Below are 54,709 nucleotides of genomic sequence, written 5' to 3'. Positions count from 1 at the left end.
TTACGGAGCCAGCGGCGATCACGGCAAGAGGCGATTTCGGATTTGATCATGCGGCAAAGGCATTTCCTCAACCTGTTGCTGGCAGGCGCGCTGGCGCTTCCGGTGCTTGCCGGCACGGCGCGCGCCAATCCGGTCGTGCTTTTCGACTTGAAGAGCGGCTCAATTTTGGAGCACCAGGACGCATTCAAGCGCTGGTATCCGGCCTCGCTCAGCAAGCTGATGACGGCCTATGTCGCCTTCCGCGCGATCCAGGCCGGCGAGGTGGCGCTCGATTCGCCGATCAAGGTGACGAAGCATTCGGCCGGCGAGCCGCCGAGCAAGATGGGCTTCAAGCCGGGTTCGGTGATACGGCTCGACAATGCGCTGAAGATGATGCTGGTCAAGTCGGCCAACGACATAGCCATGGCAGTCGGCGAGAATATCGGCGGGTCGCAGGCCGCGTTCGCCGATCGCATGAACGCCGAGGCGGCCCGGCTCGGCATGGTGGGCACGCATTTCGTCAACCCGAACGGGCTCTATTCGCCGGAACAGTATACGACCGCGCGCGACCTTGCCGTGCTGGTGACGGCGTTGCGCAATGATTTTCCGCAATATGCCCCGTGGTTCTCGATCGAAGGCCTTGCGGTCGGCAAGAAGGCGCTCCCCAACTACAATCTCCTGATCGGCCGCTATCCGGGCGCCGACGGCATGAAGACCGGCTTCGTCTGCCCGTCCGGCTTCAACATGATCGGCTCGGCGACGCGCAACGGGCGCACGCTGGTCGCCGTGGTGCTTGGCGAGAAATCGGCGATCAGCCGCGCCGAAGCGGCGGCAAAGCTGCTCGACCACGGTTTTGAGATGCCGGCGGCCGGTTCGACCACGCTGGCCGCTCTCAAGCCCTATGGCGACACGCTGTCACCCAACGACATGCATGACGAGATATGCGCGAAAAAGCCGAAGGCGGAGCAATCGGAGGCGGCGCCCGAGGTTGCCGCCAAGAATAAACCGAAATCGCCCTATCAGGTGAAGCTCGCCCATCCCACGCTCATCGCAGTCGGCCTCGGCGGCGCCACGGGACCCGCGCCGAAGGCCTTCGTCGACCAGACCGACCAGAACTATGCCGACGTGCCGCTGCCGATCTGGCGACCGGACAGGCCGGCGCCGCCCGGCGCCGAGCCGCTGGCGACCGCCGCTGCCGGAGCGCAGGGCGACCAGCCCGTCAAAGCCGCCAACTAGGCAAACCAATGAGCAGCTTTCCCATTCCCGTTTCGGTGCTCACCGGCTTTCTCGGCGCCGGCAAGACGACGCTGCTCAATCGGCTGCTCAAGGATCCGGCGCTTGCCGATACGGCGGTGATCATCAACGAGTTCGGCGAGGTGGCGATCGACCATCTGCTGGTGGAGCAGGCTTCGGACGGCATCATCCAGCTTTCCGACGGCTGCCTCTGCTGCACGGTGCGCGGCGACCTGGTCGATACGCTCGCCGATCTGGTCGACCGGCTGCAGACCGGCCGTATCGCGAAATTGGCCCGTGTCGTCGTCGAGACGACGGGCCTGGCCGATCCGGCACCGGTGCTGCAGTCGATCATGGCGCATCCGGCGCTGGTGCAGGCGTTCCGGCTCGACGGCGTCATCACGCTGGTCGACGCCGTCAACGGCGAGGCGACGCTGGAGGCCCATGTCGAGGCGGTGAAACAGGCCGCGGTGGCCGACCGCGTCGTGCTGACCAAGACCGATCTTGCGGACGCGGCCGCAGTCGAGGCGTTGCGGGCAAGGCTCAAGCAGATCAATCCGGGCGCCGTCGTGCTCGATGTCGAGGAAGCCGGCGCCGCGGCGCTGTTCAATTGCGGGCTCTATGATCCTGAAACCAAGTCCGCCGACGTGCGGCGCTGGCTTGGCGAGGAGGCGGCGCACGACCATGATCACGACCATCACCACCATGACGGCGACCATGATCGCCACCACCATCATGAGCATCGCCACGACACGCGCGTGCGCTCGCACTCGCTTGTCCATGACGGCCCGGTGCCGTTCTCGGCGATCGAGATGTTCCTCGACCTGCTGCGCTCGACGCATGGCGAGAAACTCCTGCGCATGAAGGGTGTCATCGAACTCGCGGAGGATCCCTTGCGGCCGCTGGTCATCCATGGCGTGCAGAAGATCCTGCATCCGCCGGCGAGACTGCCGGCCTGGCCCGACGGCCAGCGCGGCACCAGGCTGGTGCTGATCACGCTCGACATGCCGGATGACTATATCCAGCGGCTGTTCGCCGCCTTCACCAACAAGCCGTCGATCGACACGCCGGACCGCGCGGCGTTGGAAGCCAATCCGTTGGCGATTGCCGGGCTTTAAGCTGAAGCAAGCAGGTCAGCCGCGTTGCCGCGCTCGACCAGGAAGCGGTGGCCGCCAGTGACGGCCGCCGTCTCGAGCAGCTGGTGGCCGGCATCGGCGCAGAAGGCCGGGATGTCGATCACCGCCAGCGGATCGGTGGTTTCGAGCCACAGCCGAGCGCCGGGTCGCATCGCAGCCAGCCGCTTGCGGGCCTTCAGCACCGGCAACGGACAGTTCAGTCCCTTGAGATCGTAGATGGCGGGCGGCTTTGCCAAGCGGAAGTCTCAGCCGCCGAACATGCCGAGAAGTTTCTTCTTCAGCTTCGACACGGTGCCCTGGTCGGCGTCGGCGGCGGCCTGCGTTTCCTGCGCCGGCTGGGCGGGCGCGGCCTCGACGCCAGCGGTGACGACCGGCTGCTGCGCCGCCTGCTTGGCGGCCTCCTTCTCGGCCAGCGCCTGCGCCCTTGCCTCTGCCTTTGCGGCCTTGGCCGCCTCGATCGCGGCCAGGCGCTGCTCTTCGGCCTTGCGCTTGGCTTCCTTTTCCGCGTCGGCTGCCGCCATCTTGCGGCCGAGCGGGGAATCGATGCGGCCCATGCGGGTCGTTTCGGTCACCGAGCCGTCGGAATTCAGCGACGGCGGGTCGATCGGCACGCGCTCGCCGCGGGCGCGGCGCTTCGACCAGTCGGAAACGATGCTCGCTTCCTTGATGCCGGCAATCGTCGGCTTCGGCGGCGGCGTGCTGGAATTGACGGCTGCTTTGAAGGCCGCGTCATAACGCTTCTCGTAGTCGGCGTAGGCCGTTTTCAACGAGTCAGGCTGCATGGTCGCGGGGCAGGGGCCGGTCGGGTCGAAGGTCGTGCCTTCCGGCGCCACCTGGTTGAAGACGTAGCGCTTCTCGCAGACGTCGACCTTCGGCGGCACCTTGGTGATCTCGAAATTGTCGTAGCCGACCTTCAGCATCTTCCAGAACTCGTAGTTCGGGTCGTTGCGGTAGCGCGCCATGTTGGCGGCGGTCATGCGGAACGGAAAGGCCTGGATCTGGAACTCGGTCTGGCCGCCCTGGAAGGCGTCGCGGCCGAAGGCATAGATCTGCTCGATCTGGGCATCGGTCATCGAATAGCAGCCGGACGACGAGCAGGCGCCATGAACCATCAGGTTCTGGCCGGTGCGGCCATTGGCGCGGTCATAGGCGTTGGGGAAGCCGATGTTGAAGGACAGATGGTAGCTCGAGCGCGGATTCATCTGCGAGGGACGCACCGTGTAGAAGCCTTCCGGCGCCTGGCGGTCGCCCTCGGTGTATTTGGGGCCGAGCTTTCCCGACCATTTGCAGATGTCGTAGGTGGCGACAAGATCGTAACGGCCATTGGTCTTGGCCTTCCAGATCTCGAGCTTGCCTTCCTCCTTGAAGATGCGCGCCATCACCGAGGAGGTGCGTACCATGCCCTTGGCCCTCATGTCGGCGAGGATCTTATCGGGCAACGGCTTGTTGGCCTCCGGCGCGAAGTCCTTCATCGACGAATCATTGCAGCCGGCGATGCCGATAGCGGCGATCAGGATTCCGGTGCGGGCAAGCTTGGCAAACATCGATACGGCTACGTCTCTTCTCTCGGGCCAACGGCCGTCGGCATGGCCGGGCCCATAGGCTGAACACCAGTGGACCGTAAGCCCGTTAACCTTGAAAATTCCTTACCGCAAGCCTTGGCAAACCCCTCACGGCGATTTCCATTGAGCCGAATCCGGCGGCATTTTTGTGGCGGAATTGCTTATTCCGGCCACAGTTGAACATCTTGCCGGACTTGAGAGGTCAGAGGCTGCGGCCCATCGCCAGGTATTTCTCGCGGCGCTGCTCGCGGAAATCGGTGTTGGCGCCGGCGAAATCCTTCATCGTCCTGGCGATGAGGTCGCCGGTCGAGGCAATCACCGTTTCCGGCGCGCGCTGGGCGCCGCCCATCGGCTCGGGAATGATGGCGTCGATGATCTTCATCTCGAGAAGATCCTGCGCGGTGATCTTCATGTTGGTCGCCGCGTCCTTCGAGCGCGTGGTGTCGCGCCACAGGATCGAGGCGGCGCCTTCGGGCGAGATCACCGAGTAGATGGCATGCTCCAGCATGTAGACGCGATTGGCGGTGGCGATCGCGATGGCGCCGCCGGAGCCGCCTTCGCCGATGACCACCGAGATCGACGGCACCTTCAGCGAAAGACAGGCCGAGGTCGAACGCGCGATCGCTTCGGCCTGGCCGCGCTCCTCGGCGCCGACGCCGGGATAGGCGCCGGCCGTGTCGACCAGCGTCAAAAGCGGGATCTGGAAGCGGTCGGCCAATTCCATCAGGCGCACCGCCTTGCGATAGCCTTCCGGCCGGACCGAGCCGAAATTGTGCTTGATGCGGCTTGCGGTGTCCGAACCCTTTTCCTGGCCGATGATCGCTACCGGCTCGCCGCGAAAACGCGCGAAGCCGCCGACGATCGCCTGGTCGTCACCGAAATTGCGGTCGCCGGCCAAAGGCGTGAAATCGGTGAACAGCCCTTTGATGTAGTCGACACAATGCGGACGGTCGGGATGGCGCGCTACCTGCACCTTCTGCCAGGGCGTGAGCGCCTTGTAGAGGTCGCGCAACGCGTCGCGCGAGCGCTTTTCCAGCCTGCTGATCTCTTCGCCGACATCGACCGCCTCTCCGTTCTCGGCAAGCTTCTTCAGCTCAAGGATCTTGAGCTCCAGATCCTGCACCGGCTTTTCAAAGTCGAGGTAGTTGTACATGCTTGAGCGGACCGATCCGTCGGAAGGCAAATGGCTGGCGGAACCGCTGAAATGCCGGCTCCGGGCGGTGGAACGTCGCCCTCACATAGCGATATGAGGCCTAGTCGGCAAGCGGGTGATGATCGTTGACCAGCCGCACCAGCCGCTCCTCCAGCACATGGGTGTAGATCTGCGTGGTCGAGATGTCGGCATGGCCAAGAAGTTGCTGAACGGCTCTGAGATCGGCGCCGTTCTGCAGGAGATGGCTGGCAAAAGCATGGCGAAGCACATGCGGCGAGATCTTCGCCGACGCTATGCCGGACCGCGCGGCCAACCCCTTGAGATCGCGGGCGAAAACCTGCCGGGAGAGATGGCCGCTGTCGGAAGACGCCGGAAACAGGAACGGGCTCTCGGCAAAGGCCGGCCGCTCGGCCCTTGCGGCGAGCCAGGCGCGCATGGCGGCGCGCGCCTTGGTCGAGAGCGGCACCATGCGTTCCTTGTCGCCCTTGCCACGCACCATGAAGAAGCGATCGTCGCGCAACGCCACCGTGACCGGCAGGCCGACCAGTTCCGACACGCGCAAGCCCGTTGCGTAGAGCACTTCGACTAGCGCGTGCAGGCGCAACGCGGCCAACCTGTCGCCGTCTGGCCCGGATTCTCCGGCTTCCTGCGCTGCCCGGTCGAGCAGGCGCCCGGTCTCGGCTTCGCTCATCGTCTTCGGCAGCGGCCGGCCCTTGCGCGGGCTGTCCAGCGTGCCGGTCGGGTCGTCGCCGCGCAGCCCTTCGGCGTAGAGGAATTTGAAGAACTGGCGGATCGCCGACAATTTGCGCGCCTGCGAGGTCGGCGCGAAGCCGCGTGCGGCGATGTCGTCGAGATAGGCACGGATGTCGGCCGATCCCGCGCCCGCCAGTCCGCCCTTGATCGCCTCGGAAGCATCCTCCAGGTCGCGGCGATAGGACGAAAGCGTGTTCTCGGCCGCGCCTCGCTCGGCGCTCATCATCTCGAGGAAGGCTTCGATGCGGGCGGCGCTGTTCATCGGGCCGGATCAGTTCCCTGTCAGTTTTCCTGGGTCAGTTTTTCTTCGGGTTGAGCTTTTCAGCCGGAATGCGGATGCTCATTTCTGCTTTTTTCGGCTCCACGAACATCGCCAGGGCGAACATCGCGCCATAGGCAATGCCTGCAAGAACCGCCAGCGTCACGACGAAGCGAAACAAAGTCGGCATTCAATTTTCGCCCGTCTTGTTGTTCTGCTTTTCCAAAGCCCTGTGCCCTTATGGGACGCCGATCCGGTCAATTCAAGCACGAAGCATTCCGGTGAACAGGAGGTTTTGCCGGGGAAGCTTCGCGGCCGTTTGTCCGGCCGTGCTTGACGCAAACAGGCTTTTGATGTCGATACGGCGCAAAGAGGCCCTGATGAACGCTCTGCCACCAAATCCGACGGACGAAGGCCGCGCCGCGCTGATCGAACGGCTCGGAAGCCGGTCGATCGTCTTCGTCGGACTGATGGGCGCCGGCAAGACCGCGATCGGCCGCAAGGTGGCGGCGATGCTGTCGTTGCCCTTCATGGACAGCGACCAGGAGATCGAAAGCGTCTCGCGCATGACGGTGCCGGAGTTGTTCGAGCGCTATGGCGAGCCGGAATTCCGCGCGCTGGAGCAGCGGGTGATCCTGCGTCTGCTGGAGAACGGACCGCAGGTGCTGTCGACCGGCGGCGGCGCCTTTATGAATGCGCAGACGCGCGAGGCGATTTCCGCGCATGGCATATCGGTCTGGCTGAAGGCCGATCTGGACCTGTTGATGGAGCGCGTTTCGAAGAAGCAGAACCGGCCGCTCTTGAAGAATCCCGACCCGCGTGGCGTGCTGGAGAAGCTGATGGGCGAGCGCTATCCGGTGTATGCCATCGCCGACCTGACTGTGCCGACGCGCGACGACCGCAAGGAGATCATCGCCGGCGAAGTCGTCGCCGCGCTCTGCGCCCATCTTGGCATCGACGCGATCGCAACCGGCGCTACAAGCGCCACAACTGGCGAGATTCAATCGTGAGCAATGCCGAACCGGTGAAGGTCGAGGTCGGGCTCGGCGACCGCGCCTATGACATTCTGATCGGCTCAGGGCTGTTGACGCGCTCCGGCGAGGAGATCGCGCGCCGGCTTCCCGATACCCGCGCGGCCATCGTCACCGACGAAAATGTCGCCGCCGCACATCTCGACACGCTGAAGGCTGGGTTGGACAAAGGCGGCATCCAGTCCGCCGTCATCACGCTGCCTGTGGGCGAGAAGACCAAGAGCTTCGTCCATCTGGAGGAAGTGGTCGACGGCGTGCTCGCGGCAAGGCTCGAACGCCGCGACGTGGTGATCGCGCTCGGCGGCGGCGTCATCGGCGACCTTGCCGGCTTTGCTTCCGGCATTGTGCGCCGCGGCATGAATTTCGTGCAGATACCGACCTCGCTGCTGGCGCAGGTCGATTCTTCCGTCGGCGGCAAGACCGGTATCAACAGCGCGCGCGGCAAGAACCTCGTCGGCGTCTTCCACCAGCCCAGGCTGGTGCTTGCCGACACCCAGGTGCTCGACACGCTGCCGATCCGCGAGTTCCGCGCCGGCTATGCCGAGCTTGCCAAATACGGGCTGATCGACCGCCCGGCCTTCTTCGCCTGGCTCGAACAGAACTGGGGGCAAGTCTTCGCCGGCGGTCCGGCGCGGGTCGAGGCGATCGCCGAGGCCTGCCGCGCCAAGGCCGACGTCGTTGCCCGCGACGAGTTCGAGACCGGCGACCGCGCCTTGCTCAATCTCGGCCACACTTTCGGTCATGCGCTCGAAGCTGCCACGCAGTATGACGGGAGCCGGCTCGTCCATGGCGAGGGCGTCGCCATCGGCATGGCGCTGGCGCACCGCTTCTCGGCGCGTCTCAACCTGGCGAGTCCGGACGACGCGGAGCGCGTCGAAGCGCATCTGCGCGCCGTCGGCCTGCCTTGGCGGATGGCCGACATTCCGGGCGAGCTGCCGGACGCCGAGGCTTTGCTCGGCTTCATCACCCAGGACAAGAAGGTCTCGCGCGGCGCGCTGACCTTTATCCTGACGCGCGGCATCGGCCAGGCTTTCATCGCCAAGGACGTGCCGTCCTCGGAAGTGCTCTCCTTCCTCAAATCGAGCCATCCCGGGTGGCTCGAGGTGAGCCATCCCGGATGAACGGCGCCGGCTGGATCGTCGCCGCCGTCCCTGCCGCCATCGTGCTTTTGGCGCTTTTCTTCCGCGCCCGATTGCTTGCCGCTTGCGGCTATGCGCTGCGGCCGATCGAGCCGCCGCAGCGGTCCGAGCGCAACGGCAAGGATGAAGACGGCGACGAACCCCGGCGCGAGGGCACGGCTGCCGAGGAGCGCAATCGGCTTGAGGGCCTGTTCGACCTCGACGAGCTCGAAGTGTCGGATGTCATGGTCCACCGCACCAATATGCGCTCGGTCAATGCCGACAATGCGCCGGAAGCGGTGGTGCGCGAGATCCTGCAGAGCCCGCACACCCGCATGCCGCTGTGGAAGGGCTCGCTCGACAACATCGTCGGCGTGTTGCATGCGAAGGATCTGCTGAGGGCCCTCAACGAGGTCGGCAACGATTTTTCGCGGATCGACGTCATGAAGATCGCGGCCAAGCCGTGGTTCGTGCCAGACACCACCACCTTGCAGGAACAGCTCAACGCTTTCCTGCGGCGCAAGGCGCATTTCGCCATTGTCGTCGACGAGTATGGCGAGGTCGAAGGGCTGGTGACGCTGGAAGACATCATCGAGGAGATCGTCGGCGAGATCGCCGACGAGCACGACATCGACATGCAGGGCGTCAAGAAAGAGGCCGACGGCTCGGTCGTCGTCGACGGCACGGTGCCGATCCGCGATTTGAACCGCGCGCTCGACTGGGACCTGCCCGACGAGGAGGCCACGACGATCGCCGGCCTGGTCATTCATGAGACGCAGTCGATCCCGGAGGAGAAGCAGGCCTTCACCTTCCACGGCAAGCGTTTCGTGGTGATGAAGCGCGAGAAGAACCGCATCGCCAGATTGAGGATACGTCCCGCCAGCGAGGGCTAAGGCGTGCCGATGTCCGGCGATGCCCTCAAAGTTCCTTGGTCCAACGCTCGCTGAGTATCGCGCCGGTACCGGCATCCATTGCCGCCAGGCTGACATCATAGCCCCAGAGGTTGCGGATATGGCGCAGCGTCGCGTCGCGGCTCTGGCCCTCGAGCATGACGCCGTCCTTGACCACGTGCTGGAGCCGCAGATGCCGGTCGCCGAGCAGGTCGACGTCAACCACCTGGATGTCGGGACGGTTGGCGCCGATATCGTAGCTTTGCGCCAACGCCGACCTTATCTTGCCATAGCCGCGCTCATTGTGAATTGAGGCCACCTCATAGTGCGGCTCGTCGGCACCGTCGGCCAGCACGAAGAGCCGCCATTTGCGGATCAGCCTTGGGCTCAGATACTGCCGGATAAAGGATTCGTCGCGGTGGTTGGCCCAGGCGTCGAGCAAGGTGTCGCGCCAGTCGCCGCGGCCGGCGATGTCGGGGAACCAGTCGCGGTCCTCGGCGGTCGGCGCGGTCGAGATACGCTGGATGTCCTGCATCATGTCGAGACCCAGCGCATAAGGATTGATGCCGGAAAAGCGGGGGTCGTCATAAGCCGGCTGGAAGACCACGTTCGAGTGGTTGCGCAGGATTTCGAGCATGGCGCCTTCGCTGATGCGGCCACGGTCGAACAGCATGTTCATGAGCGTGTAATGCACGAATGTCGCGCAACCTTCGTTCATCACCTGGGTTTGCCGCTGCGGATAAAAATATTGCGCGATGACGCGCACGATCCTGACGATCTCGCGCTGCCAAGGCTCGAGGACGAGACTGTTCTTTTCGAGGAAATAGAGCAGATTCTCCTCCGGCAGATTGAGCGATTTCTTCCGCTCGGCCGCGTCGTCGTCACCGGCTGTTTTGGTATCGCCACTCTCTTGCGAAGGCGGCAGTGTCCGCCAGAGATCGTTGAACGAACGCTCCTCGTATTCCAGGCGCTCGCGCAGCCCTTCGCGCTGCTGCTCGGACGACAGTCTCGGCGGCCGATGATAGCGGAACACACCCTGCTCCATCAGCGCGTGGGCCGAATCCAGGATTGCCTCCACTGCCGCCATGCCATGCCGTTCCTCGCATCGGGCTATGTAGCTCTTGGCAAAATCCAGATAGCTCAGGATGCCGCCGGCGTCCGTCCATTGCCGGAAAAGGTGATTGTTCTTGAAGAAATGATTGTGTCCCAGCGCGGCATGCGCCGTCACCAAAGCCTGCAGGGCCATGGTGTTTTCTTCCATGAGGTAGACGATGCAGGGATTGGAGTTGATGACCAGTTCATAGGCCAGACCGCGTGCGCCCTTGCGGTACAGCAGTTCGTTGTAGAGGAAGTGCTTGCCGAATGACCAATGCCGGTACATCAGCGGCATGCCCACCGACGAATAGGCGTCGAGCATCTGCTCGGAAGAGATGATCTCCATCTGCACCGGGTAGATATCGAGATGAAGCTCTTCGAGGCCGATCGCTTCGATCTCGTCATAGACCCGGGACAGCTTGTTGAAATCCCAGTCCGACCCGGAAAACAGCAATTCGGATTTGCGCGCCTGGCTGACCATCGGCCTATGTTCCTTCGAGCCTCAGTCCTCAAGCGCTCTTGCGCAGATCAGGTTGCCTGGCGAAGAGCTCGCGGAAGACCGGGTATATGTCGGCCGGCGCGGCGATGCGCCTCATCTGGAAATTCGGCCATTTTCCGTCGACGGCGTTGTAGGCGCGCCAGAGCGATGTGCCGTTCTCGGTCGAGCCGAAAATGTGGCTTTCCCGCTCGTCGATGATCTCCACATAGGCGAAATACTGGCAAAGCCGCATCAGCTTGCGGTCGAGCAGTTCTATGCAGCGCTCGGAATCGGTGGCGAAATTGTCGCCGTCGGAGGCCTGTGCGGCGTAGATGTTCCATTCGGCGACCGGGTAGCGTTCCTCGATGATGCGGTGCATTTCCTCGAGTGCGGTGGAGACGACCGTACCGCCGCTTTCGGTGTGGTAGAAGAACGTATGCTCGTCCACCTCCTTGGCTTCGTGGGTGTGGCGGATGAAGACGACCTCGGTGCGTTCGTAGCGCCGTGTCAGAAACAGATGCAGCAGCACGAAGAAGCGTTTGGCCAGATCCTTCTCGCGCTCTCCCATCGAGCCGGAGACGTCCATCAAACAGAACATCACCGCGCTGGCGTTCGGCACCGGCTGGGGATCGAAGCGATTGAACCGGATATCGACCGGATCGACATAGGCAATTCGCCTGCGCCTGCGCTCGATCCGATCGAACTCCTCGCGCAGGGCAGCGATGCGTTCGCTCATGGCCGTGCTTGCCGGCTTCGCTTCAAGCTCGGCAATCTGCAGGGCGATTGCGTCCAACTCCGCCTGCTTGGGGCGTCTGAGCGCGATGCGGCGCCCATGGCTGTTGCGCATCGTGCGCCCGACATTGATGTTGGTCGGCGCTCCGCTTGCCGTGAAGCCTGCCCGTCTCGGCTTGAAGCTCAGTATCTGCTTGAGATTGAGCTTGACCAGATCCGGCAGTTCGAGGTCCTCGAAGAAAAGGTCGAGCACTTCCTCGCGTGACAGCACAAAGCGGAAGTCGTCTTCGGATTCCGTGGTCCCTGGAGCCGATCCGTAGCCTCCGCCGCCGCCCGGTTTGGAGATAAGATCGCCAGGGCTGAATGTCCTGTTGCCGGGCAGGATGTGCTGGCGCCTGCCGCTTTCCTTGTCGTCGCCGAAGGTCGGTTCGCTGGTGCCCTTGCGAGGCATCGGCACGGCATGCTCGCGGTCAATGTCGGCGATACGACCTGTCCGGACGTGGTCGCGGATGCTGCGCTTGAGCTCATCACGGGCGCGCCGGAGGAAGCGCTGGCGATTGCCCAGGCTCTTGTCTTTCGGGTTCAGGCGGCGGTCGATGAAGATCGGCATGGAACCGTCCCGGCTTTGCTCAACCCGCCTTGTTCACGCGCATATACCAGTCGACCAGCCGGCGAACCTGCCGCTGGGTGTAGCCGCGTTCCACCATGCGCTGCACGAATTCGTTGTGCCGCTTCTCCGTGACGCTGTCCTGCTTGGAGCCGAAGCTGATCACCGGCAGCAGGTCCTCGACCTGGCCGAACATGCGCTTCTCGATGACCTCGCGAAGCTTTTCATAGCTCGTCCAGGAGGGATTGCGGCCGTGGTTGCGCGCCCGGGCACGCAGGGTGAATTTGACCACTTCGTTGCGGAAGTCCTTGGGGTTGGCGATGCCGGCCGGTTTTTCGACCTGCGACAATTCCTTGTCCAGCACCTCGCGGTTGAGGATCTGGCCGGTGTCGGGGTCCTTGTAGTCCTGATCCTCGATCCAGGCGTCGGCATAGGCGATGTAACGGTCGAAGAGGTTCTGACCGTACTCGCTGTAGGACTCCAGATAGGCCTTCTGGATCTCATGGCCGATGAACTCGGCATAGCGCGTCGCGAGTTCCGACTTGATGAATTCGAGGAAGGCGGCCTCCGTTTCCTTCGGGAATTGCTCGCGCTTGATGGCCTCCTCGAGGATGTACATCAGGTGCACGGGATCGGCCGCTACCTCCTTGGTGTCGTAGTTGAACGTCTGCGACAGGATCTTGAAGGCAAAGCGCGTGCTGACCCCGGTCATGCCCTCGTCGACGCCGGCGGCGTCGCGATATTCCTGGACCGACTTGGCCTTGGGGTCGATCTCCTTGAGGTTCTCGCCGTCATAGGCGCGCATCTTGGTGTAGAGCGGTGAGTTCTCGTGCTCGGCAAGGCGGGTCGAGACGGTGAAGCGGCTGAGAATGTCCAGCACTTCGGGCGCGCATGGGCTGTTTGCCAGCTCGCTCTCGCGCAGCAGCTTCTCGTAAATGTGCCTCTCCTCGGTAACACGGAGGCAATAGGGAACCTTGACCACGAGGATGCGGTCGAGGAAGGCTTCATTGTTCTTGTTGTTCTTGAACTGCTGCCATTCCGATTCGTTGGAATGGGCCACGACGATGCCCTGATAGGGGAAGGCACCGAAATTCTCGGTGCCGTTGTAGCTGCCTTCCTGGGTTGCCGTCAGCAATGGGTGCAGGACCTTGATGGGCGCCTTGAACATCTCGACGAATTCGAGCAGCCCTTGCGTGGTCCGGTTGAGGCCGCCGCTGTAGGAGTAGGCGTCCGGGTCGGACTGGCTGAAGTGCTCCAACTGCCTGATGTCGACCTTGCCGACCAGGGCCGAGACATCCTGGTTGTTCTCGTCGCCGGGCTCGGTCTTGGCGATGGCGATCTGGCGCAGCCGCGACGGCATCAGCTTGACCACGCTGAATTTGGAGATGTCGCCCGACAGTTCGTCGAGGCGCTTGGCCGCCCAGGGCGAAATCAGTCCGTTCAGGCGGCGGCGGGCGATGCCGTATTTATCCTCCAGCAGATCGCCCATGCGATCGGGATGGAAAAGGCCGAGCGGCGATTCGAAGACCGGGCTGATCTTATTGCCGACCTTGAGCGTGTAGATCGGGCGCTCCTCCATCAACTTCTTCAGCCGTTCGGCCAGTGAGGATTTGCCGCCGCCGACCGGGCCGAGGAGATAGAGGATCTGCTTGCGCTCCTCGAGGCCCTGCGAGGCATAGCGGAAATATCCGGCGATGCGCTCGATCGTATCCTCCATTCCGTAGAAATCGGAGAAGGAGGGATAGACCTTGATGGTGCGGTTGGAGAAAATGCGGCCGAGCCGCTCGTCCTTGCTGGTGTCGACCAGGTTCGGCTCACCGATCGCCTCGACCATGCGTTCGGGCGCCGACGCATACATGGATTTGTCTTCGCGGCAGGCCAGGAGATATTGCTGCAGGCTGATCTCTTCCTGAGCCGCGTTGGAATAAATCTCCGAAAACAGATCGAAGACGTCTGATTGGTTCTCGCGCATGGTGCTTTGCCTCGGAGCCGGTGGGCTGCCAATCGGCTCATCGCTGCATCAACTGCCGGAAAGCACTCTTTGTTCCCTTCACATGAAGGATAGCGCATGCAATCTGGCATTGACCCGGGGGATACCCGACGCGGCCGAAAATGCTCGCCCGAGAAATACGTGGTGATTGCCGGCGGAGCTTCAAGGTCCTGATTTGGTTTGCTGCCCACAAGTTGTCATTATTGATCCAATCGAGGTGCGCGGCGCGCCTGCGCCGCAACCTGGCCGGAGATGACGATGATCGATCGACGCGGCTTCATCGCGGCATGCCTGGGGGCGCTGCTGCCGGCAGGTGCGTCAGCCGCCAGGCGTCCGGGCCGGCAGGCACCGCAAACCATCGATTACGGTCCGGCCAAGCTCGATATCTACGCGCCGGACGGCGCAAACAACCTGCCGGTGGTTTTCTTTGTCCATGGCGGCGCCTGGCGGTTCGGCAAACGCGGCCAGGTCGGCTCAAAGCCGGACTTCCTGCTCGCCAATGGCTTCGTGTTCGTCTCGATCGATTACCGCATGCTGCCGGAAGCCGATGTCGCCACCCAGGCCGGCGACGTCGAAAAGGCCTACGGCTATGTGCGCGCCAACATTGCCCGATACGGCGGCGATCCCAGTCGCATCGTCGGCATGGGCCATTCGGCCGGGTGCCATCTGATCGCGCTGACCGGCATGCGCGGCGGGTTGCCCGGTGTCGCCGCGCTGATCCTGGACGATACCAGGGCCTATGATCTTGCGGCGCTTTCCAGGAATGGCGGCATGATGGGCGCCTATGCGCGTGCCTTTCCCGACCCGACACAATGGGCGGCGCTATCGCCGTCGACCCATGTCGACGGCAGGAAACATCCGCCGACCTTCATCGCCTATTCGCGCGCGCCCGGGCGAGGCGAGGCGTCGAAGGCTTTCGCGGAACGCCTGCGCGCCACCGGCGCCAAGGTCACGCTGTTCGATGGCAGCGCCTATACGCATATGTCGATCAATCGCGATTTCGGCCAGGACGGCGACGCCTTGACCGCGGCTGTATTGGCCTTCCTCAAGGCGAGCGTCGGCTGAGAGCTTACCAGCGCGTCTTCTCGCCGGGTGCCGCCGGCTCGATCGCCAGCGCATGCACGCCGGCCTTCAGTTCGTCCGCGAGCAATTCGTTGACGGCACGGTGGCGCTCGATGCGAGCCATGCCGGCAAAGCTCGGCGAAACGATGCGAACGCGAAAATGCGTCTCGCCGCCGCCGTCGAACGTCGCGTGGTGGCCGGACTCGACGTGATGATGCCCGGCGTGAAGGTGGCTCTCATTGATGACCGCTAGCCGTTCGGGCGAAAATACCGCTTTCAGCTTGTTTTCGATTGTCGACTGTATGGACATCCGGGTTTCCCTTCCCCACATCTGCGGCATAGCCGCAAAATCTTGAATTTCGACCGCTTTTAAGCCGCGATTCAGCGGTTAGGGCGATCATCGGCGAAATGTCAATTCTTGTTTCGCACATGCGAACAGCCCATAAATGGGTGAGATGAAAGCGTACCCCAAATATTTCGAGAAAATTCGAATTCGGCCGGAGAAGGACGCGGAGCTGAAGTCGCGCGCCCCGATCTGCCAGTGGGACGGCTGCAACGAAGCCGGCACGCATCGCGCGCCGGTCGGGCGCCTCAAGGAGGGCGAGTATTTTCGCTTCTGCTTCGACCATGTGCGCGAATACAACAAGGGCTTCAACTACTTCTCCGGCGTGTCGGACACAGAGATCGCCCGCTTCCAGAAGGAGGCGCTGACCGGCCACAGGCCGACATGGCGCATGGGCGCCAATGGCGGCGGGACGCGCTCGGCGCCGGATTTCGCGCAGCAGCGTTCGGGCCGGGCCGGCTACTACAACCGCATGCGCGATCCCTTCAACCTGTTCAGCGGCGGAGCACGCGAGCCGCGCGAGCGCAAGGCAAAGCCACTTGAGGCCAAGGCGCTGGAAACGCTTGGCCTTGACACAAAGGCGACTGGTCAGGACATCAAGGCGCGCTATAAGGAACTCGTTAAGCGCCACCATCCGGATGCGAATGGTGGCGACAGAGGTTCGGAAGACCGGTTCCGCGATGTGCTGCAGGCCTATCGCGTGCTCAAGCAAGCAGGATTGTGCTGAGCGGCCCCACGGTACCAAGTCGTTTTTCCAACTTTCATATGGTTGGAAAAGGCTCTAAGACCGCCCCCGGACAAAATCGATTGCCGGCGAAACGCGGCGTTTCGCCCGTGGAGACGTTGATAGTGATGAACAAGGTCGATCGCGACATCGCCAACCTGCCCGACACGACCGTGCCGGTGAAGGAGAAATTCGGCTTCGATTCCAAGATGATCGTTCCCGCCTATTCGGCGGCGACGGAGCATGTGCCGGACATCGACCCCGACTATCTGTTCGACAAGGCGACGACACTGGCGATCCTCGCCGGCTTTGCCTACAACCGCCGCGTCATGGTGTCGGGTTATCACGGCACCGGCAAGTCGACGCATATCGAGCAGGTCGCAGCGCGGCTCAACTGGCCCTGCGTGCGCGTCAACCTCGACAGCCATGTCAGCCGCATCGACCTCGTCGGCAAGGACGCCATCGTCGTCAAGGAGGGGCTGCAGGTCACCGAATTCCGCGACGGCATCCTGCCCTGGGCCTATCAGCACAATGTGGCGCTCTGCTTCGACGAATATGATGCCGGCCGGCCGGACGTGATGTTCGTCATCCAGCGCGTGCTGGAATCGTCGGGCCGCCTGACCCTGCTCGACCAGAGCCGGGTCATCCGCCCGCACCCTGCATTCCGGCTGTTCGCCACCGCCAACACGGTCGGCCTCGGCGACACCACAGGCCTCTATCACGGTACGCAGCAGATCAACCAGGCGCAGATGGACCGCTGGTCGATCGTCACCACGCTCAATTACCTGCCGCACGACAATGAAGTGAATATCGTGCTGGCCAAGGCCAAGCACTATCGCGACAGCAAGGGCAAGGACATCGTCAACAAGATGGTGCGCGTCGCCGACATGACGCGTTCGGCCTTCATCAACGGCGACCTGTCGACCGTGATGAGCCCGCGCACCGTCATCACCTGGGCCGAGAACGCCGAGATTTTCGGCGACATCGGCATGGCGTTCCGGCTGACCTTCCTCAACAAGTGCGACGAGCTCGAGCGTTCTGTGGTGGCCGAGTTCTACCAGCGCGCCTTCGGCGAGGATCTGCCGGAGAGCGCCGCCAACGTGGTGCTGGGGTAGGCGCGCGGCTGAAAAGGCCTCCAGCCTTTCAGCATGAATCGCGCAGGGAATGATCATGGCGGGTCCAGGCGACAACACGCGCAACAAGCCGAAGAACGGGTCTGAAGCCGACAGCTTCAAGCGCGCGGTGACCGTGTGCATGCGCGCCGTCGCCGGCGACAAGGACCTCGAGGTCGGTTTTGCCAAGGACCGGCCGGCTTTGGCCGGCAACCGCGCGCGCCTGCCCGAGCTGCCGAAGAAAGCGTCCCGCAACGACATTGCGATCACGCGCGGCCTGGGCGATTCCATGGCGCTGAAGCGCGCCTGTCACGATCAGCGCATCCACAACAGGCTGGCGCCGGAAGGCAAGCTGGCGCGTTCCATCTTCGACGCCGTCGAGCAGGCGCGCGTCGAGGCGATCGGTAGCCGCGCCATGCAGGGCGTGGCCGACAATATCGGCTCGATGCTTGAGGACAAATACGCCAAGGCGAACCTCGTCGACGTCAGGGACAAGGCGGACGCGCCGCTCGAGGAAGCGATTGCGCTGATGGTGCGCGAGAAGCTCACCGGACGTTCCGTGCCGAAGAGCGGCGAGCGGCTGGTCGATCTCTGGCGCCCCTGGATCGAGGAAAAGGCGAGCAGCGACCTGGACGGCCTGTCGGCCAAGCTCGAGGACCAGCAGGCCTTTGCCCGTGTCGTGCGCGACATGCTGGTTTCCATGGAGATGGCCGAGCAACTCGGCGAAGACCAGGAAACCGACGACTCGGAGGAAAACGAAGAGAACGAGCAGCAGGGCGAGGAACAGAGCGAGGAAGGCGGCGAGGAGGATTCAGGCTCCGAGCAGTCGCAGTCGGAAGATGCCGAAGCCTCCGCCGACGACGAAGAGTCGGCCGAGACCGAAGCGACCGACGCCACCTCCGACGACCTGTCCGATGAGGACGACGCCGACGCCGAGACGCCGGGCGAGGCCAAGCGCAACGACAACCCGTTCCTGAACCTGCCGAAAGAGATCGACTACAAGGTCTTCACCACAGCCTTCGACGAGACGGTAGGCGCCGAGGAGCTGTGCGAGGAAGAGGAGCTCGACCGGCTGCGCGCCTTCCTCGACAAGCAGCTTGCCAATCTTTCCGGCGTCGTCGGCAGGCTCGCCAACCGGCTGCAGCGCCGGCTGATGGCGCAGCAGAACCGCTCCTGGGATTTCGACCTGGAAGAAGGCTATCTCGATCCGGCCCGCCTGGTGCGCGTGGTCATCGACCCGATGCAGCCGCTGTCATTCAAGCAGGAGCGCGACACCAAGTTCCGCGACACGGTGGTGTCGCTGGTGCTCGACAATTCGGGCTCCATGCGCGGCCGGCCGATCACCGTCGCCGCGACCTGCGCCGACATCCTGGCGCGCACACTGGAGCGCTGCGGCGTTTCGGTGGAAATCCTCGGCTTCACCACGCGGGCGTGGAAAGGCGGGCAGGCGCGCGAGAAGTGGCTGAAGGACGGCAAGCCGCCTAATCCCGGCCGACTCAACGACCTGCGCCACATCATCTACAAATCCGCCGATCATCCGTGGCGGCGCGCGCGGCGCAATCTCGGGCTGATGATGCGCGAGGGCCTGCTCAAGGAAAACATCGACGGCGAGGCGCTGCTTTGGGCGCATAACCGGCTGATCGGCCGGCCCGAGCAGCGCAAGATCCTGATGATGATCTCGGACGGCGCGCCGGTCGACGACTCCACGCTTTCGGTCAATCCGGGCAATTATCTGGAGCGGCATCTTAGGGCGGTCATCGAGCTGATCGAGACGCGCTCGCCGGTCGAGCTTTTGGCCATCGGTATCGGCCACGACGTCACGCGCTATTATCGCCGCGCCGTCACCATCGTCGATGCCGAGGAACTGGCCGGCGCCATGACCGAGCAGCTCGCCTCGCTGTTCGGCGAGGAAAGCGCGCGCGACACCCGGCGCGGCGGCTTGCGGCGCGCCGGATGATCTTTTCGGGGCGGCGTGCGCGGCGGACACTTTTCGCCTGCATGCTGGCCTGTGCTTCGCCGGCCATAGCCGCCACGGGAGCTCTCGTCGAGACGATCGAGGTTTCGGCGCGGCCGATCAGCCAGTTCCATGTCGGCCATGAAGAGACGCGGTTCGGGCTGCTCGAATTCGTCGGCGGGCTGGAGATGACCTCGCCGGCGCGCGATTTCGGCGCGCTGTCGGCGTTTCGCTTCCTGAGGTCGGGCAGCGACTTCATCGGTGTCGCCGACACCGGCTTCTGGTTCTTCGGCACGATCACGCATGACGCCGACCGACGTCCGTCGGGCGTTTCGAACTTCCGCATGCAGCAGATGGTCGACGCTTCGGGCCGGCCGATCGACCGGAAATGGAAGGTCGACGCTGAGGGGCTCGCGGTCAGGGACGGTATCGCCACCGTCGGCTTTGAGCGCGACCAGCGCGTCGCCCAGTTCAGGATCGATCCCGACAATATGAAAGCGCCGATCCGGCAGCTCGATTACCAGATCCCCGCCCGGGAGCTGCGCCAGAACCGCGGCTTCGAGACCGTCACCCATGCCAATCCTTATGGGCAGCACGCGGGCGGCCTGGTCGTGGTCTCGGAGAGGAGCCTCGATGAAGCCGGCAACGTCTACGCCGCCATCATCGAGGGGCCGCATAAGGGCGTCTTCACCGTGAAGCGCGATAGCGATTTCGACATAACCGACGGTGCCTTCCTGCCGGATGGCGACCTGTTGCTGCTGGAGCGCAGTTTTTCGATCGCGCGCGGGGTGAAAATGCGGCTGCGGCGCATCTATGGCGAAAGCGTCGAGAAGGGCGCGGTCGCCGACGGGCCGGTGCTGATGGAGGCCGATATGGGCTACCAGATCGACAATATGGAAGGGCTGGATGTCTGGACCCGCGAGGATGGCGCGCTGATGGTGTCGCTGATATCCGACGACAACCATTCGATCCTGCAGCGCAACCTCTACCTGGAATTCATCCTGCACCAGGATTGACGACGGCTGGCCGGCATGGATTCAGCCGTGCCGACGGTGGGCGCCGAGAGATTACCGGCCGACGTGACGGACTTCGTTCATCACGAAATTTGCCGCGCGCTTGCTCCGGTTGCGGATCTTGAGCGTCGCGGTGTTGTCCACGAAATAGGTATGAAGGATGCTGTCGCGGGTACGGACTTCCGGTCCGACGGTGTCGACCGCGTGCCAGGTGTCGGTGCCGACCGCAAAGGCGTAGCCGGTGTTCGGCGAAAACGACATCCGGTGCGAATTCTCGAAACGCCCATCCGGCATGCGCTCGGCGAAGCGGGTGCCGATATGGTTGATCGAGTCGTCCTCCGGCAGGTAGAACTGGACCGTGATCCCTTTCCATTTCGTGTCGGTGTGGAAGCCGATCTTGTAGCCCGCCACGTCGCGCGTCAGCATCGGCACCGGATACATGCCGACCTTCATGAAGTCCGAGCCGAACCGGCGCTCCAAGCCCGGGGCAAGGCGGCGCATGAATGCGTCCTTCAGCTGCGGCGCATGCAATGCCTTGCCAACCAGGGACCAAATCGCCCGCTTCTCCTGCGGCAGATGGCGGATGTATTCGGGGTAGAGGTCGATCTTGATCCGCGTTGCGGTGCCGTCAGCCTTGATATTCACATTGTTGCGTCCCTTGAGCGCACGATATTCGCGCGCCTCCGGCATGGCGGCGCGCATGCGCCGATAAAGGTCCGCCGGGAAAACATCGGTCATTTCCAGATGCCAGAAAGGCTTTTCCACAAACGCGGCGCGGTTCACGGCGTCCACCATGTGAGAGACAACATGCTGCAGCGTTTGTGTGGCTGATGCTGGCGCCGCCGCGCCCTCTATGGCCGACATGGATGTCTTCTCCCCAAGCTAAAACCCCGAATCCAAATTTCTTGAATACATATATCGCCGCCTAAACGAGATGCTAACCAAAGCACGGGCTGGATTGCAACGATCCACGGAACTGATTTGGATAGCGGTTTTCTAAATCACGCAGTGAAATTGCATCAGCGAAGAGCAGGCGTATTGCGAAGGGCGCTGTCGACGATGCTGATATGGCCGCGGGCCGATATTCAACGAACCTTGTAGATCTCGATCGGCTTTCCCGCGGTAGACTGGTCCAGTTCGAGCCACTCAGGCAGGTCGCCCCGCAGCAACGCCGCGACAAGGCCCTTCGGCGCGTCCAGAGCCAGCGATATCTCTTCCGTGTTGCCGCGGCAGATCGCGACCAGCCCGACATGCTCGCGTTCGATGACGGCGCGGGCGGCGTCCGGCGTCCCCATGAACGCGTCGAGCATGGCGAGATTGCCGCCGACATTGCGGTGGTAAGGGCCGGCCAGCGCCCGATGGCCGGTGAACGCCAATATTCCCGAGCCGAGATTGGACGAGGCAAGCACCGTCGTCGCGGGCATCGCAGCAAGATCGTGGAAGTCGCCCGGCTTGCCGCAGGTCACGGCATGGTCGGGGTCGGAATTAACCCGCTGTGGCGCCTGCCGAACCACGGACTGCGCCGCTACCGCGACCCCGGCCCAGGTCGCGTTGAGCGAGACCAGCCACGCCATGACAATGCCGGTGGAAAGGCGCCATGAGGGCGCGGCGTCCGCCCGCAGGCGGATTCTCGCGATCCAGGCCGAGAGCGGGAGCACGGCGAAGGCGACGGAGAAAGTCGAGCCGCGCACCTGCCATAGGCTGACGCCGAAGGCGACGACGAGCAGGATGGCGGCGAGCGTTTCCTCGCGGCGCAGGCGACGGCTTCGCAGCTGAAAGCCGACCAGCAGGATCGCGATGAAAGGCGTCACATAGCGCGCCGCCATCAGCTTCGGCTGGTGGATGGCGACGCTCCAGAAGGGCTGCGCTTCGACCACGTCGGCCAGCCAATAGGTGCGGATACGTTCGTCCATGCCCGCATAGGGCGATGCCAGGCATTGCGGGAAGAACACGACCACAACGACCGCGACCGCCGCCATCAGCGCCAGCATCGAAACCAGCCGCGCCCGGCGGCTCGATGCGGCAAAGGTACTGGCGATCACGAGGCCGAAGCCGGACAATGCGGCCACGGCGAACTGGAAGGAGGAGAAGGCGTCGCATTGGGCCACGCCCCAGTCGGCGGGCCGGATGGTCGCCACGAAGACCAGGGAGGCGATGCCGGCAAATCCGATGCCAAAGCCTCGTGCCGTGCCGCGCTCCTTGTCGTCGAGGATGAACAGGACAGCGGCGCAGATGCCGAGCACCGCCACATAGGGAGCCGTCTCCATGCCGACCGCGAGCGTCAGGCCGGCGCAAATGCCCGACAGAAGGGCCGCGGGCCGCCAGGAGGGTGCTTCCATCAGAAGCCAGAGGCCGGCCGCCGTCAGAAGCAGCTGGACATTGTGGTGATCGATCACGCCCGGGCTGTAGATCACCAGGTAGAAAAGCGCCGCCGTCGACAGAATGACTGCCGGCATCGCGACATTCGCAGCGGCGAAGCGCTGCGAGGCGCGCATCAGCACGAATATAGTCAGTCCGTAGAGGAGGGTCGGCCAGATGATCTGCGCGGCTCGCTCGGCCGTGGCCGTGCTGGCGCCCAGCGCATCGAAGGCCATGATGATCAGCGCGAGCGGCGTATCGACAAGCCGCGACCAATGCATGACGAAGCCGCCCGAGATGCCCATCCTGTATTGGTGGAGATCGAACCAGCTTTGGCCGCCTAGCAGGTCGCGAACCTCGACCAGCCGCAGCATGCTGTCATTATCGGCGCCATAGTCGCCAAGGGTCGGAAAACCGGAAACGGCGTTGATCGTCAGCACCACCAGCGTGGCGCACAGCGCAAGCAGAAGGTCGTTTTTCCAACCGGTGCCCGGCATGGTCATGCTGGTCGCGATGTCCTAGAGCAATTCCAGGAAAAATGTGCCACGGTTTTCCGTCAGGAATTGCGTCAAAACAAAGAGATAGAGTGGTCCGCCGTTTCCGTGAAATGGCGGACCACTCTGGAGAATTTTCGCGATCCTGCACGATCGGGCGTAACAAAGCGTAAAGCCGCCGCGGCTGTAGCTGAAAGCGTCAGCCCTGGTTGGTTGCGATCCAGACGACGTGGCGGGCGCCGCGCTTGCCGTTGGCCCGCGTGTTGATCTCCTCGACCACGAAGCCGGCCTGTTTCAGCCGCCGGGTGAAGCCGCTGTCCGGCCCCTGCGACCAGACCGCCAGCACGCCGCCGGGCCTCAACGCGGTGCGCGCGGCCGCAAGGCCGGCGGCGCCATAGAGCGCATCGTTGCCCTTGTGGACGATGCCTTCGGGACCATTGTCGACGTCGAGCAGGATCGCGTCCCAGACGGCTTTCTCCGCCCCTATCACCTGGCCGACATCGGCCTCGCGAATGGTGACGCGGGGATCATCGAGACAGCCGCCGAAGATTTCCGCCATGGGACCGCGTGCCCAGGCGACGACCGCGGGGACGAGCTCGGCCACGGTGACGGCAGCATCGCCATTGAGCGCGGCGAGAGCAGCGCGCAAGGTGAAGCCCATGCCGAGCCCGCCGATAAGGATGCTTGGCCGCTCGCGTCCGGCGATACGCTGACAGGAAAGCCTGGCCAGCGCTTCCTCGGAACCGCTGAGGCGGCTGTTCATCAGCTCGTTGGTGCCGAGCATGATCGAGAATTCAGCGCCGCGCCGCTTCAGGCGCAGCTCCTGGCCGCCATCGGGCGTGCGGGCGGAGTCAAGCTGAACCCAGGGGATCACGGCCTGATTCCACTTGCTGGGTTCATGGCCTAGAACGCGGCCGCCGGCTGGCTCCAGCGGGCGGCGAGTAGCCGGTAGGGGATCAGCGCCACGACAGCGATGATCAGCTTGACCGAAAGGTCGCCGAGCGCCCAGGAGACCCAGCGCATCGTCTCGACCGGCAGCACGCCCATCAGCGGCGCGGTCTCCAGCGCGAAGCTGTCGTTGGGGCCGGCAAAAGCGAAGGCGGCGGAGAAGGCGACGCCGAAGAAGACGACGGTGTCGAAGATGGAGCCGACCAGCGTGCCGACGATCGGCGCGCGCCACCAGCTCTGCCGGCGCAGCCGGTTGAAGACGGTAACGTCCAGCAATTGCGCGGCGAGGAAGGCAGCGCCGGAAGCGCCGGCGATGCGCACCAGCCGGTCGGCGGCGGTTTCGAACTCGATCAGCCCATGACGGAACAGGAAAGGCGGAATCAGGATCGAGCAGGTCACCGCGGTCATGAAGCCGACGAACACCACCTTGCGCGCCACGGCCGGCCCATAGCGGCGGTTGGCGAGGTCGGTGACCAGGAAGGAGAAAGGATAGGTGAAGGCGCCCCAGGTCAGCAGGTCCGCCAACGACAGGCCACCGACTTGGCCCTGCATCGGGAACTGCACGAGGATGTTCGACGCCACGACGACAAGCGCCATGGCGGCCACGAAGGGCAAATATCGCGTCAGGAAATACATTTTTTTATCCTGGGTAATGGAACCAGCCGAGCGTCATGCCGACGCTCGCTCCTGTTTCGAGCACCGGTCTGGCCGGGGCTCGAGGCGGTCGTCCCCCGCCTAAAAGCTGCTGGTTTAAGCGGCCGACTGCTCGGCCAGCTTCTTGGCGATCTGCTTCTTGAGCAGACGGGCGCGCTGCGACAATTCCTTGACGTCGGCCTTGGCCAGGAAGGCGTCGAGGCCGCCGCGGTGCTCGACCGAACGCAGCGCGTTGGCCGAAATGCGCAGGCGAACATTCTGGTTCAGCGCTTCGGAAATCAGCGTCACATTGACCAGATTCGGCAGGAAGCGACGCTTGGTCTTGTTGTTGGCGTGGCTCACATTATTGCCAGTCTGGACTGCCTTGGCAGTGAGTTCGCAGGTGCGGGACATCTTGTCTAACCTCAGTTCTAAGCCTGCCAAACCATTCTGCCCGCGCCGGGCGGCGCGCGGTCTCGGTCAGGCGGCCTTTGGAAAAGTTGGCGTTCCATAGTGGCATTTCACCACTGCGTCAAGCTCCGGCACGCGCCCCGCTGTCAGGCACGCTCCATATAAAGGCCGGATTTCACAGTATAAGCCCATCGCGAAGGGATCTGCCAGGCTGGAGCCGCTGCGTTCCGGCCGAACCGCCAGGGATCAGCCAGCCGCCATGCTCCGTCCTTCTCATGCATTCGCCGCCCTGCTTGCCGTTGCCGTGCCGGCAACGAGCTTCGCCGCTGCGCCGCCGCAGTCGTTCAAGGGCGAGTATACGGTGTCGTTTCTCGGCCTTTCGATCGCCAGGGCGACTTTCTCCAGCCGATACCAAGGCGACACCTATGCCATTGACGGCACCGTCTCGGCCGCCGGCCTCGGCAAGTTGTTCGACGACACGAAAGGCACGATTTCCTCGAAAGGCACCATTTCCGGTAAGCAGATGCAACCGCACGCATTCCGGGCCGACTATACGTCGGGCAAGAAGGCCTCGATGGTCGATATCCGCTTCAACAACGGCACCGTCACCTCCACGCAAGTCGTTCCCGCGCCAAAGAAGCGCGATCCGAAGAGCTGGGTGCCGCTGGGCGACAGCGACCTGAAATCGGTGCTCGATCCGATGGCCGCGACCGTCATCCATGCCGACAGCCTGGACAGGGTCTGCGGACGCACGGTCAAGTTCTACGATGGCGAGATGCGCGCCGACCTGACCTTGACCTATGCCTCTAAGGGGTCGATCTCGGTGCCGGGTTACAAGGGCGACACGGTGACCTGCAAAATGGGCTTCGAGCCGGTGGCGGGCTATCGCAAGGGCCGCAAGGCCTTGAATTTCCTGAAGAACAAGAGCCGCATGCTGGTGACGTTTGCACCGCTCGGCCAATCCGGCATATATGCGCCGATCCGCGCCACGGTCGGGACCCAGATTGGTCCGCTGACCATCAGCGCGAGACGGTTCGAAGCGGTAAATTAGGACAGGCGCCATCGCGCGCCGGCGGGGGAAATATGGGGCGCGCAACACTGATCGGGTTTTCGGCGGTCGCCATGTGGGCGCTGCTGGCGCTGCTCACCAACGCTTCCGGACAGGTGCCACCCTTCCTGTTGTCGGCCATCACCTTCGCCATCGGCACCTGCGTCGGGCTCGTGGCGCGGCTGGTGATGCCGGCTTCCGACCGGGGCCGGAAGATCCCTCGCCAAGTCTGGGTGATCGGCATTGCCGGGCTGTTCGGTTATCATTTCTTCTACTTCACGGCGCTGCGCAATGCGCCGGCGGTCGAGGCGAGCCTGATCGCCTATTTGTGGCCGCTGCTGATCGTGCTCGGCTCGGCGCTGATGCCGGGCGAGCGGCTTGCCTGGAACCATGTCGTCGGGGCGCTGCTCGGCCTTGCCGGCACCTTCCTGATCGTCACCAAGGGCGGCGGGCTGGCCTTCGACGCGCGCTACGCCTTCGGCTATGCGATGGCGGCCGTCTGCGCGCTGTTGTGGTCGTCATATTCGCTCTTGTCGCGGCGCTTTCCGTCGGTGCCGACCTCGATCGTCACCTGGTTCTGCGCGGCGACGTCGGCGCTGTCGCTGGCCTGCCATCTGCTGCTTGAGAAGACGGTGCTGCCGGACAGCCTCGGACAATGGCTGGCCGTCATCGGGCTCGGCCTGATGCCGGTGGGCGCGGCCTTCTATGCCTGGGATATCGGCGTCAAGCGCGGCAACATCCAGGTGCTGGGCGCCGCGAGCTACGCCGCGCCGCTTCTGTCGACGCTGGTGCTGATCGCCGCCGGCGTCGCCGAGCCGTCGCTGCGCATCCTCGCGGCCTGCGTGCTCATCACCGGCGGCGCCGCGCTCGCGGCGAAGTCGCTGCTGATGCGCAAGCCGGCGGCCAAGGAGGTCAACGCATGATGCCGTTTTCCGGCGGCATCGAGGCCAACGCCAACGCGACGCTTTTGTTCTCGTTCGTCGCGGCCGTGATCTACGCCTTTGCGCTCGACATGCCGCCGAAGTGGACGCGCACGGCGGCAAAGACGCTTGCCGTGGCTTTGCTGGCCGTGCTTGCCGCCATGCAGGGCGGTCCGCTGCTGCTGGTCGCGGCGCTGGCACTCAGCGCCATCGGCGACGCCTTCCTGTCGCGCGACGGCGAAAAGGCCTTTCTCGGCGGGCTGGCGAGCTTTCTCGCCGGTCATATCGCCTATGTCGCGCTGTTTTCGCAGGCAGGCGGCGGGCTCGGCCTGTTGAGCGCCGAACTCTGGCGCGGCGCGATCGCCTTGGCCATGGCCGCATTCAGCATCGTCATGCTTGCCGCGCTCTGGCGCCGCGTCGGCCCGCAACTGCGCGCGCCGGTCGCCGTCTATGTCGCGGCGATCCTCGCCATGGGCATTTCGGCGCTCACGACCAATGCTCCCTGGGTAATCGCCGGCGCGGTGCTGTTCATCGCCTCGGACGGGCTGCTGGCAACCGAGCGCTTCCTGCTCGCGGCGATCTCGCCGCATCGCGTCTGGATGCGCCATGCGGTCTGGGTGCTTTACTATGCCGCCCAGTTGGCGATCACGCTGGGACTTCTACTCGCCTAGTCTAGCCGGCTGCCAGCCCGGCTCGGCCAGCTCGAAAGCGGCGAAATCGAAGCCCGGCGCCACGGTGCAGCCGACCAGCGTCCACTCGCCCAGGCTGCGCGCCGACTGCCACCAGCCGGCCGGCACGACGATCTGCGGCCGCTCGCCGGCGGTAAGCGCCGTGCCAAGCACCTGCTCGATGACGGCGCCTGCGCCTTCCTCATGCATCGACAGCGCCAGCGGCGCTCCGGCATAAAAATGCCAGACCTCGGCCGCGTCCTTCACCCGGTGCCAGGCCGAAAGCTGGCCGTGCTCGAGCAGGAAATAGATCGCGGTCGAATGACCGCGCGGGCCGCCTGCGGCGTCGCGAAAGGTCTCGGCGTACCAGCCGCCCTCGGGATGCGGCTTGAGGCCTAGCGTTGCGATGATCTCGGCGGCGCTGGTCATTGGCGGTCTTTGCTGCGACGAACGTCGAGCCTTTTGGTCGACATGCGGTGGAACTAAAAATTGTCCTTGCGCTTGCGGATCTCGGCAAACACCTCTACGTCCGAGGCTCTCTCCATGCCGAGATGCTTACGGATCGCCGGGTCGTGCCAACGCAGGAACGGGTTGGTCGACAGTTCCTCTCCGATGGTCGTCGGCAATGTCGGCTTGTTGTCGGCGCGCAGCGCTTCGATCCTCGCCGCGCGCTGCTTCAGCGCCGAGTTGGTCGGGTCGACCGTCACCGCGAAACGGGCATTGGCCAAGGTGTATTCGTGGCCGCAATAGATGGCGGTTTGCGCCGGCAGCGCCGCCAGCTTCTTCAAAGAGTCATACATGACCGGCGGCTTGCATTCGAACAGGCGGCCGCAACCCAGCGCAAACAGCGTATCGGCGGTGAAGGCCACTTTCGAGGCAGGCAGATAGTAGGAGACGTGGCCGGCGGTATGGCCAGGCGTCTCGATGACCTCGATGCGTTCCTCGCCAAGGACCACGACCGAGCCTCGGCTGACCGTCTCGTCGATGCCGGGGATCTTCGCCTTCTCCGCTTCCGGGCCGACGATGCGCAATTTGAAGCGTTCCTTCAGCGCCAGATTGGCTTCGACATGATCAGCATGATGGTGCGTGGTGAGGATCAATGTCGGCGTCCAGCCGGTGCGCTTGATCGCCGCCAGGATCGGCGCTTCTTCCGGCGCGTCGATGATAGCCGTCTGTCCGCTTTTCGGATCGTGGACCAGCACGCCGAAATTGTCGGTGCGGCACATGAACTGCTCGATTTCGACCGGCATCGCATGTCTCCCTTTGTCGTCGCAGACATAGGGCGGCCGGCCGCCGATGTCATCCGGGTTTGTTGAACTAGACGCCTTTGTTGAACTTTCCGCCTTTGTTGAACTTGGGCCCCTTCGCGGCTACCGTCGCGCGCATGCATTCGGATATCGTCGACCTGCGTTCCTTCTATTCGACCACGCTCGGGCGCCTGGCCGAGCATTCGATCACCATGGCGCTGTCGTCCGTATGGGCGACCGTTCCCAATGAGCGGCTGGTCGGCCTCGGCTATGCGCTGCCATGGCTGGAACGCTTCGGCACCGATGCCGAGCGCGTCTTCGCCTTCATGCCGGCAACGCAAGGCGCGGTGGTGTGGCCGGTGTCGGGGCCGACGGCGACGGCGCTGGTCTTCGACGAGGAGCTGCCGCTGGTTGATTCCTGCATCGACCGCGTGCTTTTGGTGCATTCGCTCGAACATGCCGAAAACCCGCGCGAGACGCTGAACGAGATCTGGCGGGTGCTGTCGCCGGCCGGGCGTGTGGTCATCGTTGTGCCCAACCGGCGCGGCGTCTGGGCGCGGTTCGAGCACACGCCCTTCGGCAATGGCCGGCCGTTCTCGCGTGGCCAGTTGACCGAGCTGCTGCGGGAGGCGAATTTCACCCCGGCGACATGGAGCGATGCGCTGTTCTTCCCGCCGTCGCCGCGGCGTTTCATGATGCGCTTCCACAATGTGCTGGAGAAGGCCGGCCGGCGGTTCTGGCCGATCTTTTCCGGCGTCATCGTCGTCGAGGCGCAGAAGCGGCTCTACCAGGGCGTGCCGGTCGCGCAGCGTGCCTCTCGCCGCGTCTTCGTGCCGGTCTTCTCGCCGCAGGGGGCAACGCGGCTTGGCCGGCGTGCGGCTGATGCCGCGCCTGGCCAAGTGACGCGTTCGTGATCGCCGCGCCTTGCATCGCGCGGCAATCGTCACCCTATCTGAGGCATGCCCGAGCTAAGGCATGCTCGCTCGGCGCGGTATTCATGACCGAAGCGGAAACCAGGAATATTCTTCATGGACGACCAGACCAATAAAAAGCCGGGGCCGCAGAAACCCGTTGTCTCGGTAGAGGCGAGCAGCCTCGCCGACCAGGTGGCGACGATCAAGCTGGGGTTGAAATCCTCGCCGGTGCGTAGGCAACTTGCCTGGGTCTCCATCGGTATCGTCGCGGTCATCGTCGCAACCTCGGTCGGACAGGTCCTGCTCAATCGCTGGAACCAGCCTTTCTACGACGCGCTGGCCCGGCGCGACATGACGGCCTTCCTGCACCAGCTTCTGGTCTTTGCGATGATCGCCGGCGGGCTTCTGGTGCTCAATATCGGCCAGACCTGGCTCAACCAGATGATCCGTCTGAGGCTGCGCGAGGCGCTGACGCTTGACCTGATCGATCAATGGATGCGCCCGGCGCGGGCCTTCCGACTTGCCAATGCCGGCGCCATCGGCGTCAATCCCGACCAGCGCATGCAGCAGGATGCCGCTCATTTGTCGGATCTGTCGACGGATCTGGGCGTCGGCCTGCTGCAGTCGTTCATTCTGCTTGTCTCCTTCATCGGCGTGCTGTGGGAGCTGTCTTCCGGCTTCGTGTTCCATGTCGGCGGCCATTCGCTGGAGATACCGGGCTACATGGTCTGGGCCGCGTTCCTCTATGCCGGCATCGCCTCGTGGCTGAGCTGGCTGGTCGGGCGTCCGCTGATCGGCCTCAACAGCGAGCGCTACACCCGCGAGGCGGAGCTGCGCTCCTCCATGGTGCGGGTCAACGAGAATGTCGATGCGATCGCGCTCTATCATGGCGAACCAGACGCCAGGCGCCGGCTCGAGCTCGATCTCGGCACGGTGCTGGGCGCCATGCGGCGCATCTTCGCCGCCCAGATCAACCTGGCCTGGGTGACCGACACCTATGGCTGGATAACGGTGGTGGCGCCTATCCTGGTGGCTTCGCCGGTCTATTTCTCGGGCGACATCTCATTCGGCGGGTTGATGATGGCGGTCGGCGCCTTCAACCAGGTTCATTCTTCCCTGCGCTGGTTCATCAACAACATCGGCAGCATAGCCGACTGGCGCGCGACTCTGATGCGCGTGGCCGATTTCCGCATCGCGCTCACCGAAACCGACGCGCTGCATGATACGGAAAAACACATCCAGTTCGGCGAAAACGCCAATGGCAGCCTGACCTTCGACACGCTTCAGGTGGCTTCGCCGGAAGGCTGCACCAAGCTTGCCCAGACGGATGTCGAAATCCACGCCGGCGAGCGCGTCATGATCACCGGTGAGCCGGGCGCCGGCAAGACATTGTTCTTCCGCGCCCTTGCCGGCCTGTGGCCGTGGGGGAGCGGGCGGATCGGCCTGCCGGCCGGCGAGACCCCCATCTTCGTGCCGCGCGTGCCCTATTTCCCGACCGGCACGCTGCGCGAGGTGCTCGATCATCCGAACGGCGAGGCCCCGGCCAGCGATGCCGAGATCGCGGCGGTGCTTGGCGAGGTCGGCCTCGATCCACTGGTAACCATCCTTGATCGTCCCAGGCGATGGGAACGCGAACTCGGCGATGACGAACAACGGGCGCTGGCTTTCGCCAGGCTCGCCTTGCGCAAGCCGAAATGGGTAATCATCGACGAAGCTCTGGATGCGTTCGACGGGCCGACGTTGCGGCGGGTGCTGGCCATGCTGCAGAAGCGCCTGCCCGAAACCGCAATCATCAATATCGGGCGGGGCCAGCACAACACCCAGTTCTTCCCGCGCGCGCTGAATATCGTGAAGGATACCGGCGCACCGGCTTTGAAGCCGGCCCGTGTCCGCGCCGGCGCGATCGAGCCGCCACCCATCGCTGCCCGCCAGGGGAAGAAATAGCTTTATTTTCGCCGCGATCGCCGGGAAAATCCGCCGGGTCGTTCGAGGCTGCCATGCTTGCGATGCTCGGCCTGCTTGTGTGCCTTGCCTGCGCCGAGGCGGCGCCATTGCCGATGCCGGGCAAAGGCGCGCCGGTGGACGTGGAACTTGTGCTTGCCGTCGACATCTCGCAGTCGATGGACCAGCGTGAACTCGCCCTGCAGCGCGCCGGCTATGTCGAAGCGCTACGCCATCCCGACTTCATCAACGCCGTACGCGCGGGTCCAAATGGCCGCATAGCGCTCGCCTATTTCGAATGGGCGGGCGTCGTGCGCGAGGACGGGGCCATTGCCTGGCAGATCATCGACGGCGAGGACAGCGCCAACGCCTTCGCCGACAAGATCGCCACGCGGCCGTTCCGCAGCTTCCGAGGCACCTCGATCTCGGGCGCCCTCGGCTTCGGCGCCGGGCTCCTGGAGAGAACCGGCTTTTCGGCGCCACGCCGCGTCATCGACATATCGGGAGACGGGCCCAACAATACCGGGCTGCCCGTCACCGCAGCCCGTGACGCCGCCGTTGCTAGGGGTGTCGTCATCAACGGCCTGCCTATACTGATCAGTCCGTCGCCTAGTGTCGGCCGTCTCGACCGCTACTACGCCGACTGCGTGACCGGAGGAGCCGGTTCGTTCGTGCTGCCGATCTACGCGGCGTCCGAATTCTCCACCGCCGTCCGCCGCAAGCTGGTCCAGGAAGTCAGCGGCCTGACAGGCGCCAGATCCTTCCACGTCGAGGATGCGATGCCGGTCGATTGCCTGCTGGGCGAGCGCCTGCGGCAGCGGTTTTCCGATCCTTATTTCCCGGAACTCGACAGATAGCCGTCGTGGGGTTCTCAGACCGCCCGGGCGCCGTATTTGGCGCGGAACTCATCATAGCAGTCGCGCCGCCAGCGGCGGCCGACGACATAGCCGCGCAAGAGTTCGGCGGGCGAGTAGCCGAGCGACTTGGACGCCCGGTTGGCATGATAGCCCGAAAACGCCTGCGGCAACCTGCCCTTGAGGATATCGGCGATGATCTGGCGCGCTATCATGTAAGGCGGAACGTCGGGATAGCGGTCGGCGATATAAGGATGCTTGTCGATCAGACTGGCATAGGCCTCGACATAGCCATCGCGGCGGCCTGAGATCGAATTCTCCGAATTGTACTTCTTCCAGTCGATGTCCTCGGACAGCAAGGCGCCGCCGCGTTGGGCAAAGCGCAGCAGCAATTCGCGATCCTGCATGCGCGTGATGTCGCTGTCATAGCCGCCGATCGCGAGCAGCGACTCGCGCCTTGCGGTGATCGCCGAGCCGGCAATGAAGATGGTCTGCGAGACCAGGGCGCGCTGCAGCGTGCTCTTGTCGAGGAAGGCGTCGCGATTGATGCATTTGGTGCTGCGGCCGCCCTTCAGCGATACGAACGAGCTGATGAGGACTTCGAGCGAGGAGTTCTGGTCGAAGCGCGCCAGCGTCCGTTCCAGCCGGTCGGGCAGGTAGACATCGTCCGAATCGAGAAACGTCACGACCCGCGCCCGCGCGCGCTCGATGCCCGCATTGCGCGCGGCATTTGCGCCGCGCCATTTGGCGCCGACATAAATCAGCCTCGGGTCGCGGATTTCGGCGAGCGCAGCGGCCGTCCCGTCGGTCGAACCGTCGTCGACCACAATGTGCTCGAAGCGGGTAAGTGTCTGCGCCAGAACGCTTTCCACCGCGCGCACGACCTGGCTGCGACGGTTATGGGTTGGCGTGATCACTGAGATCAGCGGAACGTCCTGGCTCGACATCGGGCTGCCACCACCGGTCGGATCTAGCGTTTGTCGGATGGGTCCGATGGCTATCTTCGTGTCCCACCTCTGATTTGCGGCCGACGCTACAAAAAAACCCCCCTTTGTGTCACGCCAGGCCGGCCGAGAAATGCCGAAATTAGCGGTTTTTCCGCAACATTGCGGTCTGATGGCAACACAACTGGCCTTCCTGTTGATTAGGCGGCCCGCCAACAGGAACCAACGGACGGTTTTGCCCTTGGCCCGGGCACCTGATCGTCATCGAATTCCCCGGCAGGCAGCATATGCGGGACTGGTACAATTCACCGGCCTATCAGGCGATCCTTTCGCTGCGCACCCAGAGCTCGCAGTCCGACGTGATCTTCGTCGACGGCGTCGAGCATCCGCACAAGGCTACGGATGTGCTTGGCTAGCGGGAAAAGATTGACGTTAGCTGTGCCCGATATAGTCCGGCACCATTTCGACCTCGTCGCGGACAAGGCCGGCCGCCAGGCTGAAATGGCCGAAAAACGCCAGAGTATAGAACGCCAGTCCGATAATGACAGCAAACGGGATTTGCCAGAACGGCATCCCGGTCTGCCGCGCATGGCCTGTCACTCGCCGGATCGTGCGCCAAGACATAGTCCCCCAGCGCGTGAAGGATTTGACGATACGCTGAGCCCTGCCAGGTGCATGAAGCTCGACGAATTTTCGATCGGCGTCCCTGCCGGTTACCAGCGCGCGCCAAAAGAAGAACCCCCAGCCCCGCGGCGAGTAGTGGTGAACGCGTGCGTCCACGTTGACTATCTTGTGGCCTTCGCTCCAAAGCTGGTGCATCAGCAACGTGCACGAGACCTTGAAGCCGTTGTGGGCTGGAAATGGGTGACTGGATATCCAGTCGTGCCGAAAGGCAATGTTGTTGGCGTTGAGAGCACGCTTCGAGGCGAATCTCTCGTCTCCCTCAGCCATCGGGAAAAACCAGATCAACGCGAAGGTTCGCGAGAAGAAGTCATCGTATGAAAGATAGGTGTGTCCATTCACACAGATGGTTTCAGGCTGGTCGACGAAGGGTTTCAGTAGAGTTGAGAGCCAGTTCCGTTCCGGAACTGTATCGGAATCGAGAAAAACAAGGACGCTCCCTTCGCACGAGGGAATGCCGTTGTTCTTGAGGTCGTAATATCTGCCGCCAGGGAACGCCGCGAAGGCCAGATCGGCAACCTGCTCCAGTTGTGGCGCTTTAGCTCCGATGCTGCTTCGCAGTGAGACTGCGTCAGTTTCGAGGCCGCCGTGCGAGATTATGACCTTCGGCTTCGGAAATCCGGTAGCGGAAGCCTGGGCGATCTCGCGCGCCAAGGCCTTCAGCCCAAGGCCAATCTCGTCCCAGTCGATGGATTTGGCATTCTCCATCTCCAAGACGATAGAATAGGTGGGATGTTCAGCCATCGCGGCACAACCGGTTGATCAACCCAGTGGCTATAGTCCTAACAGCATGCTGTCAAACTATCGGGATGCAATTATGCGCTGCGAATTTGTCAGATGAGTTATCTTATCGGCAAGTTATGCGAACTGACTCGCAAAGAGCTTGATTGCATAGACGCCGGTAGAGGACCGCCCCTGTCAGCGCACGCAGTAGCTGGGCGCGGGGATCTCGCGGATAATCCGGCAGCTCCAGCAGACGTCGCCGCCGAACCATTCCAGCGGATGGCCCAGCCCGGCGGAAATCATCAAACCTGCAAGATGACCGCTGCGCGGCGATGTGCAGACGAGAATTCCCGCCCGTATTTCGGAAAGAATATTCGGGGGGATTTCCACCACTGCCGGCGATCGACGAAAGAAACGAATTTCCGTCATCGCCTCAGCAAAAACACCGCCTGCTGACCAAAAAAATTCCAGAACCACCAAGGCATCGACAGGCCGATCTTCTGGCCGTTGGCGTCGAGCGCGGTTGCCTTCTCGACGGTCGCGCCGAGTTCCTCGCACAGGTTGACGAAGTCGCGGATGGTGCAGAAATGGATGTTGGGCGTGTCGTACCAGGAGTAGGGCAGGTCCTTGGTGACCGGCATCCTGCCCTTGACCAACAGCGAGAAGCGCACGCGCCAGTGGCCGAAATTGGGGAAGGAGACGATGGCGCGGTTGCCGATACGAAGCAGCTCGTCGAGCACCAGCTTCGGGTTCCGGGTCGCCTGCAGGGTCTGTGAGAGCACGACGAAGTCGAAGCCCTTGTCGGGATAGAATTCGAGGTCCTTGTCGGCATCGCCCTGGACGACGGAAAGGCCGCGCGCCACGCATTCGTTGACGCCGCGCTGCGACAGTTCCAGCCCGCGGCCGTCGACCTGCTTGGTCTCCTGCAGGAGTTCCAGAAGCAGTCCGTCGCCCGAGCCGACATCGAGGACGCGCGAATTGGCCGGGATGAGATCGGTGACGACCTCGAGGTCGACACGCTGAGCGCGATTGACGCTCATGGCTTCGCCTCCTGCATAGCGCATGATCCCGGTCCGAAAAGTCGGCGACTTTTTGCGTTCGCTGACCTTCGGTTCGGGGTCATAGGCTTAGCCCCCTGGCGCGGGCGGCGGAGGCGATGAAGCCGTTGATGGCCGCGAACAGTTCCGGCTCGTCGAGCAGGAAGGCGTCGTGGCCGCGATCGGTTTCGATCTCGACGAAGGAGACGGAAGCGCCCGCCGCGTTCAAGGCATGCACGATCGATCGGCTCTCCTCGGTCGGGAACAGCCAGTCGCTGGTGAAGGAAACCAGGCAAAAACGCGTCTTGGTGCCGGCGAAGGCGTCGGCGAGGCGCCCGCCGTGATCGGCGGCAAGGTCGAAATAGTCCATCGCGCGGGTCAGATAGAGGTAGGAATTGGCGTCGAAGCGGTCGACGAAAGTCATGCCCTGATGGCGCAGATAGCTCTCGATCTGGAAATCGGCGTCGAAGCCGAAGGTCAGCGCCTCGCGGTCCTGCAAATTGCGGCCGAACTTGCGGTGGAGCGCGGCTTCCGAAAGGTAGGTGATATGAGCGGCCATGCGCGCGACGGCGAGCCCTTTTTCCGGCCGCTTGCCGAAATCGAGATATTTGCCGCCATGCCAGTCGGGATCGGCCATGACAGCCTGTCGGCCGACTTCATGGAAGGCGATGTTCTGCGAGGAATGGCGGGCGCCGGTGGCGATGGGCAGTACGCAGAACACGCGCTCCGAATGGCTCGCCGCCCATTCAAGAACCTGCATGCCGCCCATCGAGCCGCCAAGGACGCAAAACAGCTTCTCGATGCCGAAATGATCGACCAGCATCGTCTGCGCGCGCACCATGTCGCGTATGGTGATGATCGGCAGGTCGAGCCCGAAGGGCTTGCCGGTCGCCGGATTGGTGGAAGCCGGACCAGTCGAGCCGAGGCAGCCGCCGACGACATTGGAGCAGATGACGAAGAAACGGTTGGTGTCGATGATCCTGCCGGGGCCGATCAGAACCTCCCACCAGCCCGGCTTGCCGGTCACCGGATTGGTGTTGGCGACGTGCTGGTCGCCGGTCAGCGCGTGGCAGACGAGGATGGCGTTGGAGCGCGCGTCGTTGAGCGTGCCATAGGTCTGGTAGGCAATCTGGAAGGGCGAGAGCAGCGTTCCGGCGTCGAGCTTCAGCGGCTTGTCCGGGCCGAACCGCAGCACCGGGCTCGACGGATGGTCGGCCTCGTCGTTGGTTCTTGCAGCACGCTGAGCGGCCATGTCCGTCCTCATCCTGTCCCGCATCGGTCTCGTCCCGACGCGGTGTCCGGCCGGCAGCGGACAATAAAAAACCGGCATTGCCGTCGCAAAGCCGGTTACAGGTTGCAAACGGCCCTTTAGCGAGTTGTTTAACGTGGCTGCAAGCCGACCGGCCAAATCACCACGGGAGTCTGGCAATCCTTCTAGGACCAGCGCCGCGCTTCGTCAACGGGTGGCCTCCTCGCGACCGGATACGGGTGCCAGGCGCCGGCCCTCGACATTCCAGCCCGTGGCCTGTATTTCCGCTGCGGCCTTGAAGGCCTTCTCGACGGATTTGTGACATGAAGCAGGATCAGCCCCGTCCGACGCCCCGCGCGGGCATTATGGACATCGAGGCCTATGTGCCGGGAAAAAGCAACGCGCCGGCCGGCGTGACGAAAGTCTACAAGCTGTCGGCGAACGAAAATCCGCTCGGGCCCTCGCCTAAGGCGATCGAGGCTGCGCGCGAGGTGGCGGCGAAGCTCGATGTCTATCCGGACGGCACGGCGCGGCGGCTGCGCGAGGCGATCGCCGAGGTGCATGGGCTGAATCCGGCCAACATCATCTGCTCCAACGGCTCGGACGAGATCCTGGGACTGCTGGCGCAGACCTATCTCGCGCCGGGCGACGAGGCCGTGTTCACCGAGCACGCCTTCATGGTCTACAAGATCTATATCCAGGCGGCGGGCGCCAAGCCGGTGGCGGTGAAGGAGACCGACGAGCGCGCCGATGTCGACGCGATTTTGGCCGCGGTGACGCCGGCGACGCGGATCGTGTTCCTCGCCAATCCTAACAATCCGACCGGCACCTATGTGCCGTTCCAGGAAGTGCGCCGGCTGCACGCTGCATTGCCGAAGAACGTGCTCCTGGTGCTCGACGCGGCCTATGCCGAATATGTGCGGCGCAACGACTACGAGGCCGGCATCGAGCTCGCCGGCAGTTCCGAGAACGTGGTGATGACCCGCACCTTCTCCAAGCTCGGGCTCGGCGGCGCGCGTATCGGCTGGATGTACGGGCCGGCGCATATCGTCGATGCGATCAACCGCATTCGCGGCCCTTTCAACGTCAACGCTACAGCGATTGAGGCCGGCATCGCCGCGATCCGCGACCGCGCGCATATCGAGCGCAGTGTGGCGCACAACGAGAAATGGCTGGCCTGGCTCGGCGCCGAGCTGACCGGGCTCGGCCTGCGCGTCACGCCCAGCGTCGGCAATTTCGTGCTGATCCATTTTCCCGACGGCGAGAAACATTCGGCGGCGGCCGCGGACGATTATCTGAGCGCGCGCGGCTACATCCTGCGCCGCGTCACCGGCTACGGCTTCCCCAATGCGCTGCGCATGAGCGTCGGCACCGAGGAAGCCAATCGCGGCGTCATCGATGCGCTCACGACCTTCCTGAAAAGCTAGAACACCATGGCGTCACCGATGTTCGAGAAAATAGCGCTGGTCGGCATCGGCCTGATCGGCTCGTCGCTTGCCCGCGTTGTCCGCCGCGAGGGCCTGGCGCGCCATATCGCCATAGCGACGCGCAGCGCTTCGACGCTCAAACGCGCCGAGGAGCTTGGCCTTGGCGATTCTTACAGCACCGACGCCAGCCAAGCGGTGCGTGACGCCGATCTCGTCATCGTCTCGGTTCCGGTCGGCTCGTCCGGCGAGGTCGCGGCCGAGATCGCGCCAGCGCTGAAGAAGGGCGCCATCCTCACCGATGTCGGCTCGACCAAAGCCTCCGTCATCGCGCAAATGCAGCCGCATGTGCCCGAAGGCGTGCACTTCATCCCCGGACATCCGCTGGCCGGCACGGAAAAGTCCGGGCCCGATGCCGGCTTTGCCGATCTCTTCGAGAATCGCTGGTGCATCTTCACGCCGCTGCCGGGCACCGATCCCGCGGCGCTCGAGACGCTTTCGGAATTCTGGCGGCGCTGCGGCTCCAACATCGACACGATGGACCCGCAGCACCACGACATGACCTTGGCGATCGTGTCGCACCTGCCGCATATCATCGCCTACAACATCGTCGGCACGGCGGACGATCTGGAAGCGGTGACCAAGAGCGAAGTCATCAAATATTCCGCTTCCGGCTTTCGCGACTTCACTCGCCTTGCCGCCTCCGACCCGACCATGTGGCGCGACGTGTGCCTGCACAACAAGGACGCGATCCTGGAGATGCTGGCGCGGTTCTCGGAGGATCTGGCTTCGCTGCAGCGGGCGATCCGCTGGGGCGACGGCGAGAAGCTGTTCGACCTCTTCACCCGCACCCGCGCAATCCGCCGCTCGATCATCGAGGCCGGCCAGGATATCGATGTGCCGGATTTCGGTCGCCAGGCCGTCGAGCACCCGGCCAAGCCTTAGGCTTTTCCCTCGTTCTCTGGCGTGGATTGACCTGTCAGCCTGGGCAGGCGCATGCGCTGGAGATTGGCCGAAACGCCCATCGCGATCGTCATCCACGGGCGGAGCAAGGAGCGAAGCGACGCGCGCAGACCCGAGGATCCATTCCGTGACATACGAGCGTCGCAACGGTGCAGAATTCTGCTCCGCCGCATTCCATGGCTCAGGTCACGGAATGGATTCAGGGTCTCCGCGACGCCGCTTCGCGGCTGCTCCGCCCTGGAATGACGAGGTTGAGCGGCTTACGCCAACCCCAGCGTTTGTGCCGATTTCGCGGAAATAGCCGAGATACTCTTGCGTTCTAGCCCTGGGCCGGCGGCCAGTGCGCCGCCATCATCGCCAGCGTTTCGGCCCGATCCGGCGCGCCCAGCCGGCCGCCGAAGCGCAGGCATTTGAGCGCGGCGGCGGCGCTGGCAAAGCGCAGGGCTTCCTCCATGGGCATGGCCTCGGCGAGGCCGACGGCGAAGGCGCCGTGGAAGACGTCGCCGGCGGCGAGCGTGTCGATCGCCTTGACCTTCGGCGCCTCGACATGGCGCACGCGCCGAGTCGCGCGGTCGTGCCACCAGGTGCCGGCCGCGCCGCCGGTCACCGCGACAAAGGCATCGGTGCGCGAGGCGAGGTCGGCGCAGGCGCTTTCGGGGTCGAGCGCGTGGCCGCAGACGATGCGCGCCGCCGGTTCGGAAGCGACGATGTGCGAGGCCAAGGGCAAGAGCCGCTCCAGCACCTCGATCGGCGCGGTGTCAGCGTCCAGGATCGCCGGACGGCCGGTCGATCTGGCCGCGCCCAAAGCCAGCGCCGCGGCGCCCGGCCAGCGGACATCCACCAGCACGGCGTCGAAGCCGGAGAGGTCGGCAAGCGGCAGCGCCTCGGGATCGGCTTGAGCCTTTTTGTCGTAGAAGGGGACGATGACGCGCTCGCCATGCGCATCCACCAGGATCGCGGCCAGCGCCGATCGCGCGCCGGGAACGCGGCGGATAAGGCTGCAGTCGACGCCTTCGGCCTGAATGTCGGCGATCAGCTGGTCGCCGACCGGATCGTCGCCCGTGCTTGCCCAAAGCGAGACCTCGGCGCCGAGGCGATGTGCGGCGCAGGCGGCGCTCGTCGCCATGCCGGAAGCGATCTGGACGCCGTCGCTGGCGATGAACTTGCCCTGATGCGCGGGCAGCGTCTCGACGCGAAGGATCGTATCGAGGGTGAAGGCGCCGACGCTGAGCAGTCTGACCGGCTTCGGCATCGTTGCTTTACTCTTCTCAGTCGGCATGATCTCACCCGAAAACCGGTCCACACCTTTTGCTATGCTGACCTTCGGTTCGGGACCACGCTCTATTCAAGCGGCTTGACCTTGCCGAGCGGGATGAAGCCCAGCGAAGCCTTGCCCTTGACGATCTTGAGCGGCAAGGAGGGTTCCTTGCCAAGCATGGCAATGGCAGAAAAACCCTGCTCGATTTCACTTTTATGCTCGGGAATCGCGCCGGCAAGGATAGATGCCACCGCTTTCGGGTCCTTGAGCTTGATCGTCAGGTCCCCGTTGACCAGCCCTTCCGCATCCACGGAGACCGGTCCGGACACGGTGACACGCGCCGTGCCCGACGACAGGTCGAGCTTGGCGATCTCGATCGACTGGCCGCGCAGGCTCTTCGGCGGCGCTGCGATCAGCGCCACGCCGTTCTTCAGCGTCACGTCGCCACTGCCGTCCAGCGCCGGCAGTGCGCGCCCGTCGATAGCATCCGCGTTGATCTCCAGGTCGCCGAAGCTGCCGACATAATTGATGTCCTGGCCGGCCGGCTGCAATTGGCCGGCCGCCTTGCCGGCGCTGAACAATTGCATCGGATCCGTGTCGTCCTGCGGGTCGGTCTGACCGTTCAGGCCTTCAGCCTGCACGGAAACGCTCCTTGGCAACGGCCACCACACTTTGACATTGGCCTGCAACCGGTCCCAGTCGATCCAGAGCGGCGGCATACCGGGCGCCATCGTCCTCAACGGCCCGCGCAGGTCGACGACCGGCGACAAGGGTTCGGCGATCCCGGCGACGGCGTTGAAGCTGCCGGTGGAGGCGGCGACCTTCTGGGTATCGTCTTCATAGGCGATGTTGTCGCAGGAGACCGTGAAGCTCATCGGATAGCCGCTGACGGCGAGGTTGGCGCAGCCGGCGGCGATCCCTTTGCTGCCCAGTCTCGCCACCGCGTGGTCGGCCTCGGTCTTGAGCCTGTCGGCGAGATAGAACCAGCCGCCGCTATAGGCGGCGAACAGCACGACAAGGAGTGCGGCAAGCCAGAACAGCCGGCGGCGAAGTTTGGGCGATCGCTCGTCACTTGACGTCATGCTGCGGCTCTCGTTAACCCGGCGAGCGGGCATTTACCAATACGCAAACAAGCGGGGGCCAGAAGAAGCACCTCGGCGGTGCGGTGTCGTTCACTCGAATGCGATCAGGCTTGGCGATATGGGCGATTTTTGGGTTTTTGGCTACGGGTCGCTGATCTGGCGGCCCGGATTTGCCCATGTCGAGACGCGCCGCGCCCGGCTTTACGGCTATCGCCGCTCGCTTTGCGTCTATTCATTCGTGCATCGCGGCACGCGCGCGCGACCGGGCCTGGTGCTCGGCCTCGACCGGGGCGGCTCCTGCGTCGGCCTCGCCTACCGTGTTCCCGGCAATTTGCGCGACGAGGTGCTTTCCTATCTGCGCGAGCGCGAGCTGGTCACCAGCGTCTATCTTGAACGCATTCTCGATGTCCGGCTGGATGGTGGAGGCGCGGTCGAGGCGGTCGCCTACACCGTCGACCGCCAGCATGAGCAGTATGCCGGCGCGCTCGACGCCGATCATGCGGCCAGGATCGTTCGCGGCGCGGTCGGCCAATCCGGGCGAAACGAGGACTATCTCTTGAGCACACTTGAGCATCTCGAGGCGCTCGGCATCCGCGATCACTGGCTGGAGGAGGTGGGCCGTCGGGTCGCGTCTTCGTGAAGCGCATTTTCGGCGAAATAATTTCGCCTCCAATGCTCTATCTCTTTGTTTTTACGCAATTCCAGACGCAAAACCGCGACGCACTTTTGCTGGAATTGCTCTGGTCCGATCAAAAAACAAAACCATGCCTTTGACCTCGCCCGGCCGCGACCTAGCTTAGCGGCATCCCATCCTTGGGCTTCAGGCCCGTTCCAGCATCACGGAGATCAGTCTTGCAGAAACGCCGTCTCGGTCGCACCGACCTTTCCATCGCGCCGCTGGTCCTGGGCGGCAACGTCTTCGGCTGGACCGCTGATGAGAAGACCTCCTTCGACCTGCTCGACCGGTTCATCGCTGCCGGCTTTAACGCCATCGATACGGCCGATGCCTATTCGCGCTGGGTTCCCGGCAACAAGGGCGGCGAATCGGAAACGATCATCGGCAACTGGATGAAGAGCCGCGGCAACCGCGATCAGGTCATCGTCATCACCAAGGTTGGTTCGGACATGGGCCAGGGCAAGCGCGACCTCTCGGCTGCCTATATCGAAAAGGCGGTCGACGCTTCACTGAAGCGACTGCAAACCGATGTCATCGACCTCTATCTGTCGCACTGGCCGGATCCGGCCACGCCTTACGAGGAAACGCTCGGCGCCTATCAGCGCCTGCTCGAAAAGGGCAAGATGCGCTATCCCGGCTGCTCCAATCTCGATGCCGGGCAGCTGCGCGCCGCGCTCGACGTCGCCAGCCTGCGCAGCCTGCCACGTTACGAGGTGCTGCAACCAGAATACAATTTGTACGACCGCTCGTCGCTCGACGGACCGCTGCTCGACCTCTGCAAAGCCGAGGATATCGGCGTCATCACCTATTTCAGCCTCGCCAAGGGATTCCTGAGCGGCAAATACCGCAGCAAGGCCGATCTCGGCCAGAGCGCGCGCGGCGAAGGCGTCGCCGAATATCTCAATGAGCGCGGCATGCGCATCCTTTCCGCGCTCGATGCCGTGGCCGAGCGCCATGCGGCCAAGCAGGCGGAGGTGGCGCTGGCCTGGATCATCGCGCGGCCGGGCGTCACCGCGCCGATCGCCAGCGCCACGACCCTGGCCCAGATGGATAGCCTGATCCGCGCCGCGTCGCTCAAGCTTTCGGCCGACGATATCGCGGCATTGGACCGGGCCAGCGCCTGAGACGGGCGCTGCGCACGAACGTCCAAGACGGCCATGACGATCCCTCCTAAATCCTGTCGCATCGCGGCGGCAGGAGGGTTCGGCATGGCCGATGGCATCTTGAACGAGGCGCAGACCTGGCAGCAGGTGCTGGCGCTTATCGTGGCGGCGACGGTCGTCATGGGCAGTCCGGGACCTGCGACGATCAGCGTGACCGCCGTCGGCGCGGCTTTCGGTCTGCGTCCTTCCCTGGGTTACACGTCTGGCGTGGTGCTCGGCACGATCGCCGTGCTTCTGGCGGTGGCGGGCGGGATTTTCGGCATGCTGACCTCGGTGCCGGGAGTGGCGCCGGTGCTGGCGGTCGCCTCGGCAGGCTACATCCTTTATCTCGCCTTCAAAATAGCGACCGCGCCGCCATTGGCGGAGCGCGGAAGCACGGCGACGGAGCCTGATTTCCTTGGCGGTTTCATGCTCGCCGTCGCCAATCCGAAAGCCTATGTGGCGATCGCAGCGGTTTTCGCCGGCGCCGCGTCGCAGGCCGATGCGCTCGGCGTCTCCACCAGGCTGCTGGTGCTTGCCGCGATGATCGTCGCCATTCACGTCGTGTGGCTGCTTGCCGGAACGGCGTTCGCGCGCGGTCTGCGCCATCCGCTGGCCTCGCGGATCATCAACCTGGTGTTTGCCGCCACGCTGGTGCTGACGACCCTGCTGGCGGTGCTGCGGTAGCCGATCAGGTCTTCGCGGTTACGCCGAGTTCCGCCAGCCGCTTCACCGCCGTCGGCGGCATGGGCGGCGGGTTCGGCGCCTGCGCCGCTTCGATAAGCATCTGGTCGCAGGCGGCCTCGGTCTCGCCGATCAGCCGCTGCATGAATTCCTCCTTGCCGAGCCCTGGCGGGATCGGCGGCAGGAAGCGGGCCTTGATGGTGCCGGGATAGCGCAGGAACTTGCGGCGCGGCCAGTAGAGGCCGGCGACATGAGCCACCGGGACCACAGGAACGCCGAGCTGCGTGTAGAGCTCGACGATGCCGTATTTGTAGGACGGCTCGGCGCCCGGCGGGCGGCGCGTGCCTTCGGGATAGATGATGAGCTGGCGCGGATTGCGGTTCATCTCCTGCCTGGTCGCGACGACGACAGCCTTCAGCGCTTTCGAACGGTTGCCTCGGTCGACCGGGATCATGCGCATTTTCAAGATGTACCAGCCGAAAAAGGGGATCCAGGTCAGCTCGCGCTTCAGGATGTAGAGCGCGTCGTCGAGATAGGGGAAGAAGGCGATCGCGTCCCAGAAGGACTGATGCTTCGGCGCCAGGATGAAGGAGCCTTCGGGCAGGTTCTCGACACCCGTGATCTCGCTCTTCGTCGCGGCGATCTTCTCATAGAGCCACATCGAGGTGCGCGACCAGAATTTCGGCACGAACCAGGCGCGGTGGCGCGGCGACAGGAAATAGAAAGGCGTCCAGAAGATCATCTGGACGATCAGGCTGAGATAGAAGACGAAGTTGAACGCCAGCGAGCGGATGATGAGCATGCAAGGGGCCCGTGAGGAAGTGTGCGTTGGTTACACCAAGCGGCGGCAAAAAGGAAACGCCGCCATTGTCGAATGGTGCCGCTAGAGTGACCGAGCCAGCCGTTCCTTGAGACGCGGCGCGGCGAAATCGAGGAAGGCGCGCAGCTTTACCGGTAGCCGGCCCTGGCCGGCATGGACGAGGCTCACCGGCCAGGGCGGCGGTTCGAAGGGCTGCAGCACCAGCCGCAGCGCGCCGGCGCGCACGGCGGCATCGGCCTGGTAGGAGAGCACTTTCGTCAGCCCGAGCCCGGCAATCGCGGCATCGATGGCCGCTTCGGCGGTGTTGACTTGCAGGCGCGAGCGAACAGGGATTGTCGTTTCCGTCTTGCCGGTTCCGAAGCTCCATGCCACGGGAGCGGCGAGACCTTCGAAGGTGACACAGTCGTGGCCGGCAAGGTCTTGGGGGGTCGTCGGCGTGCCATGCAAGGCGAGATAGGCGGGACTTGCGCAGACGACACGGCGGATCGAGCCGACGCGGATCGCAACCATCGCCGAATCCGGCAGCTCGCCGATGCGCAGGGCGAGATCGATATGCTCCTCGACCAGTTGGGTGATCCGGTCCGACAGGGTCAAGCGGACATCCACTCGCGGGTAGACGGCGAGAAAGCCGGCGATCACCGGCAGCACATGCAGACGGCCGAACACGACCGGCGCCGTGATGACCAGCTCGCCGGTCGGGCTCGAATATTCGCCGGCAGCATCGCGCTCGGCCTCGCTCACCTCGTCGAGGATGCGACGGCAGGCGGCAAGATAGGACTGGCCGGCATCGGTCAGCGTCAGGCGCCGCGTCGAGCGATTGAGCAGGCGCGTCTTCAAATGCTTCTCCAGTTCGGAGAGCTTGCGGCTTACGGTCGCCAGCGGGATGCCGGCGCGGCGCGCGGCGGCGGAAAGGCTGCCGGCCTCCGCCGTGGCGACGAACAGGGACATGGCGTCGAGGCGGTCCATTATTCTTCCGAAATATGGAAAGATAGATTGCAAATATGCTCTCTACATCCGGTTTTCGGAAGAGCCTAATTGATGTGCGATCCTGTCCGAGGAGCGCCAGTATGTATGAATTCACCAGCGACATCGCCTTCACGCCCGCCGTCAAGGCCATCCAGTCCCGCAAGGGGTCGCGTGATTCCTATGCGCGCGTCGAGCAGCGCGGCGGCTGGCGGGCAACAATCGAGCCGGACCTCGCCGCCTTCATCGAAGCGCAGACCAGCGTGTTCCTGGCGACGGCCAATGCCGAAGGCCAGCCCTACATCCAGCATCGCGGCGGGCCGGCCGGTTTCCTCAAGGTGCTCGACGAGCACATGATCGGCTTTGCGGATTTTTCCGGCAATCGGCAGTTCATCACCCAGGGCAATCTCGAGGACAACGACCAGGCCTTCCTGTTCCTGATCGACTACATGCTCAGGCAGCGCATCAAGATCTGGGGCAGAGCGCGTGTCGTCGAGAATAACCCGGAGCTGACGGCGAAGCTGATGCCGGCGGACTACAAGGCGCGGCCGGAGCAGGCGATCCTGTTCACGGTCACGGCCTGGGATGCCAATTGCCCGCAGCACATTCCCCAGCGTTTCGAAGCGGCGGATGTCGCGGCCGCCCTTGCCGAGCGCGACCGGCGCATAGCCGGCCTGGAGCAGGAGATTGCCCGCTTGCGCGATAATGCGGCGGCTGGATCAAATCCAGGAAAAGTGTGAGCGGTAGGCTCGGCGCCTTCGCCGTAGCCTTCCGTCGGGGATTGCGTCAAAACAAAGAGATAGAGCGTTCGCCGTTTCCGTGAAACGCTCTAAGTTTTAGTTCTTCACCACGGCCGATGCTTCCGCCAGCGTGACGCCCTCGGGCGTCGTGCGAAGCGGCAGGAAGCCGCGCGCCAGCGACAGCACATATTTGCTGTATTCGGTCAGCAGCACGCGCAGCGCTTCCGGCTTGGTCAGCCAGCCGCCGTTGCCGAGATTGGTATTGACCACCGGATAGGGCTCCAGGCGCGCGCCATGCAGCAGCCGGCCCATCTCGAGCAAGCTGCGCGGCATGTGGTAATTGTTGGTGACGATGATGATGCTGCCATAGGCGTGGTTTTCCACCCATTTGGCGCTTTCCTCGGCATTGCCGATGGTGTCGAGCGCGGCGCGGTCGATATCGACGCAACAGGAAAAGAGCTGTTTGTCGCCGCCCATCGCCGCCTGCAGCTGGCGCTTGGTTGCCGACGGATGGACGCCGCTGATCAGCAGCCGTTCGCCCTTGCCGGAGGCCAACAGGTCCATCGCCGCGTCGAGCCGCGACTGCCCGCCGGTGAGCACGATGATGGCGTCGGCCCTGGCCGGATTGGCCGGAGTCGTCATATGGCTGACCTTGTCGGCAAACCAGCCGAAGCCGCCGGCAAAAAGCGCCAGCGCGGCGAGAACCACGAAACCGCAGACGCGCAGAGCGAGCCTCAAACGACCGAACCCGGCGAAGGCAGCGCTGCGCACACGCATCGCCGGCATTCGTCCAGCCGTCTCGATCGAATCCCGCGCTTCCATCATCCCCAGGTTAATCCTGAAAGCCTCTAATGGTTAACTCCGAAATGCGGCCGTTGATAGGTGAGACGGCGCACATTGCGTTACGGCAGGTATCCCGCGTGTGATCATTGTCTTGTTTGTTTATAGCGCTTTGCGCCGGTTTCCGGATTGATCTCATGGGTCAGCCCGCATCCGGCTGGCGAACGTCGATGTCGCTGAGATAGGCGACGACGGTCGCATGCGAGGTGGCCGCGGTCAGCGCGCCGATCACCAGCACCATCAGACCGACGCCGAAATAGCCGGCCGAGCCGATGGCGAAATTGCCGAACAAAGCAGTCGCCTGGTCGGCCTGGGGCGTGGCCATGTTGCGCGACGACCACCAGGAAAAGACGATGAAGACGACGATCGCCAGGGCGCCGCCGGCGGCAGCGCCCTTCATGCCGGTGACCAGGAAATGCCAACGGAATTCGCGCGCGATGAAGCGCGCCTCGGCGCCGACGAAATGCAGCACCTCGATGATGTGGCCGTTGCCGGCCATCGCGCCGCGCGTGGCGAACACCACCGTCAGCACGGTTGCCGAGAGCATCAGCACCAGAACGGCAATGCCGATCGTCACGGTCGTGCGCGCCATGGCGACCAGCCGGTCGACCCAGGTGCGGTGATCGTCGAGTGCCGCGGTCGGTATTTTCGGCGTGATGGCGGCGCGCATGGCGGCAAAGTCGGGCGGGCTGGCCTCGTCGATGGTGACGATGATGAGGCGCGGCACCGGCAGCTCGTCGATGTTGAGGCCGCTGCCCAGCCACGGTTCCAGAAGACGCGCGGTCGCGTCGCGGTCGATGATCTTGGTGCCCTTCACGCCGGGGAACTCGCTGGCGATCTGCGAGGCCTGCGCAAGGGCCGCCTCCATGTCCAGACCGTCGGCCGGCTTGATCTGGATCGTCGCCTCGCGCGATATCTGGTTCTCCCAGACGGAGGCGGTATCGCGCACCAGCGTCACGGCGCCGAAGGTGAGACAGGACAGGAAGGTCATGATGGCGATGACCAGCACCAGCGCCCGTCCAGCGATGTTCTGCGCCGGCACGATCGGCGCCGTCTTGCGCTGGACACGCCGGACCGTCGTCTTCTCGAGCGTTTCGTGCTGGAGGTGATCGGCCGGAAGGTCAGTCATAAACGTCCAACCTTCCACCGGCCAGGATCATGCGACGCGCATCGACCTGTTCCATCAGGCCGAGGTCGTGGGTGGCGATCACCACGGCGGTGCCTAGCCGGTTGAGCTCGATGAACAGTCTTAGCAGCCGGCGCGCCAGCGGCGGGTCGACATTGCCGGTCGGCTCGTCGGCAAGCAGGATCTCCGGCTGTTCGATCAAGGCCCGGGCGATCGCGGCGCGCTGCTTCTCGCCGCCCGACAGCACCGGCGGCAGCACATGCATGCGGTCGCCGAGCCCGACCCATTTCAGCAGCTCGGTGACGTCGGTGCGGTAGCTCGCTTCCTCGCGCCCGCGCACGCGCAGCGGCAGCGCGACATTCTCGTAGGTCGTCATATGGTCGAGCAGGCGGAAGTCCTGGAACACCACGCCGATGCGGCGGCGCAGCAGCGGCAGCTCGCCGCGCGAAATGCGCGAGCGGTCCTTGCCGAAGATGGTGATCAGGCCGCGCGTCGGCTTCAGCGACATGAACAAAAGGCGCAGCAGGGTCGTCTTGCCGGCGCCCGAAGGGCCGCTCAGGAACTGGAAGGAGCGCTCCGGAATGTGCAGGGAGATGTCCCGGAGGATCTCCGGACCCATGCCATAGCGGAGGCCGACATTTTCGAAGCGGATCACGTTCGGCGACCTGGAAACTCTCGGCGGCGACGCGCCACAATCTACTCTAACAGACCATCGGCCGGCATGGTTAACCGGCGGTTAATTTTGCAACGTCCAGCATGCATCAAAGCCATTCCGGTGGGGAAGCGTTAACCAATTGCGTTTACGCAAAAGAAACGAAGACTGCACTGGTGCCGTAATGGCTGACGAGAGAACCGCGCGCCCTGTTTCCGGCGAAATCATGACCGGCACGGCAACAAATGCCGCGCCGGAACGCGTCATGTTCGAAGCGGCCGACATCGTCGATGCCGATTATGTGGTGCTGCCGCGTTTTGCCGCTTATCCAGAATCGGCACCGCCGCCGCAGATGCCGTCGACACCATCGATCGGCGGCATGGGCATGCTGCGCAGACCGGAGGCGGCGCCGTCGCGATCCTCGCGTGGCGGTCCGTTGTTCTGGATAGCCGGCGCCGGCATAGCGCTCGCATCCTTCTGGGTGTCGGGTGGTCATGCGCTGGTCCGGCAAAGCCCCTTTTGGACGACCGCCGCGCCGGCGAGCGCGCTCACCATTTCCGGCGTAACGTCGCGCATCGATGCGTCGGGATTGAAGCCGGTGCTGTTCGTGGATGGCGAGGCGGCGAATGACGGGATGAAATCGGAAACGCTGCCGCCGCTCGAAATCCGCGTCACCGATAACAACGCCAATATCATCCGCTACAGGCTGGGGACATCCAACCGTTCGCTGGGCCCGGGCGAAAGATTCGGCTTTTCGAGCCGCCTCGATGTGCCTAAAGACGGCGTCAGGACAGTCTCCGTAATCTTCGCCGGCTAGGTGTGTCGATATTCAGGTGAGGCCGGCCTGCGAACGACGGCTTCCTTCGCTTCCGGCCTTCGCCGGCCAAAGCACTTAGGAGTGGCGTGGCAGTCAAATTGAGGCTATGGCCGGCGTAGGCCGGTGCTCACGTACGTCAAGTACGCTCCGCTCCGGTTCTCGGAAGCCATCGTTCTCGACTCGGCCTGACCCGAATCTCGACACACCTAGCGACTGGCGTCCTAGGTGGTTTTGAAGGACAAAACTATGCCAGTTGTACGCGGCAAGGACATCGAGGTCCTGTTTTCGGCGTCGGCGATCGCGCGCCGCAATCTCGAACTCGCCAAGGAAATCGCCGGGCGCGATTACCATGACCTGCTGGTGATCTCGATCCTCAAGGGCTCGTTCGTCTTCGCCGCCGATCTCATCCGCGCCATGCATGATGTCGGCCTGTCGCCGGAAGTCGAGTTCATCTTCATCTCCAGCTACGGCGCCGGCACGACCAGCGGCGAGGTCAGGGTGCTGCGCGACATCGACAACGAGGTCGCCGGCCGCGACGTGCTGTTGATCGACGACATACTCGAATCCGGCAAGACGCTTTCCTACACCCGCGACCTGATGCTTTCGCGCGGCGCCAAGAGCTGCGCCATCGCGGTGCTGCTCGACAAGCGGATGCGCCGCCAGACCTCGCTCAACGCCGATTATGTGGGCTTCGACTGCCCGGACTATTTCGTCGTCGGCTACGGCATGGATGTGGCCCATGCGTTCCGCGAGCTGCCGTTTGTCGGGGTGGTGAAAGGCGACGCCTGAGAAGGCGGCGCCATTCCGAAAAACCGCCGATCGTTAGAATTTTCAGAAAACATCAACGTTTCGGCGGCATCTATCTCGGCATGGCAAAGCTTCTGATCGTCGAGGACGATGAGTCCGTCCGCACCCTCGCTGCCCGCGCGCTCGAGCGCGATGGCCATAGTGTCACCATCGCCACCGACGGCGCGCAGGGGCTGGACATGATCCGGCAGGCGCGCGGCGGTTTCGATCTGGTGGTGTCCGACATCCGCATGCCGGAGATGGACGGCATCGAGATGGCGACATCGGCTGCAAGAGAGTTCCCGACGATGCGGATCATGCTGATGACCGGCTATGCCGACCAGCGTGAGCGCGCCGAGGAGCTCAACGGCATCATCCTCGACGTCGTGCAGAAGCCGTTCACGCTTGCCGAGATCCGTGGCCGCGTCGGCAAGGCATTAAGCTGCTTCGCTTGATACCGCATCGGCCGTGACAGCGGCGGCCGGCGCCGCACTTCGCCGACGTCCGCCGCTGAGCGCAAGCAGGCCGGCGCCGATGATCAGCGCCGCGCCCAGCACCGTGGTTTCACGCGGCACTTCGGCGAAGAACAGGAAACCCCACAGCGGCGACCACAGGATGCCGGTATATTCGAACGTGGCGACGCGATTGGCCGGCGCCATCCGGTAGGCCTGCGAGAGCAGGATCATGCCGGCGGACGCGACGAGGCCGCAGGCGGCCATCTTCAGGAAGTCCGGCATTGTCGGCCATACCCATGGCCGCACCAGGAATTCGACGCTCGGATGCGCCGCATGGGTGATGCCGGCAAGGTGGAAGACGGTTGCGACCGCAACCGCGCCGCTGAGATAGGCGCCGTTCTGATAGAAGGCCATCACGGTCGATGATTCGGTGTCGCCGATGCGGCGCGCCATCAGTTGCGAGAAGCCGTAGAGGAAGGCCGAGCCCAGAGACAGCAGCGCCGCCCAGTCCAACACGCCGGCGCCGGGACGCACCATCACAAGCACGCCGACCAGGCCGATCAGCACCGTCGACAGCATCTTCCATGAGACGCGCTCGCCGAGATAGGGACCCGCCATCGCCATGATGAACAGCGGCGCCATGAAATAGAGCGCCACCGCATCGGCCAGCGGCAAGGCGGCGATCGCCAGATAATAGACCGTGTAGGACGAGAACTGGATGAAGGCGCGCAGCGTCAGCATGCCGAAGCGCTTCGACAGCACCGCCTTCAGGCCGACATCGGCCTGGACGAGCACGATCAGGATCGGCAACGCGACAATGGCGCGGATCGCCATCACCTCGGTCACCGGATAGCCGCCCGAAACCGCCTTCACCAGCGGATCCTGCAGTGAAAAAACCAGCACGCCGAGGCAGAGGCTCAGAATGCCAAGCACCGTCCGGTTCTGCATGATCTATCCAGCGAAAAAGAACCCGCCACCATTTTCAGGCAGCGGGTACGAGTGAGGACTCTTCGATTGGTCCGCGACCGATTTCGCGGCCGCATATCCAATGGGTGTCATGACTATCCTGCGGCGTTTGACATCTGGCAAACGAATTGGAATGATGCCAGCAATCAACTTTGCTTATGGCGGCTCGATGCGACCGGTCCTCGACAGCGATCTCTTGCGCACCTTCGTGGCGGTGGCCGAAACCGGCAATTTCACCCGCGCGGCGGAGAAAGCCGGGCGCACGCAATCGGCCGTGTCCATGCAGATGAAGAAGCTGGAGGACATGGTCGGCGACAATCTGTTCGAGCGCGGCTCGCGCGGCGTGGCGCTGACGCGCCGCGGCGGCGAGCTCATCGCCAACGCGCGCCGCATCGTCTCGCTGCTGGACGAGACCGCTGCCTCGCTGGTGGCGCCGCCGCTGGGCGGGCTGGTGCGCATCGGCATTCCGGCCGAATATGGACGTTCGATCCTGTCGCGGGCACTGGGCGAATTTGCCAAGCGCCATCCGCGCGTCGAGGTCACGGTGCGCTACGCGCATTCGGATTCGCAGGTGCGGGCGCTCGCGGCCGGCGAGCTCGACCTCGCCGTGGTGTTCGAATGGGAGGGCTCTTCCGGCGGCGAGGTGCTGATGCACGACCCGACGGTCTGGGTGACGTCGACGCTGCACCACATGCATGAGGAACGGCCGGTGCCGATCGCGCTTTACAGCCGCAACGGCTGGTGCCGCGACTTCGCCATCAAGTCGCTGCAGCAGCGCGGCCTCGACTACCGCGTCGCCTACACCAGCGATACCAATGGCGGCCTGACGCTCGCCGTCACGTCCGGCCTGGCAATCGCGCCGATCTCGCGCAGCAACATCCCGCCTGATTGCCGCGAACTGACGGCCGCCGACGGTTTCGGCGACATCGATTCCTCCAACGTCATCCTGCACCGCAACCCGCTGGCGACCGGCGAAGCGATCGACGGCATGGAGAACGCAATCCGCGAGGCGTTCATGCTGACCAGGCAGGCGGGCGCGGCGGCCGGGCTTTAGTCCGGCGGGCCACTTTCAATCTGCCTGAGCCAGCGCATGGCATCATCGAGGCGATCGTCGCCCCAGAACAGCTCGCCGTCGACGACGAAACTCGGCGAGCCGAAAATGCCGAGCGCCTTGGCTTGCTCGGTCGCGGCGGCGAGGTCAGCCTTGGCGGCGTCGCCGTCGGCCTCCCGCAGGATCGGTTCCGGTTCCTGCCCCGCTTTCTTGATGCTTGCCGAGATGTTCGGCTCGCTGCCGGCCGGCTCACCCATCTCGAACCAGCGTCGGTAGCTCTCCCTGGCATAGGCCTCGCACCAGCCCTCCCGCGCGGCAATGACGGCGACGCGATTGGCGCGCTCAAGTTCGGCAAGCGGGTAGGGCGCGGGCAGTTTAGGCACCATCCTGTACATCGCCGCGCGACGCTCTATGTCGCGCCACATATAGGCGGCCTTCACCGGCTTCTTGGCGAAGGGGATATTGTCCATCTCGATCATGATCGAGCGCACGTTGAACGGCCGCCAGCGGAACTCGATGCCGGTCTCAGCCTGGATCTTCGCCAGTCGCATCACCGAAAGGTAGGTGTAGGTGCTGCCGATGGAAAACCAGAAATCGATCATCGCCCCATGCTCTCGGCCATGACGCTACCGATTCTGAATGTGCAGGGCAATCTCGCAACGCCGATGACGGGCTATTTCAGCTCCAGCAGCCGCTCGAGATAGCTGCGCTCGATATCGGGGCTGAGCGCGTTGCCGAGCCGTTTGCGGATCGCGTCGAGGATCTGGCGCGCGCGCTGGACGTCGATCTCGTCCGGAACCTTGACCGAGGTGCCGTCATCGGGACCGTTGGTGGCGCGCGGCCGTCCCAGCGGGTCGCGGTCGGCGTCCTGCTGGCGGCCGCCCTGCTCGCTGCCGCCCTGGTCGCCCTGCATGGCCTGCATCTGCTTCATCATTTCCTTGGCGCCGCGGCGGAGCGCCTCCAGCGCGCG

Annotated in this window: 57 protein-coding genes, 1 pseudogene and 1 riboswitch (1 of these 59 only partly in view); of the genes and pseudogenes, 27 read left to right on the top strand and 31 right to left on the bottom strand. The window is 64.0% G+C overall.

Annotation, left to right across the window (positions count from 1 at the left end; translation table 11 throughout):
- The first annotated feature begins 48 nt into the window (after positions 1-48).
- Together LB520_RS07000 and LB520_RS06995 are read left to right on the top strand one after the other, a co-directional pair.
- A complete protein-coding gene (locus LB520_RS07000) occupies positions 49-1,215 on the top strand; it encodes a D-alanyl-D-alanine carboxypeptidase family protein (RefSeq protein ID WP_224636961.1) in 1,167 nt (388 codons plus the stop codon).
- An 8-nt stretch (positions 1,216-1,223) separates the two neighbouring features.
- Positions 1,224-2,330, top strand: coding sequence for a CobW family GTP-binding protein (locus tag LB520_RS06995; protein WP_095767425.1), 1,107 nt, complete (start codon positions 1,224-1,226; stop codon positions 2,328-2,330).
- Here LB520_RS06995 and LB520_RS06990 read toward each other — a convergent pair.
- From LB520_RS06990 to LB520_RS06970, 5 genes are all read right to left on the bottom strand, one after another.
- Positions 2,327-2,584, bottom strand: coding sequence for a sulfurtransferase TusA family protein (locus LB520_RS06990; RefSeq protein WP_095767426.1), 258 nt, complete (start codon positions 2,582-2,584; stop codon positions 2,327-2,329). The two genes, LB520_RS06995 and LB520_RS06990, sit on opposite strands and share 4 nt — an antisense overlap.
- A gap of 9 nt (positions 2,585-2,593) precedes the next feature.
- The gene (locus LB520_RS06985; protein ID WP_224636960.1) at positions 2,594-3,892 is read right to left on the bottom strand and encodes a murein L,D-transpeptidase family protein; all 1,299 of its coding nucleotides are present in this window, start codon (positions 3,890-3,892) and stop codon (positions 2,594-2,596) included.
- A 220-nt stretch (positions 3,893-4,112) separates the two neighbouring features.
- The gene (locus tag LB520_RS06980) at positions 4,113-5,063 is read right to left on the bottom strand and encodes an acetyl-CoA carboxylase carboxyltransferase subunit alpha (protein ID WP_140843171.1); all 951 of its coding nucleotides are present in this window, start codon (positions 5,061-5,063) and stop codon (positions 4,113-4,115) included.
- A 100-nt stretch (positions 5,064-5,163) separates the two neighbouring features.
- A complete protein-coding gene (locus LB520_RS06975; RefSeq protein ID WP_224636959.1) occupies positions 5,164-6,078 on the bottom strand; it encodes a site-specific tyrosine recombinase XerD in 915 nt (304 codons plus the stop codon).
- A 34-nt stretch (positions 6,079-6,112) separates the two neighbouring features.
- A complete protein-coding gene (locus tag LB520_RS06970; protein WP_042643428.1) occupies positions 6,113-6,265 on the bottom strand; it encodes a hypothetical protein in 153 nt (50 codons plus the stop codon).
- Positions 6,266-6,455: 190 nt separating this feature from the next.
- Here LB520_RS06970 and LB520_RS06965 point away from each other — a divergent pair, with 190 nt between their 5' ends.
- From LB520_RS06965 to LB520_RS06955, 3 genes are read left to right on the top strand one after another with little or no spacing between them, the layout of a single operon-like run.
- Positions 6,456-7,085, top strand: coding sequence for a shikimate kinase (locus LB520_RS06965; RefSeq protein ID WP_224545650.1), 630 nt, complete (start codon positions 6,456-6,458; stop codon positions 7,083-7,085).
- Complete coding sequence (gene aroB / locus LB520_RS06960; protein ID WP_224636958.1) at positions 7,082-8,227, top strand: 3-dehydroquinate synthase; 1,146 nt, start codon at positions 7,082-7,084, stop codon at positions 8,225-8,227. Before LB520_RS06965 ends, aroB begins: the two co-directional genes overlap by 4 nt.
- Positions 8,224-9,117 (top strand): HlyC/CorC family transporter, encoded by an 894-nt coding sequence (locus tag LB520_RS06955; protein WP_224636957.1) that lies wholly within the window; start codon positions 8,224-8,226, stop codon positions 9,115-9,117. Before aroB ends, LB520_RS06955 begins: the two co-directional genes overlap by 4 nt.
- Positions 9,118-9,142: 25 nt before the next feature.
- Here the strand turns inward: LB520_RS06955 and LB520_RS06950 are convergent, their stop codons facing one another.
- Genes LB520_RS06950 through LB520_RS06940 form a run of 3 tightly spaced genes read right to left on the bottom strand, consistent with a single transcriptional unit; the run spans position 9,143 to position 13,998 of the window.
- Positions 9,143-10,690: a SpoVR family protein gene (locus tag LB520_RS06950; RefSeq protein ID WP_224636956.1), complete on the bottom strand. Its 1,548-nt coding sequence runs from the start codon at positions 10,688-10,690 to the stop codon at positions 9,143-9,145.
- Between the two features lie 28 nt (positions 10,691-10,718).
- The gene (locus tag LB520_RS06945; RefSeq protein WP_095767434.1) at positions 10,719-12,029 is read right to left on the bottom strand and encodes a YeaH/YhbH family protein; all 1,311 of its coding nucleotides are present in this window, start codon (positions 12,027-12,029) and stop codon (positions 10,719-10,721) included.
- A 19-nt stretch (positions 12,030-12,048) separates the two neighbouring features.
- Positions 12,049-13,998, bottom strand: a complete 1,950-nt coding sequence (locus LB520_RS06940; protein WP_095767435.1) for a PrkA family serine protein kinase — start codon at positions 13,996-13,998, stop codon at positions 12,049-12,051.
- 276 nt (positions 13,999-14,274) lie between these two features.
- On the opposite strand from LB520_RS06940, the gene LB520_RS06935 reads away from it, so the two are divergent.
- Positions 14,275-15,081: an alpha/beta hydrolase gene (locus tag LB520_RS06935; RefSeq protein ID WP_224636955.1), complete on the top strand. Its 807-nt coding sequence runs from the start codon at positions 14,275-14,277 to the stop codon at positions 15,079-15,081.
- Between the two features lie 4 nt (positions 15,082-15,085).
- Here LB520_RS06935 and LB520_RS06930 read toward each other — a convergent pair whose 3' ends face one another.
- Positions 15,086-15,388 (bottom strand): BolA family protein, encoded by a 303-nt coding sequence (locus LB520_RS06930; protein WP_224636954.1) that lies wholly within the window; start codon positions 15,386-15,388, stop codon positions 15,086-15,088.
- A 136-nt stretch (positions 15,389-15,524) separates the two neighbouring features.
- Between LB520_RS06930 and LB520_RS06925 the strand changes: the two genes are divergently transcribed.
- The 4 genes from LB520_RS06925 to LB520_RS06910 all read left to right on the top strand — a co-directional run bounded on the left by LB520_RS06925 (position 15,525) and on the right by LB520_RS06910 (position 20,227).
- Positions 15,525-16,148 (top strand): J domain-containing protein, encoded by a 624-nt coding sequence (locus LB520_RS06925; protein WP_095767437.1) that lies wholly within the window; start codon positions 15,525-15,527, stop codon positions 16,146-16,148.
- 125 nt (positions 16,149-16,273) lie between these two features.
- Positions 16,274-17,260 carry a cobaltochelatase subunit CobS gene (gene cobS, locus LB520_RS06920; protein WP_095767438.1) on the top strand — a complete coding sequence of 329 codons (987 nt, stop codon included), beginning with the start codon at positions 16,274-16,276 and terminating at the stop codon, positions 17,258-17,260.
- A 55-nt stretch (positions 17,261-17,315) separates the two neighbouring features.
- The gene (gene cobT, locus LB520_RS06915) at positions 17,316-19,214 is read left to right on the top strand and encodes a cobaltochelatase subunit CobT (protein ID WP_224609396.1); all 1,899 of its coding nucleotides are present in this window, start codon (positions 17,316-17,318) and stop codon (positions 19,212-19,214) included.
- A complete protein-coding gene (locus tag LB520_RS06910) occupies positions 19,211-20,227 on the top strand; it encodes an esterase-like activity of phytase family protein (RefSeq protein WP_224636953.1) in 1,017 nt (338 codons plus the stop codon). The genes cobT and LB520_RS06910 overlap by 4 nt, the downstream gene beginning before the upstream one ends.
- A gap of 51 nt (positions 20,228-20,278) precedes the next feature.
- Here LB520_RS06910 and LB520_RS06905 read toward each other — a convergent pair whose 3' ends face one another.
- The 5 genes from LB520_RS06905 to rpmB all read right to left on the bottom strand — a co-directional run bounded on the left by LB520_RS06905 (position 20,279) and on the right by rpmB (position 25,071).
- Positions 20,279-21,088: a hypothetical protein gene (locus tag LB520_RS06905; protein ID WP_224602385.1), complete on the bottom strand. Its 810-nt coding sequence runs from the start codon at positions 21,086-21,088 to the stop codon at positions 20,279-20,281.
- A 221-nt stretch (positions 21,089-21,309) separates the two neighbouring features.
- Positions 21,310-23,085, bottom strand: a complete 1,776-nt coding sequence (locus LB520_RS06900; protein ID WP_224636951.1) for a GtrA family protein — start codon at positions 23,083-23,085, stop codon at positions 21,310-21,312.
- A gap of 190 nt (positions 23,086-23,275) precedes the next feature.
- Positions 23,276-23,950, bottom strand: coding sequence for a hypothetical protein (locus LB520_RS06895; RefSeq protein ID WP_224636949.1), 675 nt, complete (start codon positions 23,948-23,950; stop codon positions 23,276-23,278).
- A gap of 29 nt (positions 23,951-23,979) precedes the next feature.
- The gene (locus LB520_RS06890) at positions 23,980-24,660 is read right to left on the bottom strand and encodes a queuosine precursor transporter (RefSeq protein ID WP_224636947.1); all 681 of its coding nucleotides are present in this window, start codon (positions 24,658-24,660) and stop codon (positions 23,980-23,982) included.
- A gap of 114 nt (positions 24,661-24,774) precedes the next feature.
- Positions 24,775-25,071, bottom strand: coding sequence for a 50S ribosomal protein L28 (gene rpmB, locus LB520_RS06885; protein ID WP_095767449.1), 297 nt, complete (start codon positions 25,069-25,071; stop codon positions 24,775-24,777).
- Between the two features lie 256 nt (positions 25,072-25,327).
- Between rpmB and LB520_RS06880 the strand changes: the two genes are divergently transcribed.
- From LB520_RS06880 to LB520_RS06870, 3 genes are read left to right on the top strand one after another with little or no spacing between them, the layout of a single operon-like run.
- The gene (locus tag LB520_RS06880; RefSeq protein ID WP_224636945.1) at positions 25,328-26,119 is read left to right on the top strand and encodes a DUF3108 domain-containing protein; all 792 of its coding nucleotides are present in this window, start codon (positions 25,328-25,330) and stop codon (positions 26,117-26,119) included.
- Between the two features lie 32 nt (positions 26,120-26,151).
- Positions 26,152-27,039, top strand: a complete 888-nt coding sequence (locus LB520_RS06875) for a DMT family transporter (RefSeq protein ID WP_095767451.1) — start codon at positions 26,152-26,154, stop codon at positions 27,037-27,039.
- Positions 27,036-27,707, top strand: coding sequence for a lysoplasmalogenase family protein (locus LB520_RS06870; RefSeq protein WP_224636943.1), 672 nt, complete (start codon positions 27,036-27,038; stop codon positions 27,705-27,707). The genes LB520_RS06875 and LB520_RS06870 overlap by 4 nt, the downstream gene beginning before the upstream one ends.
- On the opposite strand, the gene LB520_RS06865 is transcribed toward LB520_RS06870, so the two are convergent.
- Together LB520_RS06865 and gloB are read right to left on the bottom strand one after the other, a co-directional pair.
- The gene (locus tag LB520_RS06865) at positions 27,696-28,133 is read right to left on the bottom strand and encodes a cupin domain-containing protein (RefSeq protein ID WP_224636941.1); all 438 of its coding nucleotides are present in this window, start codon (positions 28,131-28,133) and stop codon (positions 27,696-27,698) included. The two genes, LB520_RS06870 and LB520_RS06865, sit on opposite strands and share 12 nt — an antisense overlap.
- 53 nt (positions 28,134-28,186) lie before the next feature.
- Entirely contained in the window at positions 28,187-28,954 is a 768-nt protein-coding gene (gene gloB, locus LB520_RS06860) for a hydroxyacylglutathione hydrolase (protein ID WP_224636940.1), read from the bottom strand.
- Between the two features lie 134 nt (positions 28,955-29,088).
- Between gloB and LB520_RS06855 the strand changes: the two genes are divergently transcribed.
- The 3 genes from LB520_RS06855 to LB520_RS06845 all read left to right on the top strand — a co-directional run bounded on the left by LB520_RS06855 (position 29,089) and on the right by LB520_RS06845 (position 32,663).
- Positions 29,089-29,865, top strand: coding sequence for a class I SAM-dependent methyltransferase (locus tag LB520_RS06855; protein ID WP_095767455.1), 777 nt, complete (start codon positions 29,089-29,091; stop codon positions 29,863-29,865).
- A gap of 114 nt (positions 29,866-29,979) precedes the next feature.
- A complete protein-coding gene (locus tag LB520_RS06850) occupies positions 29,980-31,809 on the top strand; it encodes an ABC transporter ATP-binding protein/permease (RefSeq protein WP_224636938.1) in 1,830 nt (609 codons plus the stop codon).
- Positions 31,810-31,862: 53 nt separating this feature from the next.
- Entirely contained in the window at positions 31,863-32,663 is an 801-nt protein-coding gene (locus LB520_RS06845; RefSeq protein WP_224636937.1) for a DUF1194 domain-containing protein, read from the top strand.
- A gap of 14 nt (positions 32,664-32,677) precedes the next feature.
- On the opposite strand, the gene LB520_RS06840 is transcribed toward LB520_RS06845, so the two are convergent.
- Positions 32,678-33,607: a glycosyltransferase family 2 protein gene (locus LB520_RS06840; RefSeq protein WP_224636936.1), complete on the bottom strand. Its 930-nt coding sequence runs from the start codon at positions 33,605-33,607 to the stop codon at positions 32,678-32,680.
- Between the two features lie 239 nt (positions 33,608-33,846).
- Here LB520_RS06840 and LB520_RS06835 point away from each other — a divergent pair.
- Positions 33,847-34,020: pseudogene (locus LB520_RS06835) on the top strand (DUF1330 domain-containing protein); the annotation flags it as partial.
- A 16-nt stretch (positions 34,021-34,036) separates the two neighbouring features.
- On the opposite strand, the gene LB520_RS06830 reads toward LB520_RS06835, so the two are convergent.
- From LB520_RS06830 to metX, 4 genes are all read right to left on the bottom strand, one after another.
- Positions 34,037-35,029, bottom strand: a complete 993-nt coding sequence (locus LB520_RS06830) for a glycosyltransferase (RefSeq protein ID WP_224636935.1) — start codon at positions 35,027-35,029, stop codon at positions 34,037-34,039.
- A gap of 174 nt (positions 35,030-35,203) precedes the next feature.
- Positions 35,204-35,437, bottom strand: coding sequence for a hypothetical protein (locus LB520_RS06825; protein WP_224636934.1), 234 nt, complete (start codon positions 35,435-35,437; stop codon positions 35,204-35,206).
- Positions 35,434-36,048 carry a methionine biosynthesis protein MetW gene (gene metW, locus LB520_RS06820; RefSeq protein ID WP_095767561.1) on the bottom strand — a complete coding sequence of 205 codons (615 nt, stop codon included), beginning with the start codon at positions 36,046-36,048 and terminating at the stop codon, positions 35,434-35,436. Before metW ends, LB520_RS06825 begins: the two co-directional genes overlap by 4 nt.
- 79 nt (positions 36,049-36,127) lie before the next feature.
- On the bottom strand, positions 36,128-37,297 hold the full coding sequence (gene metX / locus LB520_RS06815) for a homoserine O-acetyltransferase MetX (RefSeq protein ID WP_224636933.1): 1,170 nt from the start codon (positions 37,295-37,297) through the stop codon (positions 36,128-36,130).
- Positions 37,298-37,393: 96 nt separating this feature from the next.
- Positions 37,394-37,471, bottom strand: a riboswitch (SAM riboswitch).
- Positions 37,472-37,617: 146 nt separating this feature from the next.
- Here metX and hisC point away from each other — a divergent pair.
- Both hisC and LB520_RS06805 read left to right on the top strand, forming a co-directional pair.
- Positions 37,618-38,721, top strand: coding sequence for a histidinol-phosphate transaminase (hisC, locus tag LB520_RS06810; protein WP_224636932.1), 1,104 nt, complete (start codon positions 37,618-37,620; stop codon positions 38,719-38,721).
- Positions 38,722-38,727: 6 nt separating this feature from the next.
- Positions 38,728-39,663 carry a prephenate/arogenate dehydrogenase family protein gene (locus LB520_RS06805; RefSeq protein ID WP_224636931.1) on the top strand — a complete coding sequence of 312 codons (936 nt, stop codon included), beginning with the start codon at positions 38,728-38,730 and terminating at the stop codon, positions 39,661-39,663.
- Between the two features lie 337 nt (positions 39,664-40,000).
- On the opposite strand, the gene LB520_RS06800 is transcribed toward LB520_RS06805, so the two are convergent.
- Positions 40,001-40,933: a sugar kinase gene (locus LB520_RS06800; RefSeq protein ID WP_224636930.1), complete on the bottom strand. Its 933-nt coding sequence runs from the start codon at positions 40,931-40,933 to the stop codon at positions 40,001-40,003.
- Between the two features lie 89 nt (positions 40,934-41,022).
- Positions 41,023-42,021 carry a DUF2125 domain-containing protein gene (locus LB520_RS06795; RefSeq protein ID WP_224636928.1) on the bottom strand — a complete coding sequence of 333 codons (999 nt, stop codon included), beginning with the start codon at positions 42,019-42,021 and terminating at the stop codon, positions 41,023-41,025.
- A gap of 118 nt (positions 42,022-42,139) precedes the next feature.
- Here LB520_RS06795 and LB520_RS06790 point away from each other — a divergent pair, with 118 nt between their 5' ends.
- The 3 genes from LB520_RS06790 to LB520_RS06780 all read left to right on the top strand — a co-directional run bounded on the left by LB520_RS06790 (position 42,140) and on the right by LB520_RS06780 (position 44,526).
- Positions 42,140-42,661 (top strand): gamma-glutamylcyclotransferase, encoded by a 522-nt coding sequence (locus LB520_RS06790; protein WP_224636926.1) that lies wholly within the window; start codon positions 42,140-42,142, stop codon positions 42,659-42,661.
- A 212-nt stretch (positions 42,662-42,873) separates the two neighbouring features.
- Positions 42,874-43,821, top strand: a complete 948-nt coding sequence (locus LB520_RS06785; protein ID WP_224636924.1) for an aldo/keto reductase — start codon at positions 42,874-42,876, stop codon at positions 43,819-43,821.
- Between the two features lie 84 nt (positions 43,822-43,905).
- Entirely contained in the window at positions 43,906-44,526 is a 621-nt protein-coding gene (locus LB520_RS06780) for a LysE family translocator (protein ID WP_224633317.1), read from the top strand.
- A 4-nt stretch (positions 44,527-44,530) separates the two neighbouring features.
- Here the strand turns inward: LB520_RS06780 and LB520_RS06775 are convergent, their stop codons facing one another.
- Together LB520_RS06775 and LB520_RS06770 are read right to left on the bottom strand one after the other, a co-directional pair.
- The gene (locus tag LB520_RS06775) at positions 44,531-45,325 is read right to left on the bottom strand and encodes a lysophospholipid acyltransferase family protein (protein ID WP_224636923.1); all 795 of its coding nucleotides are present in this window, start codon (positions 45,323-45,325) and stop codon (positions 44,531-44,533) included.
- Positions 45,326-45,406: 81 nt separating this feature from the next.
- On the bottom strand, positions 45,407-46,309 hold the full coding sequence (locus LB520_RS06770) for a LysR family transcriptional regulator (protein ID WP_224636922.1): 903 nt from the start codon (positions 46,307-46,309) through the stop codon (positions 45,407-45,409).
- 101 nt (positions 46,310-46,410) lie between these two features.
- On the opposite strand from LB520_RS06770, the gene LB520_RS06765 reads away from it, so the two are divergent.
- Positions 46,411-47,046, top strand: coding sequence for a pyridoxamine 5'-phosphate oxidase family protein (locus LB520_RS06765; RefSeq protein ID WP_224636921.1), 636 nt, complete (start codon positions 46,411-46,413; stop codon positions 47,044-47,046).
- A gap of 96 nt (positions 47,047-47,142) precedes the next feature.
- Here LB520_RS06765 and LB520_RS06760 read toward each other — a convergent pair whose 3' ends face one another.
- The 3 genes from LB520_RS06760 to ftsE all read right to left on the bottom strand — a co-directional run bounded on the left by LB520_RS06760 (position 47,143) and on the right by ftsE (position 49,667).
- Positions 47,143-47,871, bottom strand: coding sequence for a YdcF family protein (locus LB520_RS06760; RefSeq protein ID WP_224636920.1), 729 nt, complete (start codon positions 47,869-47,871; stop codon positions 47,143-47,145).
- A gap of 157 nt (positions 47,872-48,028) precedes the next feature.
- A complete protein-coding gene (locus tag LB520_RS06755; RefSeq protein ID WP_224636919.1) occupies positions 48,029-49,015 on the bottom strand; it encodes a cell division protein FtsX in 987 nt (328 codons plus the stop codon).
- Positions 49,008-49,667 carry a cell division ATP-binding protein FtsE gene (gene ftsE, locus LB520_RS06750; protein WP_027167480.1) on the bottom strand — a complete coding sequence of 220 codons (660 nt, stop codon included), beginning with the start codon at positions 49,665-49,667 and terminating at the stop codon, positions 49,008-49,010. Before ftsE ends, LB520_RS06755 begins: the two co-directional genes overlap by 8 nt.
- A 181-nt stretch (positions 49,668-49,848) precedes the next feature.
- Here ftsE and LB520_RS06745 point away from each other — a divergent pair, with 181 nt between their 5' ends.
- The 3 genes from LB520_RS06745 (at position 49,849) to LB520_RS06735 (ending at position 51,722) form a co-directional block, all read left to right on the top strand.
- Positions 49,849-50,481 (top strand): hypothetical protein, encoded by a 633-nt coding sequence (locus LB520_RS06745; RefSeq protein ID WP_224636918.1) that lies wholly within the window; start codon positions 49,849-49,851, stop codon positions 50,479-50,481.
- A gap of 246 nt (positions 50,482-50,727) precedes the next feature.
- Positions 50,728-51,270 carry a hypoxanthine phosphoribosyltransferase gene (hpt, locus tag LB520_RS06740; RefSeq protein WP_095767471.1) on the top strand — a complete coding sequence of 181 codons (543 nt, stop codon included), beginning with the start codon at positions 50,728-50,730 and terminating at the stop codon, positions 51,268-51,270.
- Between the two features lie 80 nt (positions 51,271-51,350).
- The gene (locus LB520_RS06735) at positions 51,351-51,722 is read left to right on the top strand and encodes a response regulator (protein WP_224636917.1); all 372 of its coding nucleotides are present in this window, start codon (positions 51,351-51,353) and stop codon (positions 51,720-51,722) included.
- On the opposite strand, the gene LB520_RS06730 is transcribed toward LB520_RS06735, so the two are convergent.
- Positions 51,705-52,670, bottom strand: coding sequence for a DMT family transporter (locus LB520_RS06730; protein ID WP_224636916.1), 966 nt, complete (start codon positions 52,668-52,670; stop codon positions 51,705-51,707). The genes LB520_RS06735 and LB520_RS06730 overlap by 18 nt on opposite strands.
- Before the next feature lie 187 nt (positions 52,671-52,857).
- Here LB520_RS06730 and LB520_RS06725 point away from each other — a divergent pair, with 187 nt between their 5' ends.
- The gene (locus tag LB520_RS06725; RefSeq protein WP_224637212.1) at positions 52,858-53,742 is read left to right on the top strand and encodes a LysR family transcriptional regulator; all 885 of its coding nucleotides are present in this window, start codon (positions 52,858-52,860) and stop codon (positions 53,740-53,742) included.
- On the opposite strand, the gene LB520_RS06720 is transcribed toward LB520_RS06725, so the two are convergent.
- Both LB520_RS06720 and LB520_RS06715 read right to left on the bottom strand, forming a co-directional pair.
- Positions 53,739-54,341, bottom strand: a complete 603-nt coding sequence (locus LB520_RS06720; protein ID WP_224636914.1) for a 2-hydroxychromene-2-carboxylate isomerase — start codon at positions 54,339-54,341, stop codon at positions 53,739-53,741. The genes LB520_RS06725 and LB520_RS06720 overlap by 4 nt on opposite strands.
- Positions 54,342-54,412: 71 nt before the next feature.
- A protein-coding gene (locus LB520_RS06715; protein ID WP_224636912.1) for a TIGR02302 family protein crosses the window boundary here: on the bottom strand, positions 54,413-54,709 show its final stretch. 2,319 nt of this gene lie beyond the right edge of the window; the window shows 297 of its 2,616 coding nt (coding positions 2,320-2,616); the start codon falls outside the window, past its right edge; its stop codon occupies positions 54,413-54,415.

Origin of the sequence: Mesorhizobium sp. CA12 (assembly GCF_020165255.1) — a bacterium.
Classification (GTDB): domain Bacteria; phylum Pseudomonadota; class Alphaproteobacteria; order Rhizobiales; family Rhizobiaceae; genus Mesorhizobium.
The sequence above is the reverse complement of the archived record's forward strand: the minus strand, read 5'-3'. Positions and strand labels throughout refer to the sequence as shown.

Bases quoted from the DNA above. Each gene is read 5' to 3' on its own strand.
- LB520_RS06730 (WP_224636916.1), bottom strand. From the start codon at position 52,670: ATGCAGAACCGGACGGTGCTTGGCATTCTGAGCCTCTGCCTCGGCGTG.
- LB520_RS06850 (WP_224636938.1), top strand. From the start codon at position 29,980: ATGGACGACCAGACCAATAAAAAGCCGGGGCCGCAGAAACCCGTTGTC.
- LB520_RS06945 (WP_095767434.1), bottom strand. From the start codon at position 12,029: ATGCCGATCTTCATCGACCGCCGCCTGAACCCGAAAGACAAGAGCCTG.
- LB520_RS06775 (WP_224636923.1), bottom strand. From the start codon at position 45,325: ATGCTCATCATCCGCTCGCTGGCGTTCAACTTCGTCTTCTATCTCAGC.
- LB520_RS06880 (WP_224636945.1), top strand. From the start codon at position 25,328: ATGCTCCGTCCTTCTCATGCATTCGCCGCCCTGCTTGCCGTTGCCGTG.
- LB520_RS06790 (WP_224636926.1), top strand. From the start codon at position 42,140: ATGGGCGATTTTTGGGTTTTTGGCTACGGGTCGCTGATCTGGCGGCCC.
- LB520_RS06805 (WP_224636931.1), top strand. From the start codon at position 38,728: ATGGCGTCACCGATGTTCGAGAAAATAGCGCTGGTCGGCATCGGCCTG.
- cobS (WP_095767438.1), top strand. From the start codon at position 16,274: ATGAACAAGGTCGATCGCGACATCGCCAACCTGCCCGACACGACCGTG.
- LB520_RS06985 (WP_224636960.1), bottom strand. From the start codon at position 3,892: ATGTTTGCCAAGCTTGCCCGCACCGGAATCCTGATCGCCGCTATCGGC.
- LB520_RS06870 (WP_224636943.1), top strand. From the start codon at position 27,036: ATGATGCCGTTTTCCGGCGGCATCGAGGCCAACGCCAACGCGACGCTT.
- metX (WP_224636933.1), bottom strand. From the start codon at position 37,297: ATGGCCGCTCAGCGTGCTGCAAGAACCAACGACGAGGCCGACCATCCG.
- LB520_RS07000 (WP_224636961.1), top strand. From the start codon at position 49: ATGCGGCAAAGGCATTTCCTCAACCTGTTGCTGGCAGGCGCGCTGGCG.
- LB520_RS06975 (WP_224636959.1), bottom strand. From the start codon at position 6,078: ATGAACAGCGCCGCCCGCATCGAAGCCTTCCTCGAGATGATGAGCGCC.
- LB520_RS06760 (WP_224636920.1), bottom strand. From the start codon at position 47,871: ATGATGGAAGCGCGGGATTCGATCGAGACGGCTGGACGAATGCCGGCG.
- LB520_RS06890 (WP_224636947.1), bottom strand. From the start codon at position 24,660: ATGTATTTCCTGACGCGATATTTGCCCTTCGTGGCCGCCATGGCGCTT.
- LB520_RS06955 (WP_224636957.1), top strand. From the start codon at position 8,224: ATGAACGGCGCCGGCTGGATCGTCGCCGCCGTCCCTGCCGCCATCGTG.
- LB520_RS06905 (WP_224602385.1), bottom strand. From the start codon at position 21,088: ATGTCGGCCATAGAGGGCGCGGCGGCGCCAGCATCAGCCACACAAACG.
- LB520_RS06720 (WP_224636914.1), bottom strand. From the start codon at position 54,341: ATGATCGATTTCTGGTTTTCCATCGGCAGCACCTACACCTACCTTTCG.
- LB520_RS06770 (WP_224636922.1), bottom strand. From the start codon at position 46,309: ATGGACCGCCTCGACGCCATGTCCCTGTTCGTCGCCACGGCGGAGGCC.
- LB520_RS06980 (WP_140843171.1), bottom strand. From the start codon at position 5,063: ATGTACAACTACCTCGACTTTGAAAAGCCGGTGCAGGATCTGGAGCTC.
- LB520_RS06970 (WP_042643428.1), bottom strand. From the start codon at position 6,265: ATGCCGACTTTGTTTCGCTTCGTCGTGACGCTGGCGGTTCTTGCAGGC.
- LB520_RS06840 (WP_224636936.1), bottom strand. From the start codon at position 33,607: ATGTCGAGCCAGGACGTTCCGCTGATCTCAGTGATCACGCCAACCCAT.
- LB520_RS06800 (WP_224636930.1), bottom strand. From the start codon at position 40,933: ATGCCGAAGCCGGTCAGACTGCTCAGCGTCGGCGCCTTCACCCTCGAT.
- LB520_RS06965 (WP_224545650.1), top strand. From the start codon at position 6,456: ATGAACGCTCTGCCACCAAATCCGACGGACGAAGGCCGCGCCGCGCTG.
- LB520_RS06830 (WP_224636935.1), bottom strand. From the start codon at position 35,029: ATGGCTGAACATCCCACCTATTCTATCGTCTTGGAGATGGAGAATGCC.
- LB520_RS06875 (WP_095767451.1), top strand. From the start codon at position 26,152: ATGGGGCGCGCAACACTGATCGGGTTTTCGGCGGTCGCCATGTGGGCG.
- LB520_RS06735 (WP_224636917.1), top strand. From the start codon at position 51,351: ATGGCAAAGCTTCTGATCGTCGAGGACGATGAGTCCGTCCGCACCCTC.
- LB520_RS06925 (WP_095767437.1), top strand. From the start codon at position 15,525: ATGGGTGAGATGAAAGCGTACCCCAAATATTTCGAGAAAATTCGAATT.
- LB520_RS06755 (WP_224636919.1), bottom strand. From the start codon at position 49,015: ATGACTGACCTTCCGGCCGATCACCTCCAGCACGAAACGCTCGAGAAG.
- rpmB (WP_095767449.1), bottom strand. From the start codon at position 25,071: ATGTCCCGCACCTGCGAACTCACTGCCAAGGCAGTCCAGACTGGCAAT.
- LB520_RS06950 (WP_224636956.1), bottom strand. From the start codon at position 10,690: ATGGTCAGCCAGGCGCGCAAATCCGAATTGCTGTTTTCCGGGTCGGAC.
- LB520_RS06725 (WP_224637212.1), top strand. From the start codon at position 52,858: ATGCGACCGGTCCTCGACAGCGATCTCTTGCGCACCTTCGTGGCGGTG.
- LB520_RS06935 (WP_224636955.1), top strand. From the start codon at position 14,275: ATGATCGATCGACGCGGCTTCATCGCGGCATGCCTGGGGGCGCTGCTG.
- LB520_RS06865 (WP_224636941.1), bottom strand. From the start codon at position 28,133: ATGACCAGCGCCGCCGAGATCATCGCAACGCTAGGCCTCAAGCCGCAT.
- LB520_RS06845 (WP_224636937.1), top strand. From the start codon at position 31,863: ATGCTTGCGATGCTCGGCCTGCTTGTGTGCCTTGCCTGCGCCGAGGCG.
- LB520_RS06910 (WP_224636953.1), top strand. From the start codon at position 19,211: ATGATCTTTTCGGGGCGGCGTGCGCGGCGGACACTTTTCGCCTGCATG.
- LB520_RS06855 (WP_095767455.1), top strand. From the start codon at position 29,089: ATGCATTCGGATATCGTCGACCTGCGTTCCTTCTATTCGACCACGCTC.
- LB520_RS06780 (WP_224633317.1), top strand. From the start codon at position 43,906: ATGGCCGATGGCATCTTGAACGAGGCGCAGACCTGGCAGCAGGTGCTG.
- LB520_RS06745 (WP_224636918.1), top strand. From the start codon at position 49,849: ATGGCTGACGAGAGAACCGCGCGCCCTGTTTCCGGCGAAATCATGACC.
- LB520_RS06765 (WP_224636921.1), top strand. From the start codon at position 46,411: ATGTATGAATTCACCAGCGACATCGCCTTCACGCCCGCCGTCAAGGCC.
- hisC (WP_224636932.1), top strand. From the start codon at position 37,618: ATGAAGCAGGATCAGCCCCGTCCGACGCCCCGCGCGGGCATTATGGAC.
- hpt (WP_095767471.1), top strand. From the start codon at position 50,728: ATGCCAGTTGTACGCGGCAAGGACATCGAGGTCCTGTTTTCGGCGTCG.
- LB520_RS06900 (WP_224636951.1), bottom strand. From the start codon at position 23,085: ATGACCATGCCGGGCACCGGTTGGAAAAACGACCTTCTGCTTGCGCTG.
- LB520_RS06795 (WP_224636928.1), bottom strand. From the start codon at position 42,021: ATGACGTCAAGTGACGAGCGATCGCCCAAACTTCGCCGCCGGCTGTTC.
- LB520_RS06940 (WP_095767435.1), bottom strand. From the start codon at position 13,998: ATGCGCGAGAACCAATCAGACGTCTTCGATCTGTTTTCGGAGATTTAT.
- cobT (WP_224609396.1), top strand. From the start codon at position 17,316: ATGGCGGGTCCAGGCGACAACACGCGCAACAAGCCGAAGAACGGGTCT.
- LB520_RS06995 (WP_095767425.1), top strand. From the start codon at position 1,224: ATGAGCAGCTTTCCCATTCCCGTTTCGGTGCTCACCGGCTTTCTCGGC.
- LB520_RS06825 (WP_224636934.1), bottom strand. From the start codon at position 35,437: ATGACGGAAATTCGTTTCTTTCGTCGATCGCCGGCAGTGGTGGAAATC.
- gloB (WP_224636940.1), bottom strand. From the start codon at position 28,954: ATGCCGGTCGAAATCGAGCAGTTCATGTGCCGCACCGACAATTTCGGC.
- LB520_RS06930 (WP_224636954.1), bottom strand. From the start codon at position 15,388: ATGTCCATACAGTCGACAATCGAAAACAAGCTGAAAGCGGTATTTTCG.
- metW (WP_095767561.1), bottom strand. From the start codon at position 36,048: ATGAGCGTCAATCGCGCTCAGCGTGTCGACCTCGAGGTCGTCACCGAT.